At 68.9% G+C, this 54,436-nt stretch carries 57 protein-coding genes and 1 tRNA gene (2 of these 58 cut by a window edge); 31 read left to right on the forward strand and 27 right to left on the reverse strand.

The genetic code is table 11. The annotated features are described in order from the left end of the window. Positions 1-918: the 5' portion of a phosphopentomutase/phosphoglucosamine mutase gene (locus tag DEQ67_RS07115; RefSeq protein ID WP_115859939.1), read on the reverse strand. It extends 444 nt beyond the left edge of the window; the window shows 918 of its 1,362 coding nt (coding positions 1-918); the start codon lies at positions 916-918; the stop codon falls past the left edge of the window. A 174-nt stretch (positions 919-1,092) separates the two neighbouring features. Between DEQ67_RS07115 and DEQ67_RS07120 the strand changes: the two genes are divergently transcribed. Both DEQ67_RS07120 and DEQ67_RS07125 read left to right on the forward strand, forming a co-directional pair. Continuing rightward, positions 1,093-1,377, forward strand: coding sequence for an acylphosphatase (locus DEQ67_RS07120; protein ID WP_004043535.1), 285 nt, complete (start codon positions 1,093-1,095; stop codon positions 1,375-1,377). Between the two features lie 79 nt (positions 1,378-1,456). Beyond that, positions 1,457-1,696: a hypothetical protein gene (locus DEQ67_RS07125; protein WP_004063426.1), complete on the forward strand. Its 240-nt coding sequence runs from the start codon at positions 1,457-1,459 to the stop codon at positions 1,694-1,696. A 12-nt stretch (positions 1,697-1,708) separates the two neighbouring features. On the opposite strand, the gene DEQ67_RS07130 is transcribed toward DEQ67_RS07125, so the two are convergent. The 3 genes from DEQ67_RS07130 to DEQ67_RS07140 form a co-directional block, all read right to left on the reverse strand. Continuing rightward, on the reverse strand, positions 1,709-2,152 hold the full coding sequence (locus tag DEQ67_RS07130; RefSeq protein ID WP_004043533.1) for a hypothetical protein: 444 nt from the start codon (positions 2,150-2,152) through the stop codon (positions 1,709-1,711). Positions 2,153-2,497: 345 nt separating this feature from the next. Continuing rightward, the gene (locus tag DEQ67_RS07135; protein ID WP_115859937.1) at positions 2,498-3,331 is read right to left on the reverse strand and encodes a DUF429 domain-containing protein; all 834 of its coding nucleotides are present in this window, start codon (positions 3,329-3,331) and stop codon (positions 2,498-2,500) included. 40 nt (positions 3,332-3,371) lie between these two features. Next, entirely contained in the window at positions 3,372-4,049 is a 678-nt protein-coding gene (locus tag DEQ67_RS07140) for a winged helix-turn-helix domain-containing protein (protein ID WP_115802555.1), read from the reverse strand. A 368-nt stretch (positions 4,050-4,417) separates the two neighbouring features. Between DEQ67_RS07140 and DEQ67_RS07145 the strand changes: the two genes are divergently transcribed. The 3 genes from DEQ67_RS07145 (at position 4,418) to DEQ67_RS07155 (ending at position 6,340) form a co-directional block, all read left to right on the forward strand. Further along, a complete protein-coding gene (locus DEQ67_RS07145) occupies positions 4,418-4,849 on the forward strand; it encodes a DoxX family protein (protein WP_004043530.1) in 432 nt (143 codons plus the stop codon). Positions 4,850-4,994: 145 nt separating this feature from the next. After that, the gene (locus DEQ67_RS07150; RefSeq protein WP_115859936.1) at positions 4,995-5,576 is read left to right on the forward strand and encodes a flavin reductase family protein; all 582 of its coding nucleotides are present in this window, start codon (positions 4,995-4,997) and stop codon (positions 5,574-5,576) included. Positions 5,577-5,686: 110 nt separating this feature from the next. Beyond that, on the forward strand, positions 5,687-6,340 hold the full coding sequence (locus DEQ67_RS07155) for a hypothetical protein (RefSeq protein WP_115802557.1): 654 nt from the start codon (positions 5,687-5,689) through the stop codon (positions 6,338-6,340). Between the two features lie 51 nt (positions 6,341-6,391). Here DEQ67_RS07155 and DEQ67_RS07160 read toward each other — a convergent pair whose 3' ends face one another. Continuing rightward, a complete protein-coding gene (locus tag DEQ67_RS07160; RefSeq protein ID WP_115859934.1) occupies positions 6,392-6,832 on the reverse strand; it encodes an SRPBCC family protein in 441 nt (146 codons plus the stop codon). A 554-nt stretch (positions 6,833-7,386) separates the two neighbouring features. On the opposite strand from DEQ67_RS07160, the gene mvaD reads away from it, so the two are divergent. The 6 genes from mvaD to DEQ67_RS07190 all read left to right on the forward strand — a co-directional run bounded on the left by mvaD (position 7,387) and on the right by DEQ67_RS07190 (position 13,743). Further along, positions 7,387-8,361 (forward strand): phosphomevalonate decarboxylase MvaD, encoded by a 975-nt coding sequence (mvaD, locus tag DEQ67_RS07165; RefSeq protein ID WP_006600310.1) that lies wholly within the window; start codon positions 7,387-7,389, stop codon positions 8,359-8,361. Positions 8,362-8,436: 75 nt separating this feature from the next. Further along, positions 8,437-9,570, forward strand: a complete 1,134-nt coding sequence (locus tag DEQ67_RS07170; RefSeq protein ID WP_115802559.1) for an NAD(P)/FAD-dependent oxidoreductase — start codon at positions 8,437-8,439, stop codon at positions 9,568-9,570. A 165-nt stretch (positions 9,571-9,735) separates the two neighbouring features. Then, positions 9,736-11,445 (forward strand): histidine kinase N-terminal 7TM domain-containing protein, encoded by a 1,710-nt coding sequence (locus tag DEQ67_RS07175; RefSeq protein ID WP_115891257.1) that lies wholly within the window; start codon positions 9,736-9,738, stop codon positions 11,443-11,445. 87 nt (positions 11,446-11,532) lie between these two features. Next, positions 11,533-12,225, forward strand: a complete 693-nt coding sequence (locus tag DEQ67_RS07180) for an HAD family hydrolase (RefSeq protein WP_004063412.1) — start codon at positions 11,533-11,535, stop codon at positions 12,223-12,225. A 97-nt stretch (positions 12,226-12,322) separates the two neighbouring features. Beyond that, positions 12,323-13,327: a phosphotransferase family protein gene (locus DEQ67_RS07185; RefSeq protein WP_115891256.1), complete on the forward strand. Its 1,005-nt coding sequence runs from the start codon at positions 12,323-12,325 to the stop codon at positions 13,325-13,327. Between the two features lie 107 nt (positions 13,328-13,434). Then, positions 13,435-13,743 (forward strand): non-histone chromosomal MC1 family protein, encoded by a 309-nt coding sequence (locus DEQ67_RS07190; protein ID WP_004063400.1) that lies wholly within the window; start codon positions 13,435-13,437, stop codon positions 13,741-13,743. Positions 13,744-13,844: 101 nt separating this feature from the next. On the opposite strand, the gene DEQ67_RS07195 is transcribed toward DEQ67_RS07190, so the two are convergent. Continuing rightward, positions 13,845-15,182 (reverse strand): permease, encoded by a 1,338-nt coding sequence (locus DEQ67_RS07195; RefSeq protein ID WP_004043519.1) that lies wholly within the window; start codon positions 15,180-15,182, stop codon positions 13,845-13,847. A 264-nt stretch (positions 15,183-15,446) separates the two neighbouring features. On the opposite strand from DEQ67_RS07195, the gene DEQ67_RS07200 reads away from it, so the two are divergent. The 4 genes from DEQ67_RS07200 (at position 15,447) to DEQ67_RS07215 (ending at position 18,511) form a co-directional block, all read left to right on the forward strand. Further along, positions 15,447-16,124: a helix-turn-helix domain-containing protein gene (locus DEQ67_RS07200; protein WP_115859927.1), complete on the forward strand. Its 678-nt coding sequence runs from the start codon at positions 15,447-15,449 to the stop codon at positions 16,122-16,124. A 122-nt stretch (positions 16,125-16,246) separates the two neighbouring features. Continuing rightward, entirely contained in the window at positions 16,247-16,651 is a 405-nt protein-coding gene (locus DEQ67_RS07205; RefSeq protein ID WP_115859925.1) for a (R)-mandelonitrile lyase, read from the forward strand. A gap of 193 nt (positions 16,652-16,844) precedes the next feature. Further along, positions 16,845-17,795: an NADP-dependent oxidoreductase gene (locus tag DEQ67_RS07210; protein WP_115891255.1), complete on the forward strand. Its 951-nt coding sequence runs from the start codon at positions 16,845-16,847 to the stop codon at positions 17,793-17,795. Between the two features lie 332 nt (positions 17,796-18,127). Continuing rightward, positions 18,128-18,511, forward strand: a complete 384-nt coding sequence (locus tag DEQ67_RS07215; protein WP_115859921.1) for a DUF2255 family protein — start codon at positions 18,128-18,130, stop codon at positions 18,509-18,511. A 172-nt stretch (positions 18,512-18,683) separates the two neighbouring features. Here DEQ67_RS07215 and DEQ67_RS07220 read toward each other — a convergent pair. Beyond that, positions 18,684-18,758: transfer RNA gene (locus tag DEQ67_RS07220), tRNA-Arg, on the reverse strand. Positions 18,759-18,852: 94 nt separating this feature from the next. Between DEQ67_RS07220 and DEQ67_RS07225 the strand changes: the two genes are divergently transcribed. From DEQ67_RS07225 to DEQ67_RS07235, 3 genes are all read left to right on the forward strand, one after another. Then, a complete protein-coding gene (locus DEQ67_RS07225; protein ID WP_115802563.1) occupies positions 18,853-19,707 on the forward strand; it encodes a geranylgeranylglycerol-phosphate geranylgeranyltransferase in 855 nt (284 codons plus the stop codon). Positions 19,708-19,894: 187 nt separating this feature from the next. After that, the gene (locus tag DEQ67_RS07230) at positions 19,895-20,506 is read left to right on the forward strand and encodes an RAD55 family ATPase (RefSeq protein ID WP_004043498.1); all 612 of its coding nucleotides are present in this window, start codon (positions 19,895-19,897) and stop codon (positions 20,504-20,506) included. Between the two features lie 94 nt (positions 20,507-20,600). Then, the gene (locus DEQ67_RS07235; RefSeq protein ID WP_004043497.1) at positions 20,601-21,020 is read left to right on the forward strand and encodes a CoA-binding protein; all 420 of its coding nucleotides are present in this window, start codon (positions 20,601-20,603) and stop codon (positions 21,018-21,020) included. Between the two features lie 51 nt (positions 21,021-21,071). Here DEQ67_RS07235 and DEQ67_RS07240 read toward each other — a convergent pair whose 3' ends face one another. From DEQ67_RS07240 to DEQ67_RS07265, 6 genes are all read right to left on the reverse strand, one after another. After that, positions 21,072-22,052, reverse strand: a complete 981-nt coding sequence (locus tag DEQ67_RS07240; protein WP_115802564.1) for a PLP-dependent cysteine synthase family protein — start codon at positions 22,050-22,052, stop codon at positions 21,072-21,074. 186 nt (positions 22,053-22,238) lie between these two features. After that, positions 22,239-22,562: a DUF5798 family protein gene (locus DEQ67_RS07245; RefSeq protein WP_004043495.1), complete on the reverse strand. Its 324-nt coding sequence runs from the start codon at positions 22,560-22,562 to the stop codon at positions 22,239-22,241. A gap of 95 nt (positions 22,563-22,657) precedes the next feature. Then, on the reverse strand, positions 22,658-23,716 hold the full coding sequence (locus DEQ67_RS07250; protein ID WP_004063391.1) for an ABC transporter permease: 1,059 nt from the start codon (positions 23,714-23,716) through the stop codon (positions 22,658-22,660). Beyond that, positions 23,709-25,580 (reverse strand): ABC transporter permease, encoded by a 1,872-nt coding sequence (locus tag DEQ67_RS07255; RefSeq protein ID WP_115802565.1) that lies wholly within the window; start codon positions 25,578-25,580, stop codon positions 23,709-23,711. Before DEQ67_RS07255 ends, DEQ67_RS07250 begins: the two co-directional genes overlap by 8 nt. Further along, complete coding sequence (locus DEQ67_RS07260) at positions 25,577-26,569, reverse strand: ABC transporter ATP-binding protein (protein ID WP_115802566.1); 993 nt, start codon at positions 26,567-26,569, stop codon at positions 25,577-25,579. The genes DEQ67_RS07255 and DEQ67_RS07260 overlap by 4 nt, the downstream gene beginning before the upstream one ends. A gap of 147 nt (positions 26,570-26,716) precedes the next feature. After that, positions 26,717-27,577, reverse strand: a complete 861-nt coding sequence (locus DEQ67_RS07265; protein WP_115859919.1) for a 3-hydroxyacyl-CoA dehydrogenase family protein — start codon at positions 27,575-27,577, stop codon at positions 26,717-26,719. 124 nt (positions 27,578-27,701) lie between these two features. On the opposite strand from DEQ67_RS07265, the gene DEQ67_RS07270 reads away from it, so the two are divergent. The 5 genes from DEQ67_RS07270 to DEQ67_RS07290 all read left to right on the forward strand — a co-directional run bounded on the left by DEQ67_RS07270 (position 27,702) and on the right by DEQ67_RS07290 (position 32,295). After that, positions 27,702-28,646 carry a helix-hairpin-helix domain-containing protein gene (locus DEQ67_RS07270; protein WP_115891254.1) on the forward strand — a complete coding sequence of 315 codons (945 nt, stop codon included), beginning with the start codon at positions 27,702-27,704 and terminating at the stop codon, positions 28,644-28,646. Between the two features lie 176 nt (positions 28,647-28,822). Further along, entirely contained in the window at positions 28,823-28,951 is a 129-nt protein-coding gene (locus tag DEQ67_RS07275; protein ID WP_255409802.1) for a hypothetical protein, read from the forward strand. Next, a complete protein-coding gene (locus DEQ67_RS07280; RefSeq protein ID WP_004063380.1) occupies positions 28,951-29,844 on the forward strand; it encodes a class 1 fructose-bisphosphatase in 894 nt (297 codons plus the stop codon). Before DEQ67_RS07275 ends, DEQ67_RS07280 begins: the two co-directional genes overlap by 1 nt. A gap of 159 nt (positions 29,845-30,003) precedes the next feature. Then, a complete protein-coding gene (locus DEQ67_RS07285) occupies positions 30,004-31,749 on the forward strand; it encodes an acyl-CoA carboxylase subunit beta (RefSeq protein ID WP_115891253.1) in 1,746 nt (581 codons plus the stop codon). Positions 31,750-31,935: 186 nt separating this feature from the next. Further along, complete coding sequence (locus DEQ67_RS07290; RefSeq protein ID WP_115802568.1) at positions 31,936-32,295, forward strand: DUF5658 family protein; 360 nt, start codon at positions 31,936-31,938, stop codon at positions 32,293-32,295. Here the strand turns inward: DEQ67_RS07290 and DEQ67_RS07295 are convergent. Next, positions 32,279-32,734 carry a DoxX family membrane protein gene (locus DEQ67_RS07295; RefSeq protein WP_115802569.1) on the reverse strand — a complete coding sequence of 152 codons (456 nt, stop codon included), beginning with the start codon at positions 32,732-32,734 and terminating at the stop codon, positions 32,279-32,281. The genes DEQ67_RS07290 and DEQ67_RS07295 overlap by 17 nt on opposite strands. Positions 32,735-32,819: 85 nt before the next feature. Continuing rightward, positions 32,820-33,320, reverse strand: coding sequence for a MaoC family dehydratase (locus DEQ67_RS07300; RefSeq protein ID WP_338072718.1), 501 nt, complete (start codon positions 33,318-33,320; stop codon positions 32,820-32,822). Between the two features lie 208 nt (positions 33,321-33,528). On the opposite strand from DEQ67_RS07300, the gene gdhB reads away from it, so the two are divergent. From gdhB to pyrI, 5 genes are all read left to right on the forward strand, one after another. Then, complete coding sequence (gene gdhB, locus DEQ67_RS07305) at positions 33,529-34,815, forward strand: glutamate dehydrogenase GdhB (RefSeq protein ID WP_006600300.1); 1,287 nt, start codon at positions 33,529-33,531, stop codon at positions 34,813-34,815. 51 nt (positions 34,816-34,866) lie between these two features. Further along, a complete protein-coding gene (locus tag DEQ67_RS07310) occupies positions 34,867-35,706 on the forward strand; it encodes an HpcH/HpaI aldolase/citrate lyase family protein (RefSeq protein WP_115891252.1) in 840 nt (279 codons plus the stop codon). 162 nt (positions 35,707-35,868) lie between these two features. Beyond that, entirely contained in the window at positions 35,869-37,122 is a 1,254-nt protein-coding gene (locus DEQ67_RS07315; RefSeq protein ID WP_115802571.1) for a Glu/Leu/Phe/Val family dehydrogenase, read from the forward strand. A gap of 241 nt (positions 37,123-37,363) precedes the next feature. Then, positions 37,364-38,278, forward strand: coding sequence for an aspartate carbamoyltransferase (gene pyrB, locus DEQ67_RS07320; RefSeq protein WP_004043481.1), 915 nt, complete (start codon positions 37,364-37,366; stop codon positions 38,276-38,278). Beyond that, on the forward strand, positions 38,275-38,742 hold the full coding sequence (gene pyrI, locus DEQ67_RS07325; RefSeq protein ID WP_004043480.1) for an aspartate carbamoyltransferase regulatory subunit: 468 nt from the start codon (positions 38,275-38,277) through the stop codon (positions 38,740-38,742). Before pyrB ends, pyrI begins: the two co-directional genes overlap by 4 nt. A 5-nt stretch (positions 38,743-38,747) precedes the next feature. Here pyrI and DEQ67_RS07330 read toward each other — a convergent pair whose 3' ends face one another. Then, on the reverse strand, positions 38,748-40,325 hold the full coding sequence (locus DEQ67_RS07330; RefSeq protein ID WP_115860773.1) for an ATP-binding response regulator: 1,578 nt from the start codon (positions 40,323-40,325) through the stop codon (positions 38,748-38,750). A 407-nt stretch (positions 40,326-40,732) separates the two neighbouring features. Between DEQ67_RS07330 and DEQ67_RS07335 the strand changes: the two genes are divergently transcribed. Continuing rightward, positions 40,733-41,608: a hypothetical protein gene (locus tag DEQ67_RS07335; protein ID WP_115859913.1), complete on the forward strand. Its 876-nt coding sequence runs from the start codon at positions 40,733-40,735 to the stop codon at positions 41,606-41,608. A 244-nt stretch (positions 41,609-41,852) separates the two neighbouring features. Here the strand turns inward: DEQ67_RS07335 and DEQ67_RS07340 are convergent, their stop codons facing one another. The 7 genes from DEQ67_RS07340 to DEQ67_RS07370 all read right to left on the reverse strand — a co-directional run bounded on the left by DEQ67_RS07340 (position 41,853) and on the right by DEQ67_RS07370 (position 48,942). After that, positions 41,853-42,569 carry a ThuA domain-containing protein gene (locus tag DEQ67_RS07340; protein WP_115802573.1) on the reverse strand — a complete coding sequence of 239 codons (717 nt, stop codon included), beginning with the start codon at positions 42,567-42,569 and terminating at the stop codon, positions 41,853-41,855. A gap of 76 nt (positions 42,570-42,645) precedes the next feature. Beyond that, on the reverse strand, positions 42,646-43,455 hold the full coding sequence (locus DEQ67_RS07345; RefSeq protein WP_115859911.1) for an enoyl-CoA hydratase/isomerase family protein: 810 nt from the start codon (positions 43,453-43,455) through the stop codon (positions 42,646-42,648). Between the two features lie 65 nt (positions 43,456-43,520). Then, positions 43,521-44,579 (reverse strand): o-succinylbenzoate synthase, encoded by a 1,059-nt coding sequence (gene menC, locus DEQ67_RS07350; RefSeq protein WP_199519398.1) that lies wholly within the window; start codon positions 44,577-44,579, stop codon positions 43,521-43,523. Positions 44,580-44,581: 2 nt separating this feature from the next. Beyond that, positions 44,582-45,481, reverse strand: a complete 900-nt coding sequence (locus DEQ67_RS07355) for a 1,4-dihydroxy-2-naphthoate polyprenyltransferase (protein WP_233506015.1) — start codon at positions 45,479-45,481, stop codon at positions 44,582-44,584. A 214-nt stretch (positions 45,482-45,695) separates the two neighbouring features. Further along, positions 45,696-46,670, reverse strand: a complete 975-nt coding sequence (locus DEQ67_RS07360; protein WP_115859907.1) for an NAD(P)/FAD-dependent oxidoreductase — start codon at positions 46,668-46,670, stop codon at positions 45,696-45,698. A gap of 1 nt (position 46,671) precedes the next feature. Then, positions 46,672-47,901, reverse strand: a complete 1,230-nt coding sequence (locus DEQ67_RS07365) for an ABC transporter substrate-binding protein (protein WP_006600295.1) — start codon at positions 47,899-47,901, stop codon at positions 46,672-46,674. A 123-nt stretch (positions 47,902-48,024) separates the two neighbouring features. Next, the gene (locus DEQ67_RS07370; protein ID WP_115859905.1) at positions 48,025-48,942 is read right to left on the reverse strand and encodes a 1,4-dihydroxy-2-naphthoyl-CoA synthase; all 918 of its coding nucleotides are present in this window, start codon (positions 48,940-48,942) and stop codon (positions 48,025-48,027) included. Positions 48,943-49,064: 122 nt separating this feature from the next. Here DEQ67_RS07370 and DEQ67_RS07375 point away from each other — a divergent pair, with 122 nt between their 5' ends. Then, a complete protein-coding gene (locus DEQ67_RS07375) occupies positions 49,065-49,529 on the forward strand; it encodes a hypothetical protein (RefSeq protein WP_115802578.1) in 465 nt (154 codons plus the stop codon). After that, positions 49,522-50,055: a hypothetical protein gene (locus DEQ67_RS07380; protein ID WP_006600293.1), complete on the forward strand. Its 534-nt coding sequence runs from the start codon at positions 49,522-49,524 to the stop codon at positions 50,053-50,055. Before DEQ67_RS07375 ends, DEQ67_RS07380 begins: the two co-directional genes overlap by 8 nt. Positions 50,056-50,063: 8 nt before the next feature. On the opposite strand, the gene DEQ67_RS07385 is transcribed toward DEQ67_RS07380, so the two are convergent. The 4 genes from DEQ67_RS07385 to DEQ67_RS07400 all read right to left on the reverse strand — a co-directional run. Beyond that, on the reverse strand, positions 50,064-50,588 hold the full coding sequence (locus DEQ67_RS07385) for a hypothetical protein (RefSeq protein ID WP_115859903.1): 525 nt from the start codon (positions 50,586-50,588) through the stop codon (positions 50,064-50,066). 79 nt (positions 50,589-50,667) lie between these two features. Further along, complete coding sequence (menD, locus tag DEQ67_RS07390) at positions 50,668-52,422, reverse strand: 2-succinyl-5-enolpyruvyl-6-hydroxy-3-cyclohexene-1-carboxylic-acid synthase (RefSeq protein ID WP_115859901.1); 1,755 nt, start codon at positions 52,420-52,422, stop codon at positions 50,668-50,670. 77 nt (positions 52,423-52,499) lie between these two features. Then, on the reverse strand, positions 52,500-53,831 hold the full coding sequence (locus DEQ67_RS07395) for an isochorismate synthase (protein WP_115859899.1): 1,332 nt from the start codon (positions 53,829-53,831) through the stop codon (positions 52,500-52,502). A gap of 175 nt (positions 53,832-54,006) precedes the next feature. Beyond that, positions 54,007-54,436: the 3' portion of a sulfite oxidase-like oxidoreductase gene (locus tag DEQ67_RS07400; RefSeq protein WP_004063338.1), read on the reverse strand. The gene runs 164 nt beyond the window's last position; the window shows 430 of its 594 coding nt (coding positions 165-594); its start codon lies beyond the right edge, outside the window; its stop codon occupies positions 54,007-54,009.

Raw genomic sequence — 54,436 nt, forward strand, 5'->3', positions numbered from 1 at the left:
GTGGAGCGCGCCGAGGCGGACGCGTTCGACGCGACCCCCGGCCTCGCGGACCCGCTCGTCGATGCGGCCCGAGGCGTTCGGCGTCGTGACCACGACGGGGTCCTCGGCGTCGGAGACGCGGACGTAGTGCTCGGCGACGATGGCGATGACGGTGTCCTCGTGGACGACCTCGCCGTCCCCGTCGATGATGACGATGCGGTCGGCGTCGCCGTCGTGGCCGATGCCGAAGTCGAAGTCGCCGTCGGCGACGAACGCGATGAGGTCCGCGAGCGTCTCGGGCGTCGGCTTCGACTCGCGCCCGGGGAAGTGACCGTCTATCTGCCCGTTGAGCGTGACGACGCGCGCGCCGAGGTCGCGGAGGACCTGCGGCGTGCCGAGCGCCGACATCCCGTTGCCGCAGTCGACGGCGACGGAGAGGCCGTCGAGGTCCGCCCCGTGCTGGCCCGCGAACTCGACGATTGCGTCGCGGTAGGCGTCGAGGACGCCGCTCGTCCCCGTCGCGCCCCAGTCGTCCCAGTCGGTCGGGGGCGCGTCCGCCCCGACCCGCGTCTCGATGTCGCGTTCGAGGTCGCGGTCGTACTCCTGCCCGTCGACGAACATCTTGATGCCGTTGTCCGTCGGGGGGTTGTGGGAGGCGGTGAGCATGACGCCGCGGCGACCACGCGAGGCGAACGCGAGCGCCGGGGTCGGGACGACGCCCACCCGGGTCACGTCCGCGCCGGCGGAGAGCAGGCCGGCTTCGACGGCGGCGGCGAGGCCCTGTCCGGTCGTCCGTCCGTCGCGGCCGACGACGAACTCGGCGGAGGCGTCCGATTCGAGCGCGGCGCGGCCGGCGGCGCGGCCGACGCTGAGGGCGAGTTCCGGCGTGACTCGCTCCGTCGCGCTCCCGCGGATACCGGCGGTGCCGAAGAGTTCCATAGTCCAGCGTTGACGGGGTCGTACTTAGATGCTGACGGTTCGGGGGACGCGTGCGAGGCGGCCGCACGGGACGGTCGGGGGGCGCTCCCGAGACGAAAATCGGCTCCCGGGCGAACCGCCGAATCGACCGCCCGAGGCAGCACGCCTTTGAGGGCGGGCGTCGAATCGGGAGCCATGAGCGAACACGGTCGAACCCGCGCGCACGTCTACGTCTCGGGACACGTACAGGGCGTCTACTACCGGGCGACGACCCGCGACACCGCCCGCGACCGCGGCGTCGACGGCTGGGTGAAGAACCTCTCGGACGGTCGCGTCGAGGCCGTCTTCGAGGGCCCCCGCGACGACGTGGAGGCGATGGTCGAGTGGTGCCACGAGGGGAGTCCGATGGCGACCGTCGAGGACGTAGACGTTACCTTCGAGGAACCGGACGGCGAGACCGGGTTTCGCATCGAGCGCTGACCGGAGGAACTCGACAACCGCGCGATAACATCAGCGAGACGGCCAAATCGTTCAAGCGGGGTTCGGGGGACGTGTTCCCATGCGCTTCCGGACCGACACGCGGGGACTCGGCGTCGCAAAACTGTTCTTCACGCTCGTGACGAGCGTCGGCCTCGGCCTCTCGATGGGCACGTCGTTTCTCATCGTCCGCGGGCCGTTCCTCGGCGGGCCGTCGCTCGACCCGTTTCCCATGATGGCGGCGCTGGCGGTGTTCGTCGCCGGCATCGTCGTGCTCACGTGGGGGTCGACGCGGCTGTTCGGCGTGGGAACCGGCGCGTGAGCGGGGGCCGACTCACGCGGGTCGGTCGACGCCGAGTTCGGCCATCGCCCGAACCACGACGTGGGCCTCCACGAGGTCGCGTTCCTCGACCATCGGGTCGTCGGCGTCGTCGATGACGGCGCGGGCCTCGGCGAGCAGACGGTCTTCCTGTTCGGTCTGGTCGGGTTCGTCGCGGGTGCTGTTCAGGAGCGCCTCGAAGTCCTCGCGGATGCTGAAGTCCGCGCGGGCGACGTTACACCGCGAGAGGGGGTGCATGCCGAGGTCCAACACCAACTCGGTGACGAGTTCCCAGTCGCTCTCGCAGAACTGGAGCGTCACGTCCCCGACGATGTCGCGCCACGCGATGGGGGCGGCGTTCTCCATGAGCGTCACCGCCCGCGGGGGGACCGCGATGCGAGCGACGGTCTTCGGGTCGTCGCAGAGACAGCAGGGCTGGTCCGTCCTGCCGGTGTACATACGCGGGGTTAGGATGGGTCGGAGATGTAGCTTCGGGCCGGAGAGCCGGGGCTCGAAATCGGGCGGGAACGGGCGACGCGCCGACCGAGGCAGCCGCTCAGTACGTGGAAACGGTCGGGTTCGAGCCCGGGGCGGGGTCGTCGAACCCGAGTAGAGGCAGCGGGAGGCGCGACCGACTGCGTGCTGGCACTGAATCACGCATTGGGCTGGGCTGGGTATTCTGTGGTGGCGGCAGCGGCCACGCCACTTATTCGATTGAACACTGCACATAAATATCTTCTCCTCCGAGAATACCACACACTATTATTGACTATATACTAGTGTGCTTCCAGCTATCGTGAATAATTATGCATGGTTGTCAAACTCTGTTCGCGGAGGTGGCTCGTCCGTCGGGACGCGAATCGCCATCTCCAGTCCGACGGCATCTGTCGGCGGGTCGCTCGGGAGCGTTGCGAGGGGGCGTCGGGCCGCGGCGGCGAGGACGAGCGCGTCGAGCACGTCGTCGCGGGCCACGTCGCGGCGGAGCGTCCGGTCCAGCGTCTCGCGGTAGGCGCGCTCGGCGTCGAACTCCCGGTCGTCGGTCGCGTCGGCTTCCGAACCGTCGTCGCTGTCGCCATCGCCGTCACCGTTCCGACCATCGCATCCGCCGAACGCCGTCCCGAGCACGTCGAGGCGGCGGGCGCGCCCCTCGGGCGTCGACTTCGGTTCCGGGAGGGGGTCGCCGGCGAACGCGGCGAACGCGAGTTCGGGATGGGATTCGAACACTCGGCTTCGGGCGCGCGGCGCCTCGCGGAGAACGGCGTCGGCCTCGCGAATCTTGGGCACGAGGTGCCACGCCTGAATCGAGAGGCCCGCCCCGGTCCGCTCGCGGTTCGCTGCGCTGGCCGCCTCGTGGGAATCGGCGTCGAGGACGGACCGAACGGGCGCGAAGAAGACGGTTGCGGCGCGGGAGCCGAGCCGCTCGCGGGCCGCCCGGTCGCACGCGCGGCGGTCGGATTCGGGCAGCCCGATGGGGATATCGACGAGCACCCGCCGGGCGTCTCGCTCGCGGGCGAGGTCCCAGACGGCGTCGAAGTCCGCGACGACTCGCACGCTGAGGCCGTCGCCGGCGACGGCGCACACCCAGCCGGCCCGACAGCCGTCGACGCCGACCGCGGGGGAAACGCATCGCTGTGGCACGGGCCGAGCTACGTCGTGGAGCGAGAGAAAAGCTCTGGGTTCAGGAGTCGAGCGCCACGGCCGACATCTGCCGACAGGAATCGCGGAGTTCGTTGAGCGTCACGTCGATGCTCGCGTCGAGCGAGACGAGCAGTTTCACGCCGTCTTCGAGCGGCACCCGGACGATGAGCGTGTTGTCGATGGCGAACGCGACGAGCTCCGGCCCGCCGATAGGCAGGTCTTCGAGCGGTTGGTCGATGGCCTCCTCGTTCGTGAGCGTCGCGACGAGCGTCTTGACGGTGTCCTCGTCGTAGCGGTCGAGAAGCGACTGCTCGAAGAAGCGAATCCGCGTCTGCACCGGCTCACACCACGCGACCGCTCGGAGTGCGTCCCCGTACGCCTCCTGTAACTCCGAGGTCAGTTCGGGCGCGGGAAACTCGCCGTCGTCGACGACGGTAATCTCGGCCTCCTGGTCGAGGGCGACCCGCTCGTAGGCGAGTTCACCGAGGTCCGTCAGCCCGTAGAGACGCCCTTTCTGTTGCGACTCGGGAACCAACAGTTCGACGATGCCCCGCTCCCGAAGTTCGGAGAGCGCCCGAGACACGTGCGGCTGTGCGAGGTCGGACTCCGCCGCGATTCGAGACGGCAGTCCCGACCCGTGCTCCGAGAGATATCGGCACACGGCCAGTCGGTACCGTGAGCTTGCGATATACCCCGCGGAATCCCACGTCTCGGTCATATACGAGACTCTCCGCTGGTCGTTTTCATCATGATTGACACGTCCCGCTTTGATATGCAATGGCAAGCGGGGTATATCTTTCGAGGGTCGGACAACGCTACTATATATGTACCATATACGGTCCGAGAACGGAACGTTCAGACACTCCCGAACCCCGAATGTGCCTCGACCGGAATGCACCGTCGGTTCGCAGCGCGCTGTTTGGCCCGCGGGTGACGCCGCCGTAACCGGCTACCTGCGCGGTTACCCGGTGACATGTATGTCCGCAAACACATATATCAGTTCGGTCTCGTACCAGGTAACGCAATGATAGTAGTACTCCGGACGACGGACCGCCGCACGACCGCCGACGCGACGGAGGTGCCGAGATGAGCGTCGCGCTCCAGTTCGCGTCCCCCGGCGCGGACATCGCGTTCCTCCTCGCGCGAGTCCTCTTCGGCGCGGTGCTCGCGTTCATGGGGCTCAACCACTTCCTGAACCTCGACCACATGACCGGCTACGCGGAGATGAAGGGCCTGCCGGCCCCCCGCCTCGGCGTCGTCGTCTCCGGCGGGATGCTCGTCTTCGGCGGCCTCGGAATCGCGCTCGGCGTCTTCCCCGCGCTCGCCGCCGGTGCCGTCGCCGTCTTCCTCATCGTGGGGACGCCGGTGTTCCACGACTTCTGGGCGGTCCCCGAGGACCAACGGGAGTCCGAGATGACCGGCTTCCTGAAGAACCTCGTCATGCTCGGCGGCGCGCTCGTCTTCCTCGCGCTCAGCGGAACGACGTGGTCTTACGCCATCGGCCTGACGCTGTTCTGACCGGGCCGAGCCGACGCCGTCCCACAGATTCATCGGCCTCCGAACCCACCACACACTCATTCGTGACCGACCCAAGACCGGATTCGACACGCCCTCGTCGCCCGCCGAATAGTCGACCACGCCCGCCCGCGGAGGTGAGTCGCTGATGGACGGCGCGCCCGACGCCTTCGGCTCCCCGTACCGCCTGCTTTCGGGAGCCGTCGTCCCGCGGCCCATCGCGTGGGTGAGCACCCGCGGCGACGACGCCGACAACCTCGCGCCGTACAGTTTCTCCACCGTCGCCAGCGTCGACCCACCGGTGCTCGTCTTCGCGCCGGTCGGCCGCGGGCCGTCGCTGAAGGACACGCCGCGAAACGCCATCTCGCGCGGCGAGTTCGTCGTCAACGTCGTCACCCGCGACCTCGTGGAAGCGATGAACGAGACCGCCGCGACGGTCCCGCCGGGCGTCGACGAGTTCGACCACGCCGGCATCGAGAAGGCCGAGGCCGTCCGCGTCGACGCCCCGCGCGTCGCCGACGCCAAAGTCGCCTTCGAGTGTACCCTCTACGACAGCATGGAGGTCGGCTCCTCGACGCTCGTCCTGGGGGAGGTCGTCCACGCGCACGTCGCCGACGAGGTGCTGACCGACGGCAAACTCGACACGAGGAAACTCGATACGGTCGGCCGCCTCGCGGGCAACGAGTACGCGACGACGGACGACCGGTTCGAACTCGTCCGCCCGGACTGACCTGTTCCGACGAACCCGCTCCGACGAACCCGCTCCGGCTGCCCGCCCGTTATCGTAAATTGATAATGGGGCGCGAAGCTTTATCGCGGGATACGGAGTCTTTCGAACCGATGAGCGACGTGTCGTTGTCGAGCGTGCTTTCGTTTCTCGATACTGATGACGCGGCAACCGTCGTCGAGCGGGTCCGTGCGGCCCGCGGGGAGCGGACGAAACGGAGCGACCGCGACGGGCGGACGTTCCTCTTTTCGGCCCCCGGAGACGAGTCGCAACCGACCGAAGTCGTCTGGATAGACGTGGAAGCCGCGTTCGACGCCCGGAGCGTCGAGACGTTCGCCGAGCGCTGCGCCGACCGCGGCATCGACGGGACGCTCCTGACGACCGGCGACGAGGAGCAGGCCATGGAGACGCTCGCCCTCGCGTTCGCGGCCGACGACCAACTCGACGAACCCGACGAGGACGGCGACCGAGCGCTCCTCGTCGACCCAGACGAGGTCGAACGCCCCATCGACCTCGTGGCGCTTCCCGACCTCGTAGACGCGCTCGAAGACGCCGACCTCGACGAGGACGTCATCGACGAGTATCACGAGCCACACGAACCGGAGTTCGAGGAGATTCTCGACGAGATAGACGCCGAGGAAGCCCGCGCCGCGGCGGAGGCGGACGAAGCCGAAAACGCCGGCTCCGGTCGGGCGCTCGCGCTCCTCGTCGCGGCCGTCGTCGTGGTGGCGGTCGTCGCCGCGCTCGTCCTGTTCGGCCCGTTCTGAGTGGCTCTGGCTCGGTTTCGAACTCACGCGCTCCCGTGTTCTCGGCCCGCCTCACCCGCGAGCGCGCCGCTTCGCGAGTCGCTCGATTCGGCGCAGCGCGACCGCACAGACCGCGGCGTACGGCCCCGCGAGCACGGGAACTTCGAACGAAACCGAACATCGTTCGGGACCGACCGGGTCGACGCGGTGCCCCGTCGCCGGTACGCCGGCCACGCGCCACGTCCACCGACGGGACTCGTCGTCGCACGTCTGGATGCTGAACGGGACCCAGACGCCGGCGACGCGGACCTCGCCGCGACTCCCCGCCTCGATTCCTCCGTCGACGCCGCGGACGCCCGACACGCTCGGTCCCCAGTCGGGCCAGTCTGCGACCGACACCAACACGTTCCACGCCGCCGCCGCGGGAGCCGAAATCCGCCGAGAGACGACCAGACGACGCCCGCCAGGCGTTCGCTCCACGCGCGTTCGGGTCCGACTCGACGCTCCCCTCATATCTCCTAGTATGCTAATAAGTCGTAATATAACACCGCCGAAATCTTTATCCACGAATCGTGGTAGCAACTACCAAGGCAACACATGAGCAACACAAGTGACCGCCCGAATGCGACGATGCGAGACGTCAGCCACACACCGCCCACAGGCGAGAGCGTCACGAACGTCTGGGAGCGAGGACACGAATCCGAGTCCACGGAATAAGCCGGGCAGAACCACTCGCACGACGACGAACAGCAACAAACCGACCGCATCGTAACGAACCGACTGCACCGTAACGAACCGACTAACCAACCAATCGGAGCGAATCCAGCTACTCAACCACGATACCGTCACCACGATACGACGACACACACACAACCGACCGACTGCATCGAACTCGACCGTCTCCCGCGGGAGAGGGAGACCGTGCCACCTTCCTGCGCACCGATTGCGACCGACCCGCGCCGGCCGTCCCGCCGGCGCGCACTCGATTTCCGACCGATTTTCACCGTGAGCCGCCGGAGCCGACGCCTATCGGGACGTTTAACCCCGAGTCCGACGGGCGTTCGAACATGAAGGCCACCGCCAAGGCCCACCCGATTCAGGGCCTCGTGAAGTATCACGGGATGCGAGACACGGAGCGCCGAATGCCGTACCACGACAGCATCAGCGTCTGCACGGCACCGAGCCACACGCAGACGACCGTCGAGTTCCGCCCCGACGCCGACGAGGACGTCTACGTCATCGGCGGCGAGGCAGTCGAGGGCCGCGGCGCGGAGCGCATCCAAGCCGTCGTCGACCGGGTCCGCGAGCTGGCCGGCTTCGACCACCGGGTCCGACTGGAAAGCGAGAACTCCTTCCCATCGAACATCGGCTTCGGGTCGTCGGCGTCCGGGTTCGCCGCGGCCGCGATGGCGCTTTCCGAGGCGGCCGACCTCGACATGACGCGCCCCGAAGTCTCGACTATCGCCCGCCGCGGGTCGGCGTCCGCCGCCCGCGCCGTCACGGGCGCGTTCTCGCACCTCTACTCGGGAATGAACGACACCGACTGCCGCTCCGAGCGCATCGAGACCGACCTCGAAGACGACCTGCGCATCGTCGCCGCGCACGTCCCCGCCTACAAGGAGACCGAGCAGGCCCACGCCGAGGCCGCCGACAGCCACATGTTCCAGGCGCGGATGGCCCACATCCACGCCCAGATAGACGACATGCGCGACGCGCTGTACGACGGCGACTTCGACGCCGCCTTCGAACTCGCGGAGCACGACTCGCTGTCGCTCGCGGCGACGACGATGACCGGCCCCGCCGGCTGGGTGTACTGGCAACCGCGCACCATCGCCGTCTTCAACGCCGTCCGCAGGCTCCGAAACGAGGAGGACGTGCCGGTCTACTTCTCGACCGACACCGGCGCGAGCGTCTACATCAACACGACCGAGGAGCACGTCGACCGCGTCGAGGAAGCCGTCGCGGACTGCGGCGTCGAGACCGACGTGTGGGGCGTCGGCGGCCCCGCCGAGGTGCTCGACGAGTCCGAGGCGCTGTTCTGAGCGCGCGGCCGACCGCCGCGTACCGCGCCCGCGACCGCCGTCACCCTCTTTTCTCTCGCGCCCGACGGAACAGCCATGCGTGTCCTGGTTCTCGGTGCCGGGTACGCGGGCCTCACGCTCGCCCGCGACCTCGAACGCCGACTCCCCGCCGACGCCGACCTGACCGTGGTGAACGACTCCCCGCACCACCTCGTCCAACACGAAGTCCACCGCGCGATTCGGCGGCCGGCGGTCGCCGACGCGATTCAGGTCCCCCTCGACGAGGCGCTCGACCGCGCCGAGGTCGTCGTCGACCGCGTGACCGGCGTCGACCGCGACGCGCGAACCGTCGAACTGGCCGCCGGCGACGCCCTCGGCTACGACTACTGCGCGGTCTGTCTGGGCGCGCAGACCGCCTACTACGGCATCCCCGGCCTCGAAGCCCACTCGGTCCCGCTGAAGCGCGTCGCGGACGCCGAAACCATCCGCACGCGCTTCTTCGACGACTGCGACGAGGGCGGCACCGTCGTCGTCGGCGGCGCGGGGCTGTCTGGCGTGCAGGTCGCGGGCGAACTCGCCGCGCTCCGCGACGAGGAGGGCGCGCACGCCGATATCGTCCTCGTCGAGCAACTGGACGCCGTCGCGCCGTCGTTCGACGCGTCGTTCCGGCGGGCGGTCCGCGACGAACTCCTCGACAGGGGCGTCGAGATTCGGACCGAGACGACCGTCGAGTCGGTGACGGACGCGACCGTCGAGGCGGACACCGGCGACATCGACTACGACCTGCTCGTCTGGACCGGCGGCATCGCCGGCGACGACGCGATGGGCGGCGAGCGCCCCGCCGTCAGGGCGGACCTCCGTCTCGACCGGCGGACGTTCGTCGTCGGGGACGCGGCCCGCGCGGTCGACGCCGACGGCGAGCCCGTGCCGGCGAGCGCCTCCGCGGCGCTCCGCGAGGCGAAGACCGTCGCCGGCAACATCGCCGCGCAGGTCGAGTTCGAGACCGGCGGCGACGAAGACGAGTTCGCCCCGCGGCCCGACCCGTATCGCTTCGAAGTCCCCGGCTGGATTGTCTCGGTCGGTGACGGCGCGGTCGCGCAGGTCGGCCCGAGCATCTTCCGCGGGAAGGCCGCGAAGGCCATGAAAGCCACCGTCGGGGCGGGCCATCTCACCTCGGTCGGCGCGATTTCGCGGGCGGTCGACCTCGTCGACGAGGAACTGCACGCCTGACGGGTCGGCGGCGGGCGACCCGCTCCCGCGGTCCGCCGGCCCGACCCTGAGAAGTTCTTTATCCGATGCCGGAGTATCTCCAGCTATCACCGACGATACCGGGAACGACCGAGACTGCGCCGGCGAGGCCGCGATTCGCGACGTGACCGCCGAGCGAGGCGCTCGATGAACTGGCAGCACAGCGTGTACGCCTACCCGATGGTGTTCGCGGCGGTCGTCGCCGCCATCCTCTCGGGCTACGCGCTCCAGTCCGTCCGCCGCCGGGGGCGGAACCCGACGGTCGTCTCGTTCGCCGTGCTGACGGCCGCCGTCGCCTTCTGGACCGCGACGACGGCGGTCAAGCTGTTTCTCGTCGCCCCCGGCGCGAAACTGCTCGCCTACAAGCTCCTCCACGTCGGTGCGATGACGGCCGCGCCGGCGTTTTTCGTCTTCGCCCTCGCGTACACCGACCGGCGGGAACTGCTCGACCGGCAGGTCGTCGCGGCGCTGTACGTCGTCCCCGCGGTGTTCCTCGTCGTCCTCTTTACCAACCCGCTGGAACTCGGCTACACCGGCTGGGAGCTGTCGGCCGTCGACGGTGGGGTGACGCTCTCCGTCACCGACGGCCCGGTGAGCGTGTTCGGCCTCGTCTACGCCTTCGTGCTCCTGTTTCTCGGGCTCGGCGTCATCGGCCAGTACGCCCTCGAACTCGACCGCCCCTACCGGACGCAGGCGACGCTCCTCCTCGTCGGGATGGTCGTGCCGTCGGTCGTCGCCGCGCTCGAACTCACCGACTCGCCGCCGCTCGCCGGCGGCGTCAACCTCATCCCCGCCTCGCTCGCGGTGCCCGCGGTGACGTTCGGCATCGCCGTCTACCGCTACAAGCTCCTCGACATCCTCCCGCTCGCCTACGCGGCCGCCGGCGCGCACTCGACCGACGGGCTCGTCGTCCTCGACGCCGACGAGGTCGTCGTCCACGTCAACGACCACGTCCGGCCCCTCTTGGGAGCCGACGACCCGCTCCTCGGTCGCCCGGCGAGTGAGGCTCTCCCGAACTACGACGACCTCGCCGGCGACCCCCCGACGTGCGACGCGCTCGTCGCGGGCGAGCGCTACGTCGAACTGACGCGCATCCCGCTGGACCGCGCCGGCGACCCGCTCGGGTGGGTGGTTTCGGTTCGGGACGTGACGCCGCGGAAACGCTACGAACTCGCCTTGGAGTCGAGAAACGACGAACTGGAGGTGCTCAACCGCATCGTCCGCCACGACATCCGAAACGATATGCAGCTCGTGACGGCGTACATCGACATCGTCCTCGACCACGAGCCGCTGTCCGACGAGGCGCGGTCGCAGTTGGAGACTGCGCTCCGGCGGGCGCTCAACACCGTGGACCTCACCGACGTGCTCGGACAGTTGATGCGCGCGACGAACGACGACGAGCGCCGCCGCGCCCTCGACGTCGGTGACGCGCTCCGCGAGGCCGTCGACGACGTGCGCGAGGGCTATCCGAACGCGGCCTTCACGGTCGATAGCCTCCCGCCGGCGACGGTGTTCGCCAACGACCTGCTCGACTCCGTGTTCGCGAACGTCCTGAAGAACGCGGTCGTCCACAGCGACCGCGACCGCCCGTCGATTGCCGTCTCGGGCGCGGCGGACGACGAGTGCGTCACCGTCCGCATCGCCGACGACGGCCCCGGCATCGCCGACGACCGGAAGTCGGTCGTCTTCGGGAAGGGCGCGAAGGGGCTGGGAAGCCCCGGCACCGGCACCGGCCTGTACCTCGTCGACACCATCGTCTCGAACTTCGGCGGCGCAGTCCACATCGAGGACAACGAACCGCGGGGAAGCGTCTTCGTCATCGAACTCCCGCTCGCGACCGTCGAGGCCGCGGACTGAGCCGCCCCGTTCGACTCGGGGACCGTCGCCGCCGCGGTCGGCGTCGCTCGTGGACGAGGTTTTATCGCCGCCGCTCCAAGAGAGCGTGTGGCACCGTTCGACGCGATTCTCTTCGACCTCGACAACACGCTCTGTACGAACGACCAGAGCGGCGAGACCATCTACGCCGGCGCGTTCGACGCCGCCGGTCTCGACCGCTTCGGCGAGCCGTCGGACCTCTGGGCCGCCCTCGACGGCCCGCCGGACCACGACGACCACGAGGGCTACCTCGCCGACGGCTTCGAGCGCGTCGCGGCCAAACACGACCGCGAGGGGGTCGACGTTCGGGCGCTGGCCCGCGGATTCGTCGAGACGGTCGACCACTCGGCGGTCTCGTTTCGCCCCGGTGCCGAGGCCGCGCTCGCCGCCGCCCGCGACCACGCGTCGGTCGGCCTCGTCACCAACGGTCCCGAGCGGCGGCAGGCCGTCAAACTCGACGCGCTCGGCATCGCCGACGCGTTCGACGCGGTCGTCTTCGCGGGCGACATGCCGCGGCGAAAGCCCCACCCCGACCCGTTCGACCGGGCGCTTTCCGACCTCGACGCCGAGGCGAACGCGAGCCTCCACGTCGGCGACTCGCTGGAGTTCGACGTGGACGGAGCCCACCGCGCCGGTCTCGACGCCGCGTGGTGCCCGGTCGAGACGGGCGACGAAGGCGACCCGGACCCGACCTCGTACGCCCCGGCGTACGTCCTCCGGTCGCTCACCGAGTTCTCGACGATTCTCGACGGCGGGCCGTGACTCGGCTCCCGCGGCGTCGCCGTCGCCATCGCCATCGCCATCGGCCGCCGCGAGCCGTCCGCTGGACCTTTGTTCGCGTCACCCGTAGAGTGGTTCCATGAACCCCGTCGAGGGCGTGCTCGCCCGCGAGTTCCCCGAGCGACGCGTCGCGGCGACGGCTCGCGTTCCGAACGGGAACCACAAGCAAACCGCGGTCGCGACGTTCGCCGACGGCGGGGAAGTCGTCGTCCAGACGGCGGCCGACGCCGCGGCGCTGGCCGTCGAAGCCGCCCTCTCGCGGGCGGTCCGCGAGCGCACGTCGATTCCGGTCCCCCGCGTCCTCGCGTCGGGCGCGCTCGACGGGGCCGGCTACGTCGTCACGGAGCGCGCCGCCGGCGACGAACTCCACGAGCGGTTCGTCTCGCTCGATGCGACGGCCCAGCGGCGGGTCGCCCGGTCGTTCGGCGTCGGCCTCGGCCAGCTCCACGAACAGTTCACTTTCGACGGCTACGGTCGGCTTGCGGGCTCTCCTCGCGGCGGACAGCGAGCCGACGGTGGCGAAGCGACCGCGGGCGGAGCCGGGTTCGAATCGGAACCGGCGACCAACCGCGGATTCGACGCCGCGAGCGCCGACGACAGCGATTGGGAGGCGTGGTTCTCCGCCTACGCCCGCGAGGGAATCGCCGCGCTCCCGGCCGCGTTCGACGGGTGTCGAAAGCGGTTAGCGGACGCCGTCGCGGCCGCGTCGCTCCCCGCGAACCCGCCGGCGCGGCTCTATCCGTGGGACTTCAGACCGGGGAACGCGCTCGTCGAGGACGACCGGGTCTCGGCCGTCCTCGACTGGGGACAGCCGATGGCCGCCGCGCCGGGACTCGCCGTCGCCAAAGTCGAACACCTCGTCGCTGACTGGTACGTCGAAGACGGCGCGCCGCTCCGCCGGGCGTTCCGCGCGGGCTACGAGTCGGTCCGGCCGCTCCCGCCGGTCCCGCGCGCCTATCGGGTCGCCGCCGTCGTCCACTCGGCCGTCGATTCGGCGGGCGAGGTGACCCGCCCCGGCTACCCCGAGCGAACCGGCGCGGCCGCGGTCGACTTCCACCGAGCGCGACTCGACGCGTGGTTGTGAGTCGTGGGGGGAGTGGCGTCGACCGGGACGAACCGCCCCGTCGACGGCGCGCTGTGACCGTCGCGGCGACACGAACTACTAATTCGGAGTGCGTGGTATAGGCACGCATGGTACGAGAAGACGGCAAGCGAAACTTCGTCCTCGTCGAGGACGGCGAGGAGACGAGCGTGTTCAGCGGAACGTATCCCCGGCAGGCGGCGCTGAAGGCCGCCCGCCGGCTCCATCCCGCACCCAGCCCCGACGACATCGACGGGAAGGCGACACTCAGGCTCCGCGAGCGCGGCACCGACCGCGTCCACATCTACGAGGGTTGGGCGTGGACCGAGGAGAAAGACGACGACGCCCCCGAGTGGATGGACGACCACGTCACCCGGGCGAACGTCTCGAAGCAGGGCATCGAACATCTCGAAGCGTAAGCCGGGGGTTCGGCGGGGCCGGTGGACCCCGGCTTCGGTTTTTCGGGCTGTTTCGGTTTTTCGGGCGTTTCGGACGTGCGTCGCGCACGCGCTCCGACGGCTCAGTCGCCGGCCTGCGCCGCCTCGCCGTGACCGCCGTGGCCGTCATCACCAACTGACTCCGAGCGGTGGAGCCAGTAGAGGACGCCGAACAGGCCGGTCGCGAACACGTTCAACACGAGTTTGTAGTCGGCCTCGATGCTCACCTCCGCGATTTGGACGCTCTCGGGGGCCGGGATGAGCCCCGCGCCGAGGAAGACGAAGTGGATGACGACGCCCGTCAGGACCGCCGCCACGAATATCATCCCCGAGAGGACGGCCGCGAACGTCGTCCCGTAGTACTCGCGGTAGGCGTCCACGATGGGCGGGACGATGAGGTCGGCGTAGATGTAGCTCAGGACGCTCCCGAACGGCAGGCCGTTCGAAAACAGCACCGCCCCGAACGGGACGTTCCCGACCGAGCAGACGAAGGTGGCGACGCCGATGACGGCCCCGAGGACCGCGGTCCAGAAGACGTACACCGGGAGCCCGAACGTCGGCCCCGAGAACACCGAGGTCCACACCGCGTCGGGGATGAAGCCGGCGATGAGGCCGGCGAAGACGAAGCCGATGGCGATTTCGTCCCAGAGCATCCCCCACTCCTTCCACTGCTTGTCGGCCAGCGCCTTCCACCCCGACAGCGACGTGGCCCGCTCGCGAACCGTCGTGTTGGCCTCCTCGGGGTCGAAGCTCTCCTTGCACGACTTCGAGCAGAAGTAGAACGTCCGGCCGTCGCGTTCGACGCTGTACTCCGTCTCGTCGGGGTCGACTTCCATCCCGCAGACGGGGTCGCGGACGGTCTCGCTTCCCTCGTCTTGGACGTTCCGTCGGGCCTGTTCGACCACCTCGTCGGGCACGAGGTAGACGAAGCCGAACGCCATCAGCCCGATGAGGATGAACCCGCCGAGGATGTCGGCCACGAGGAACTGCCAGCCGAGCAGAATCCAGATGACCGCGCCGATTTCGATGACGAGGTTGGTCGAGGCGAACATGAACGCCCCGAGGGTCGCCGCCGCGGAGCCGCCTTTCTTAAAGAGGTTCTTCGCGGTGGCGATGGCGCTGTACGAACACGACGAGGAGACGAAGCCGAACAGCGAGCCGTAGCCGATTTCGCGCGGGCCGTGGCCCTCCAGTAGCTCCGAGACCTCCTCACCCGAGGTCCACGCCTCCACGCCGCCGGCGATGGCGAAGCCGACGACGAGCGCCCACCACGTCACCCACGCCATGGCCGCGGTGGTCGAAAGCGCCTCTCGGGCGCTCTCGACGAGGAACGTTCCCAGCGGTTGTGTGGTCGTGAACACGCCGAGTCCGACCGTCGCGGCTGCGATGACCGCGAGTATCGCGTATTCGCTCCGGTCCATGTGATTGAGTATGAGGGGAGCCGTACCTAACTGGGTTGTGCCTAGCAGAATCGGGGCTCCGGCGCGACGCGAGTTCTGATTGTGAACTCCGACGGGGCGGAGAGTTCAGAACGTGAGCCGTCGCGTTCGGCTCGCGCCGTCGGAGCGACCGAGCGTCACCGGCTCGAAACTCGTTCGGGCGTCAAAGTCCCGTAGGAGGCGTAATACGGCCCGTCTCTCGGGGTACCCAGAAAGTTAACTTCGAGTAGCACCTCCGTTTCTCCCGTGACTATCACTACGGAGATCGTTATTCGTTCGTCTGCGCTGCCGTTCGTCCGTCTCGCGAAATCGGTTCCGTCGAACCAGATCGAATGCGTACACGGCCTCTGCCACGAGGGGAACTCTCGGGTGTTCATGCTCTACGTCGACCCCGACGCGGACATCTCCGAACCCGACCTGTTGGCCTTCGACGAGGTCGTCGCCGTCGACGCGCTCGGGCGCGCGAGCGGTAAGGACGTCTTCCAAACCACCATCGAACTGGACGACGTCGTCTCGGAAGCGTTCGCCCCCGAGCGGTTCACCGCGACCCAGGTGGAACGGACGGTCGTCACGCCCGACGGCTGGTACGAAAAGAAGCTCTTTCAGAACTACAACGCGTTCAACGGGATGCGAACCCGCTGCGAGGAGTACGGTATCTCCATCGAGCTGATTTCTATCACGCAGAACCCCCGGGAACGCGACGAGTCGTCGCAGTACGGACTGACCGAGCGACAACAGGAGGCGCTGACGCTCGCCATCTCCCGCGGCTACTACGAGAGCCCGCGGCAGGTCTCGACCGAGGAACTCGCCGAGGAGATGGGTATCTCGCAACCCTCCATGTCGAGTCTCCTCCGCCGCGGCGAGCGCCAGCTTCTCACCTCCGCGCTCGGCTCGCAGTCGCAGGTCAACACGGTCAGCAGATAGCGGCGGACCCCAGCTTCGTGTTCCGATGGCCGTGACCCCGAACCGGCGGCAGTATTTAAACACCCATTCCAGATAGCATCGAAACCAAGTCATACGACACCCAACTGAGAGGTGAGACAACCATGGATATCACCGAAGGCTGTGCGAACCCGTCCGTCGAAGGACCCGAGGAGTACTTCACGGGAGACGCCCGAATTGACCCCCTGTTCGACTCTCAGGGCGAGGCCCGCGCGGCGGCCGCGAGCGTCACGTTCGAGCCGGGCGCTCGCACCGCGTGGCACACGCACCCCCTCGGACAGCGACTGGTCGTGACGAGCGGGTGCGGCCTCGTGCAGCGCGAAGGCGGAGAGATTAAACAGATTCGCGCGGGCGACGTTGTCTGGTTCCCCCCGGGCGAGAAACACTGGCACGGCGCGACGCCGGACAACGCGATGACCCACATCGCCATCCAAGAAGAGCAGGACGGCGAGGCCGTCACCTGGTTAGAACACGTCACCGACGAGGAGTACGGCCCGGCGTCGGAGTAACCCGTCTGCCGACGGTACCGAACGCGGTCCAGCCCGAATCCGCCACCCCGACTCGTTTGCGACGCGGTCGTTACCTCGGAGCGGCGCGGTGACCGCACGGGCGGCGGTCGACACGCGTTAGTACTTAAATATACTTTGCAGATAGCGCCGAGTTCAGGGGGGCTCTACGCCTCCATTGAGATACGACTCGACCATGAAAGCAGTACGCATTCACGAGTACGGTAGCCCAGACGTACTTCGGTACGAAGACGTAGACGAGCCGGAACCCGCCGCCGACGAAGTGCGCGTTCGGGTACGCGCCGCCGGCGTGAACCCGGTCGACTGGATGACGCGGAAAGGCCTCGTCGAGCGAGACGAACTCCCGTGGACGGTCGGCTGGGACGCCGCCGGCGTCGTCGACGCCGTCGGCTCCGACGTGAGCGACCTGGAGGTCGGCGACGAAGTGTTCGGTCTCGTCGAGTTCGAGTACGGCGGCGGCACGTACGCAGAGGCCGTCACCGCGCCGGAAGACGAGCTCGTGCGAAAACCGGCGTCGCTCAGCTTCGAGGAAGCGGCCGGCGTCCCGATGGCCGCGCTGACCGCGTGGCAGGCGCTGGACGCGATTGACGTGGACGCCGGCGACCGCGTTCTCATCCACGCCGCGGCCGGCGGCGTCGGTCACTTCGCCGTCCAGTTCGCACGGGAGCGTGGCCTCCACGTCATCGGCACCGCCTCGGGGTCGAACGAGGAGTACCTCCGAGAGCTCGGCGTCGACGAGTTCGTCAACTACCGCGAACAGCGCTTCGAAGAGGTGCTCGAGCCGGTCGACGGAGTGATCGACGGCGTCGGCGGAGAGACCTTCGACCGGTCCCTCGAAATCTTGAACGAAGGCGGTATCATCGACAAGCTCCCGAGTCCGCCGACCGACGAGCAACAGGAACTGGCGGACGAACAGGGCGTCGAAGCGATAATGACGAACGTCCGCTGGAACGGCGAGTGGTTCGAAGACATCACCGAGCTACTCGCAGACGGCACCGTCTCGGTGACGCTCGACACGGTGTTGCCGCTCTCCGAAGCGCGGGAGGCCCACCGGCTGAGCGAGGCGAAACACGCCCGCGGGAAGATTATCCTCACGCCCGGCGACGACGAGTCCGCATCGAACTAATCGTCGCATTCCACGTCGCCCGGCGTCGGCTCGGACGCCCACCGACACACGGTGGGCGGTGAGCCTCTGCGAGAACGGCCGCGACCGGTCATGGGGCGGCGTTCACCGCTTTCTGACATCGGCTGACCAGTTAAACGGGCTTTTCGTACAGCACTACGCTCAAGAGAGCGACCGACGTTATTCTAGCCGATGGCGACGAGACCAATCCGACCCACTGAAACGAGCGCCGGCCGTTGTCGCGAGGCGAGCACCGCACGCGAACAGCGACCGAGGGGGACGAGCGCCCGCCGTTCTCGGCTCCGCCGCCGTGGGACTGACGGGGGGGTTCGCCGATGACCGCGTGGGACGTGGCCGAACTGCGCGAAATCGCGGCCTCCAACGACCTGTACGTCGCGCCGTTCCGCGAGGACGGCGAGACGTACGGCACGCCGACCCGAGTCTGGTCCGTTCGGGTCGACGACGACCTGTTCGTGCGCGCGTACAACGGCCAGGACTCCAGTTGGTACCAGGCCGCAGTCCGAGAGAACGCGGGGCGAATCGAAGTCAACGACGAGGCCAAGGAAGTCGCCTTCGAGGCGGTCGACGGACCGATAAACGACCACATCGACGACGCCTACCGAGAGAAGTACGAGGGGAGTTCGTATCTGAGCGCGATGATTGGCGACCGCGCGCGCTCGGCCACGGTCAGAGTCGTTCCGCGGGAAGCCAGCGACTGACCGTCGCCTCCCTCGGTCGCAGTGCGATGTGCCCCCGTCGGCGAGGTGCTCGACGCTCCCCGCGTGGCGGGAGCGTGTGAAGAGCTTCGAAGCGCGTTACCGTTTTCGTTCGCTTCCCGATTCAAATCCTTCGGCTCAGATTTAGCTCGTCACTTCGTTCCTCGAAAAATCATGGGCGCTACAGGATTTGAACCCGTGGCAACTTGGTCCGAAGCCAAGCACTCTGTCCAGACTGAGCTAAGCGCCCTACATGACTTCGTCTGTCGTGGACTGTTTTAAATGGATTGATTCGGGGCGGCGACTCCGCGCGATTTATACGCGGTCTCCGAACAGTACGTGGTATGTCTCTCGGAACGCGGGCACGCGGGTTCGCGGAACTCACCCGGCCGGGAAACGCGGTCGCCGCGGGCGTCCTCACGTTCACCGGGGCGTTCGTCGCCGGGGCGTCACCGAGCGACGCGCTCGTCGTCGTCGCGGCGATGCTCGCAACCGTGTTCGCCACGGGCGCGGGCAACGCCATCAACGACTACTTCGACCGCGATATCGACCGCATCAATCGCCCGGACCGGCCGATTCCCCGCGGCGCGGTGACCGCGCCCGAGGCCAAGTGGTTCAGCGTCGCGCTGTTCGGCGGCGCGGTCGTCTCGGCGCTCGTCCTCCCGGTCGTCGCCATCGCCATCGCCGTGGTCAACCTCGTCGCGCTCCTCGCGTACACGGAGTTCTTCAAGGGTCTCCCGGGCGTCGGCAACGTCGTCGTCGCCGCGCTCACCGGCTCAACGTTCCTGTTCGGCGGCGCGGCCATCGGCGAACCGTTGGGCGCGGCCGTCCTCTGTGTGCTCGCCGCGCTGGCGACGCTGACCCGCGAAATCGTCAAAGACGTCGAGGACATCGGCGGCGACAGAGAAGAGGGGCTTCGGACACTCCCCATCGTCGTCGGCGAGGCGGCGTCGCTGTGGCTCGGCGCGGTCGTCCTCGTGGTCGCCGTCGGCGCGAGCGCGGTGCCGTTCGTCCGGGGGGAGTTCGGACTGGCGTACCTCGGCGTGGTCGTCCCCGCCGACGCGCTCATGCTCGCCGCCACCGCGCAGTCGTTCGGTAATCCGGCCGCGGCCCAGCGCCGACTCAAACACGGGATGTTCTTGGCGGCGTTCGCGTTCATCCTCGGACGGGCGACGGCGCCAGCGGGAAGTCTCTTATAAGTGATCCTGGACGGACAATCGGCAAGTTCCCGGAGAACGCCCCGACGAGCCGGAACTGTTCGATCCTCCAATCAAAAAGAATATTACCGGCTCACTGTATCATCGTACTATCCGATGACCCCCGGCGAGCGGAAGCGTCACGCGAGCGCGTTCCTCGGAGTCGACGACATCGAGCCGAGGTACCTGTATGTATAATCTGGGCGCTGATCTCGACGTCGAGGTCGAACCGGGCACGAACCTCCTCCTCGTCGGACCGGCGTTGACCGGCAAGCGTTCGCTGGCGCTCGACATCCTCGCGGAGGGGACCCGGAGCGGTGAAGGGGCGGTCATCGTCACGACCAAAGACGGCGCGGACCGCATCCTCAACGACTTCGGCAAGCGACTCGACTACGAGGGCAAGCCCGTCGCGGTCGTCGACTGCGTCACGAAACAGCAGGGCGTCGGCGAGGTCCGCGACGACGACCGAATCCGGTACACGTCGTCGCCGGTCGACATGACCGGAATCGGAATCAAGCTCTCGGAAATCCTCCAGGAGTACTACCAGGACCGCGGGCTGCCGGAGAACCGCATCATGCTCCACTCGCTTTCGACGCTGCTGATGTACGCCGACCTCCAGACCGTCTTTCGGTTTCTGCACGTGTTCACCGGCCGCATCCAGAGCGTGGGCGGCCTCGGCGTGTTCACCATCGACGCCGACGCTCACGACGACCGGACGATGAACACCATCAAACAGCTGTTCGACGGCATCATCACGACCCACGAGGACGCGCCGCCGGACATCCGCATCGCGGACCACTAGCCGGTTCGGCGCGCGCGCCGGACTGGGGACTGGGACGGCGGCCGCGCCGCACAGCCGCCTGACGTTTTTATCCGCAGACGGCCACGTCGTAGGTATGCCCATCACCAGCGACGACGACATCCGCGCGCTGTTCGACGCCGAGACCATCGCGGTCGTCGGCTGTTCGGCCACGGCCGGCAAGCCCGCCCACGACATCCCGGCGTACATGCAGCGCCACGGCTACCGCGTCGTCCCGGTCAACCCCTTCCACGACGAAATCCTCGGCGAGACGGCGTACGACTCGCTGGCCGACGTGGACGAAGACGTCGACCTCGTGGACGTGTTCCGACCGTCCGAGGAGGCGGGCGACATCGTCGACGCCGCAATCGAGCGCGCCGCCGACCGCGGCGACGTGGAGGCGGTCTGGCTCCAACTCGGCATCCGCGACGACGACGCGGCCGCCCGCGCCGAGGAAGCTGGACTCTCGTTCGTTCAGGACAAGTGCTTCAAGGTCGAGCACTCGCGGCTCGCCTGAGCGCCCGCTGAACCGGCGATTCGACCGGAGTCAGCTTCTGGCCGGCCTGTTCTACCCTTCCCACGACTCGAAGTCGCCGTAGACGCCCTTCGAGAGATATCGCTCCGAGGAGTCGGGGAAGACCGTGACGACGGCGTCGTGCGGGAGGTCGAGGTCGCCGGCGGCGGCGCGCTCGGCCACGTCGATGGCGGCCAGCGAGTTGGCGGCGGCGCTCGACGCGACGAGGTGGCCTTCCTCGGCGGCGAGGCGCTGCATCTCGTCGTGAGTGTCGCGGTCGGCGATTTGGACGATTTCGTCCACCAACTCGGGGTCGAACAGCTCGTTCGTCGCGGGGTCGTGCGTGCCGATGCCCTCGGTCTTGTACGACGCCTCCGCCACGTCGCGGCCGTGGAGCCGGGCGTAGAGCGACCCCTCGGGTTCGACGGCGGTGACGAACGTGTCTTCGTTGCGCTCGCGGCCGTAGCGCGCCATCCCCATCAGCGTGCCCGCGGTACCGCAGCCGGCGACGAGCGCGCCGACCTCGCCGTCGAGCGCGTCGTACACCTCGGGCGCGGTCGTCTCGTAGTGCGCCTCGGGGTTGAGCGGGTTGGAGAACTGCTGGGGGACGACGGCGTCGTCGAGTTCGTCGGCGAGCTTGTGGGCGCGGTCGATAGCGCCGCCCATCCCGTCTTCGGTGGGCGTGTTCACCACGTCGGCTCCGAGCGCGCGCATGAGCGTCTGTTTTTCGACGCTGAACCGCTCGGGGACGACGAACACCGCGCGGATGCCGAGCTGTCCGGCCGCGACGGCGAAGCCGATGCCGGTGTTGCCGGCGGTCGGCTCGACGATGGTGCCGCCATCGGGGAGTTCGCCGGATTCGAGCATCCGTTCGAGCATGTACTTCCCGATGCGGTCTTTGACGCTCGCGCCCGGATTGAACGATTCGAGCTTCGCGTAGACGGGCACTTCGTCGGGCGACGCGTGGACCCTGACGAGCGGCGTCTCCCCGACGGTGTCGAGCACCGAGTCGAAGGGTTCGCGGTGCGTGGTCATACGCGGGCAAAAGTTGCCCCTGACCCTGAACGTTTTCATCCCGTTGTCTCCCCTTCGTCGGAGGTCGGTGCGTGGGTGAGTCGAGCCGAGTCGGTCGAGCACAGTCGTCTCTCGGGGACTCCGAGACGAGGCTAGGGCTGGGTGCGAAACCGACAGAAAACGGGGAGCGTCGGAGAGTCGGCGTGCTTACGCGTCGTCGGTGGTGGCGTCACTCGACGCGTCGGCATCGGCGTCGGCGGTCTCGTCGCCGGCCGCGTCGTCCTCGGCCTCGGAGATGTGCGCCTGCGCGATGGCGGCGTCGAGGTCGACGCCCTGTTCCTCCGCGATGGCTTCGAGAATCGCCCGCTGTTCGGCGTTCTCGGCTTCGAGCCGGTCGACGCGCGACTTCGTCTCGTTGACCGTCTCGCGGACCTCTACGACCTGCTCGCGCAGTTCGTTGAGCTTCTTGTACACGTCTTCGGCCATCTCTGCGACCTTCTGGAGCTTCTTCGCGGTGCCTCCGAGTGCCATGTGTCGCCTCTCGGACTCGGGGCTTGTACGACTTCCGGTGCGGTGTCGCGAGAAAACCGGCCACGAACACCGAGAGCGGGTGGAGACACCGGGTCTCAGCCGAGTTCGTTCGGGTCCACCCGGTCGACGACGACCCGGAGGCCGACGAGCGCGACGACGCCGACGAAGACGAGCCCCGCGACGGCGGCTCTCGCGCCGACGCCCGCGGTCCCGAGCGCCAGTCGCGCGGCCGTGTTCGCGGGGTTCAGCGGCAGCAACGACGTGCCCGCGAAGACGAGGAGCACGCCGATGGAGTACAGGAGCTGTGCGACCCGACGGTCGGGCGACGTAATCGCCACCGCCGCGCCGAGGGTGACGACGACGGCCGAGAGCCCGGCGACCATGCCGAACAGCCAGGGCACGCTCTCGATGGCCGTCCCGTTCAGGTGGAGGAGCAGCATCCACGCGACGGCCTGCACCGGAGCCAGTCCGCCGGCCGCGAGGAGCTTCCCGTCCACGACGGCCGCGAAGCTCACGGGCGCGACTCGGAGGAGTTCGAGCGTCCCGCGGGCGACCTCCTCCGTGAGCGAGTCGACCACCAGCGACCCCGAGATGAACACGGGCAGGAACAACAACAGCGGGACGAGCACGGTGTAGGTGAAGCCGAAGTACGGGCTCGACTCCGCCGCCGGCGGGAGGGAAAGCGGGTCCGTTTCGAGGAACGCGCGCCGTTCCGCGCGCTCGGTGCGCTCCAGTTCGCGGAGCGCGTCGCGGAGGCGGGTGACGACCGCCGTCGTCTCCACGCCCGTGTCGGGCGCGACCGCCGCGACCCGTATCCTGCCGTCCTCTCCCGCGGACGCCTCTAAGACGGCATCGACCTCCCGCTCGTGGAACGCCGTCATCGCGGCCGACGTGGAGGCGTACGGTCGCCCGCTGAGCCCGTCTTCGGTCCCGACGGCGCGAAGCAGGTCCTCGACGGCCTCCTCGTCGCCCGCGACGGCCACGTCCACCTGATAGCTCGCCGCGCCGGGGTCGTACAGCGAGACGAGGCCGACGACGAGGAACGACGAGAACGCCGCGACGAACAGCTGGATAGCCAGCGCCAGCACGATGGTTTTTTCCTTACGGAGACTGCCGAGTTCGCGCCGGGCGATGGCGAGTCGCGGGCTACCCAAGGGCGTTCACCACCTGAAGGTTGTAGCCGAGGTGAATGGCGATTGCACCCACGAGCGCGACGCCGTAGGCCGAGCGCCCCCGACTCGCCCCGAAGGCGGTCACGCTGGCGGTCACCGCGTGGAGCACGAGCGGCGCGAGGAACAGCCCGAGGACGACGAGGGCGCTCACGCCGGTGCCGCCGGCGATGCCGACGCCGGAGGGCGCGAAGGCGGTCTGGCCGAGCGTGAGCGACTGCAACCCGGCGAGTTGAGCGATGGCGGTGAACTTCTCGCCGACGAAGAAGCCGAGGCCGGAGAGCCCGCCGAGGACGAGCGACGACCGGAGCGTCCGCGAAAAGCGCGCCTTCTCGAAGGCGGCGAGGACGTGGAGGCTCTTTGCCAACTCCTCGATGACCGCGACCGCGACGAGCACCATCGGGACGGTCAGGTCCACCGGGAGGACGAACAGCACGGCGATGGCCAGCAGTTCCGCGATGAAGACGAACGGAATCGACAGCGCCGACAGGGTCGCAACCGAGCGCGCCCGCGAGATGCGACTGTCGAGCGCGTCGAGGAACTTCAGCGGGACCGGTCGCTGGGTGAACATGTCCTCCTCGCGGTAGACGCCGACGCCGAGGAGGAACAACACGGCCGCGGCGAGGAGAATCGGCCCGACGGAAAACAGGAACTCGCCGAGCGGAATCGACTCGCCCGCGAGGTCGCGCACGACGAGCGTCAGCGGCGAGATGAGCGCGATGGGCGTGACGTTCGTGAAGATGGCCGGGACGAACGTGTACGTCGTCAGGAACACCGACACCGTCACCGTGACGAACGTGAGTTCCTTGAACGACCGGGCGAACATCGCGCCGACGAACGTCGACGCGAGGAACAGGAGGCCGACGGGGACGACCGCGGCCACCGAGACGACGCCGCCGCCGACCGCCGCCGCGATGGCGACGGTTATCGCGACCGTCCCGAGCAGGTACGGGAGCGTCTTGCCGGCGACGATGTCGCCCGGCGAGATGGGCGCGACGAGGAGCAGTTCGCCGCGGCGGTTGATGCGCTCGTTGAGGACGCTCGACCCGTAGGCCTGAATCACGAAGTTCATCGGCACGAGGAAGGCGAAGGCGAGGACGAGCGAGGCGAACGGGAACGGCGGGCTGATGCTCGCCGGCGACCCGCTGGTGTCGCCGCCGAAGAGGCCCGCCATCCCGCCGAGCGACGGGGCGTCGACGCTGCCGTCGTCGGCCGCCGCGGCGTCGGACGCGTCCGGGCCGCCGCCGGCTGTCCCGCCCGCACCGTCACCGGCACCGGACGCGCCGCTCCCGGCTCCGGTTCCGGCGTCGGCTCCGCCGCCGTCACCGGTTCCGGCTCCACCACCACCCCCGCCCGCGCCGCCGTCGACGCGGCTTCCGGCCGGGACGAGCGCGTCGCGCTCGCGGTACTGGAGGTCCACGACGACCGGGAACGCGGCCGACCGGTTCTCCTCGCGGGCCATCTGTCGTTCGTTGTACGACCGGACCGCGTCGCGGAACGCGGCGTAGGCGGCCCGGCCGGTCTGCGTGTCGACGACCGAGACGTGCGTCTCGCTGACGACGAGTTCGACGTTCGGGTCCGAGACGGGCCGCGGGTCGAGCGTGGATGACTGGTCGACGGCGTCGTAGTAGGGGCTGTCGCCGGCGATGCCGACGCGGTAGAGGTCGCGGTCGAGCGCGACCCCGCCGCCCGCCGCCCCGGCCGCGATGCCGCCGGCGACGAGGACGGCGACGAGACCGATTGCGGCGGTCCGGCGGTCGAGCGTCCCCGCCGAGCGCGACACCTCCCAGCGGGCGATGCGGAGGATAGTCCGGGCGTGCGCGACGAGTCGGGTTCGGAGGTCGGTCACGACTGCCCGCGACCTCCGGCGACGCGCTGTTCGCGCTCGTCGTCGGCGTACTCGCGCTCGCCGTCAGCGGCCCGCCCGCGGCCGCCCTCGGCTTCGCTCGTCGTCGGTGCCTCGCGGGCGAGGCGGAGGAAGATGTCCTCCAGCGACGCCTCGTCGGTTCGGATGTCGGCGACGCGGCCGCCGGCGGCCTCGGCGCGTTCGCGGAGCGACTCGACGGCCGACATCTCGTCGACGACGGCGACGTGGCGCTCCTCACCGTCGATTTCGTCGTCGGCGGGCAGGGTCTCCGCGAGCGGGACGGTCGTGAACACGCGGTAGGTCGTCTCGCCGTGTTCCGCGCGAATCTCGGGGACCGTCCCGCGGGCGATGATTTCCCCGCGGTTCATGATGACCACGCGGTCGCAGATGGACTCGACGTGAAAGAGGTTGTGCGCGCTGAAGACGACGGTCTTGTCCTCGTCGCGGAGTTCGCGGACGAACTCCAAGACGACGTTCGTCGTCAGCGGGTCGAGGCCGCTGGCCGGTTCGTCGTAGATGAGCAGGTCGGGGTCGTTGACGAGCGACCGGGCGATGGCGACCTTGCGCTTCATCCCCTTCGACATGTCCCCGAGTCGGCGGTCGCGGTATTCGAGGTCGAGGCGGTCGAGCACCGCGCCGGTGCGCTCGTCGGCCACGTCGCGGGGCACGTCGTAGAGGTCGGCGAAGAATCGGAGATACGACCGCGCAGTCATGTCCTCGTACAGCGGCGACTCCTCGGGGAGAAAGCCGAGTTTGCGCCGCATCGCCGGCTCCTCGGGGTCGTATCCGAGCACCGACGCCGACCCGCCGGTCGGTTCGACGAGTCCGGCGAGCATCTTCAGCGTCGTCGTCTTCCCCGCGCCGTTGGGGCCGACGATGCCGAACACCTCGCCCGACTCGACCGAGAAGTCGCTTCCCACGACGGCGGGGAAGTCGCCGTAGGTCTTCCGGAGGTTCTCGACCGTAATCATTGAGAGAGTTTCACGCGGGACGGCATAAAAAGCGTTCGCGCAGGGTTTCAGGATTGATAGCCTTCCCCTTCGCGGGGCAACAGTTTCGCCGCCCCGCGGCCGGGAGTGAACGAATGCCCGCGCCGCCGAGAACCGACGCTCGTCGACTTAGTCGTACTCGTAGAAGCCCTTGCCCGTCTTCTTGCCGAGGTCGCCCGCCGCGACCTTGCGCTTGAGCAGGTACGCCGGTTTGTAGCGGTCTCCGAGCTCCTCGAACAGCGTCTCGGAGGCGTCCAGACAGATGTCGAGGCCGATGTGGTCCGCGAGGGTGAGCGGCCCCATCGGGACGTTCGTGCCGAGGGTCATGCCGCGGTCGATGTCCTCCTTCGAGGCGACGCCCTCGTCGTAGGCGCGGATGCCCTCGTTGAGCCACGGCATGAGGATGCGGTTGGTGACGAAGCCGGGCTTGTCGTCGGACTCCCACGTCTCCTTGCCGAGGGCCTCCGAAAAGTCGTGGGCGAACGCGACGACGTCGTCGCCGGTCTTCTCGCCGCGGACGACCTCGACGCCCTTCATAATCGGCACGGGGTTCATGAAGTGGAGGCCGACGACGAGTTCGGGGCGCTCGGTCGCGGCCGCGATGGTGGTGATGGAGAGCGTGCTGGTGTTCGTCGCCAGCACGACGCCCTCGGGGACGATGTCGTCGAGGTCGGCAAAGATGTCGCGTTTTACGTCCATGTTCTCGACGGCCGCCTCGACCACGAGGTCGCAGTCCCCGAGGTCCGCGAGCTCGGTCGTCCCCGCGACGCGCGCCTTCGCGGCGTCGGCCTCGTCCGAGGTCAGTTTCTCCTTCGAGACGAACCGCGAGAGGCTGTCGTCGATGGCTGACAGGCCGCGCTCGACGTACTCGGGTTCGAGGTCGCGCATGACCACGTCGTAGCCGGCCATCGCGGCCACCTGCGCGATGCCGTTGCCCATCGTTCCCGCGCCGACGACGCCCACCGTGTCGATATCTTCGGTATCGTACATATCGGGGTCTGCGCGAGGGAGGGTGGTAAAACTTGCCGATGCGTTCGGAATAGTGACAGACTCGTGACTGTCACGGGAAGACTCAAGTCGGGGGCAAGAATGGGGATATGCAACGGTGACTGGGGTGAACGACGCCGGCAGATACGACGAAGACGACGCGGGCGGGGACGGAGGGGAAGCCGTCTCGGACGCGCGCCCGAGCGACGCCGAGGGCGCAAACCGGGGGAACGGGCCGGACGAGGGGCCGAAAAACCCTGCTGAGGCGCTGACCCACCTGCTCAGACCGCGGGGCGACCGCGCGAGCGACGGCGTCCCGACCGAGTTAGAGGCCTTGAAATACGTCGGCCCGGCGACCGCCGACTGTCTCGCCGAGGCGAACATCGACGCGGCCGCTATCGTCGACGGCGAGGTGTGTTACCGGGACCTCGTCGCCGCCGGGACGAACCCCGGCGTCGCGGCGAAGATTCGGCGCTGGCACTCGCTTTCGTGGTCGTTCAACTCCGGCGACGACCTCGACCGCCGCTCCTCGCAGGTCCGCGGACTGGGCGACGACGAGCGCGCGTGGGTCGCCGCGAGTTCGGGCGACTGGGACGCGAGTGACGATGCCGACAGCGACGACAGCGACGGCGACAGAAACAGCAACACCGGCGATTGGACCCCGGACGGCCGGGGCGAGGCGACGGAGACGAGCGGCCCGGCGCGAGACGGAGACTGGACTCCGTCGGGGTCGGGGACGACTACGAGACCGGAGAGCGAAGCGGACGCCCCCTCGGAGCCCACGGAGTCGGGCGATTGGACGCCGACCGGGCGGGGGGCGACCGACGCGTCGACCGACGGTTCGGGAGACGCGCTCGCGGCCGAAGAAGCGTGGCGCGAGCGGTCGAAGCCCGAACCGCTCACGACGCTCGCCGGGGTCGACGAGGCCGACGCCGAACTGCTCGCCGAGGCGGGCGTCCGCTCGGTCAGGCGACTCGCCACCGCCGACCCGGAACACGTCGCCGACGCCCTCCAAATCGACCCGACCGTCGTCAGCGCGTGGAAGGGGCAGGCGCGCGACGCCATGGAGTAAACCGCCGGTTCTGACTGCCGCCCGAATTTTTACTATCTGAGTAGTAATTTCTATTCGGACCGTGTTTTTCCGTAATATTTTGTTACGGCCCTCATAACGCCCGAATTCAGCAATACACCCTAAACCACTCTAGACGCAGTTTTTATATAGGTAGTTACACCATTTTGAATCAGATGATGCCCGGTTCCGACACGGCCGTCGACTTCCCGCAGACGGTATCTCCCACCCCGACGACGCTCGGGGTCAGCGCTCGACTCGCCGACGACTCGCCGACGACCCGCCGACGCCCGGAGGGATGGGCCTGATGGCGACGACCGACGTCAACACCGCCGACACCGCCCGCGACGTGCGGACCATCGACGGCGTGGTCGACATCATCGCGAGCACCGCGCCCGAGATTCGAACCGGCCTCCCCGGTCGCCGCGTCACCGCCGAAGACGAGAACCCGAGCGGCGAGACGCAGATGGCCGCCGACGTGTTCGCCGACGACCTCCTCTGCGAGCGCATCGGCGCGCTCGACGGCGTCGGCGAGTACGCCAGCGAGGAGCGCCCCGAGTCCGTGGACGTGGGCACCGGCCGGCTGTCGGTCGCTGTCGACCCGCTCGACGGCTCGTCGAACCTGAAGCCGAACAACACGATGGGGACCATCTTCGCGGTGTACGATGGCCCGCTACCGGCCCACGGGCGCGACCTCGTCGCCGCCGGCTACGTCCTCTACGGCCCCGTCATGACGATGATTGTCGCCCGCAACGGCACCGTCGACGAGTACGTCATCCACGACGACGCGAGCCACGAACTCGTCCGCGAGGACGTTTCGCTCCCCGACGAGGGGTCGGTGTACGGCTTCGGCGGCCGCGTCCCCGACTGGACCGACGACTTCGAGGCGTTCGCCCGCGAGGTCGAACAGGACGCCTCGCGCAAGCTCCGCTACGGCGGCTCGATGATCGGCGACGTGAACCAGATTCTCACCTACGGCGGCATCTTCGCGTATCCGACGCTGGAGTCCGCGCCCGAGGGCAAACTCCGCGTCCAGTTCGAGGGCTACCCCATCGGCTACGTCATCGAGACGGCCGGCGGCGCGACCTCCGACGGCACGAAGTCGCTCCTCGACGTGGACAAGGACGAACTCCACGCGCGGACCCCGATGTACGTCGGCAACACCGAACTCGTGGCGAAACTCGAAGCCGCGCTGGACTGAGCGAACCGAACCGACCGGGCACCTCGTCTTCTCCGAACTCCGCAGTCGATAGCGACCGGTCTCCAAACGGACGACGGCCGGACTGCCGCCGCCCCCGTTCGACCGACCGGCAAATCGTGCATGGAAAACCATTTTGAATACGGTGGTGCATCACCGAGTATGAAGGTCAGAATCGGTGACGGCGCGACCGGCGACGAGGCCGAGGCCATCGCCAACGCGCTGGCGCGACACCTCGGGACGGACGTGAACGTCTTCGTCGGCGACGGCGAGGAGGCCGTCGCGGACGCCGAACCGCCCGCGGACACCTTCCCGCTGGACGACGACATGGGTCCCACCGAGCGCGAGGAGCAACTCCGCGAGGAAATCGCGGACATCCTCGGCGGCGGCCCCGAGAAGTACAAACAGCGCCTGCCGGAGTCGGGAAAGCTGTTCGTCCGCGACCGTCTCGAACTCTGGTTCCCCGACGGGCTGGCGTTCGAAGACGGCAAGTTCGCCAACTTCGACTCGTGGCACGAGAACTCTCCCGAGGTCGACGAGGCGGACCCGAACACTCGCCTGCCGGGCGACGGCCTCCTCACGGGAGCCGCCGAGTTCGAGGGCCGCGACCTCCACGTCATGGCCAACGACTTCACCGTCAAGGCCGGGTCGATGGCCCGCCGCGGCGTCGAGAAGTTCCTCCGCATGCAGCAGCGCGCCCTCAAGACCGGCAAGCCGGTGCTCTACCTGATGGACTCCTCGGGCGGCCGCATCGACCAGCAGACCGGCTTCTTCGCCAACCGCGAGGGCATCGGGAAATATTACTACAACCACTCGATGCTCTCGGGGTACGTCCCGCAGATTTGCGTCCTCTACGGGCCGTGTATCGCCGGCGCGGCCTACACGCCCGTCTTCGCCGACTTCACGGTCATGGTCGAGGGGATGTCCGCGATGGCCATCGCCTCGCCGCGCATGGTGAAGATGGTCACCGGCGAGGAGATTTCCATGCAGGACCTCGGCGGCGCGCGGATGCACGCCGAGGAGTCCGGGAGCGCCGACCTCGTCGCCCGCGACGAGGCGCACGCCCGCGAACTCGTCTCTCAGCTCATCACCTACCTCCCCGACAAGGCCGGCGAGAAGCCGCCGCGCGCCGAGTCGAAACCGCCGCGGTACTCCCCCGACGGCATCGACGAACTCATCCCCGAGTCACCGAACCGCCCCTACGACGCCCACGACCTCATCGAGCGCGTCGTCGACGCCGAATCGGTGTTCGAACTGAAGCCCGACTACGGCAAGGAAATCGTCACCGCGTTCGCCCGCATCGACGGTCGGCCGGTCGGCATCGTCGCCAACCAGCCCACCGAGCGGTCGGGAGCCATCTTCCCCGACGCCGCCGAGAAGGCCGCGGAGTTCATCTGGACCTGCGACGCCTACGAGATTCCGCTCCTCTACCTCTGTGACACGCCCGGCTTCATGGCCGGGTCGCAGGTCGAAAAGGACGCCATCCTGGAGAAGGGCAAGAAGTTCATCTACGCCACCTCGTCGGCGACGGTGCCCAAACAGACCGTCATCGTGCGGAAGGCCTACGGCGCGGGCATCTACGCCATGGGCGGCCCCGCCTACGACCCGGAGAGCGTCATCGCGCTTCCCTCGGGCGAAATCGGTATCATGGGCCCCGAAGCCGCCATCAACGCGGTGTACGCGAACAAGCTCGCCGACGTCGACGACCCCGAAGAACGGGCGCGGATGGAAGACGAACTCCGCGAGGAGTACCGCGAGGACATCGACGCCCACCGGATGGCGAGCGAGGTCGTCATCGACGAAATCGTCCCGCCGTCGACCCTCCGCGACGAGCTTGCGGCCCGCTTCGAGTTCTACGCCGACGCGGAGAAGTCGCTCCCCGACAAGAAGCACGGGACCGTCATCTGAGCCGAGTCGGGGGTTAATGCTCCGTTTTTCCGGCGGGTAATCTCACGGTAACTGACCTAAGCGGTTCGTACTGAGGACGGCGGGGGTGGTACGGACCCCATCGTCGGCCGACTCCCGCCCGTTCTGCCCATCGCGTCGTCACGTCTCGCCGCGACATCGGGAATCGTCGCTTGCCGATAGCCCGCCATGAGCCACGAACTCCCCCTTCCCGAGACGCCCCGCGCGGCACTCGCACACGCGGTGAGCGACGAGCACGTCCTCTGGACCGTGACGATGCTGGCGTTCGTCCTCGACGTGCTGACGACGCTCTACGGCCTCGGCCGGGGGCTGGCCGAGCTCAACCCCGTCGTTCTCGCGCTCATCCCCGCGTTCGGGCCGGTGGGCGCGCTCATCTCGCTGAAACTCGTCGTCCTCGCGGTCGCGGTCGTCGCGTGGCGCGTCCTCCCGAGTCGCTACCGCGGGGCGATTCCCATCGGCGTGGCCGTCCCGTGGGGCGTCGCCGGGCTGATGAACACGCAACTCATCCTCGTTACGGTGTTCGGGTAGGCCGCCGGAGCGAGTCGATAAGCACGGCCCACGCGAGCCCCGCCAGTCCGATGTCGCGGGCGAGCACGTCACCAAACAGGCCGCCTTCGACGACGAACACGACCGCGAGGTAGAGACACGTCGTCGACAGCGAGACGGCAGCGACGGCGCTCGCGAGGGCGGTGTAGCGGTCCGCGACGATGGCCGCGCCGAAGCCGACTTCGAGAACGCCGTTTGCGAGCACGAACGTCACCGGCGAGACGACGAAAAGCGGCGCGAGCCACGGGACGACGTACGCCGACCACGAAAGCGGGTCCAGAAGCTTGTGGACGCCCGCGGCGAACACCATCGCGCCGAGGCCGACCCGAGCGACGGTCGTGGGTTCGGGGGCGCGGGCGGCGACCGCGGCGGCCCGGTCAGCGACCGACGCGGTCCGCGCGGAGAGGCCGTCGAAATCCATGTCCGGCCTAGCGACGCCGGGGAGAAAACGGTGCGGGTGGGCGCGGAGACGCGGGGCGACGCGCCGTGGCACAACCCGACCCAGCTCAGGCGTCGTCAGCGTCGGCGGCGAACTCGCGTTTCAGCGACAGCGCCGTCCGCTCGAACTCGCAGACGAGGTCGTCGTCCTGGTTGAACACCTCGACTTTCATCGTCACCACGCCGCGCTCGCCGTCGGAGGTCTCGCGCTTGTCGAGGACGGTCGTCTGCGCCCGGAGCGTGTCGCCGTGGAACACCGGGTTCGGGTGGGACACGTCGTCGTAGCCGAGGTTCGCCACGATGGTCCCGTCGGTCGTGTCGGGAATCGAGAGCCCGACCGCGAGGCTCATCGTGTAGAGGCCGTTGACCAGTCGCTCCCCGAACTGCGAGTCGCCCGCGAACTCGGCGTCGAGGTGGAGCGGCTGCTGGTTCATCGTCATGTCGCAGAAGCGCTGGTTGTCCGACTCCGAGACGGTGCGGCGTTTTTCGTGTTCGATGGTCCGGCCGACCTCGAACTCCTCGTAGTACAGACCGGTCATACTGGTGCGTGTGACAGACCGTGATAAAATCGTGCCGGTCGACCGCCTCGTGTGACAACTATTGCCCCGAACGAAACTAGATAACAACCATTATAATTATCCACAATAGAGGATTGCGAAAGCGCCCGATGACGGCCGATTCGGTCGGCCGTTCGGTCGGTGATTCGGCCGTCACTGCGGGCGCGGGACGGCGCGTCTGTCCCTCGGCTCAGCCGGCGCTCGGCCGGCACGACCAATCATGGCATCCGCAGCACCATCCACCGCGACGGACGACGAACCGACCGAAGAGACAGCCCTCGAGACGGCCCGTCGACAGCTCGAACGCGCGGCGGCGCACCTCGACGTCGACCCCGGCGTCATCGAGCGGCTCCGACACCCGAATCAGGTCCACCGCGTCTCGGTCCCCCTCGAACGCGACGACGGTTCGACCGCGGTCTACACCGGCTACCGCGCCCAACACGACAGCGTCCGCGGCCCCTACAAGGGCGGCCTCCGGTTCCATCCCGACGTGACCGAAGCCGAGTGCATCGGCCTTTCGATGTGGATGACGTGGAAGTGCGCCGTGATGGACCTCCCGTTCGGCGGCGGCAAAGGCGGCGTCGTCGTCGACCCCAAGGACCTCTCGACCGACGAGAAAGAGCGGCTCACCCGCCGGTTCGCAGAGGAGCTTCGCCCCTTCATCGGTCCAACGAAAGACATCCCCGCGCCCGACATGGGAACCGACGCCCAGACGATGGCGTGGTTCATGGACGCCTACTCGATGCAGGAAGGCGAGACGAAGGCGGGCGTCGTGACGGGCAAACCGCCGGTCGTCGGCGGGAGCGAGGGCCGCGACACCGCGCCCGGACGCTCCGTCGCCATCATCGCCCGCGAGGCCATCGACTACCTCGGCTGGGATATCGAAGACACCACCGTCGCGGTACAGGGGTTCGGCTCGGTCGGCGCGCCCGCCGCGCGACTCCTCGACGACGAGGGCGCGACGGTCGTCGCCGTCTCCGACGTGAACGGGGCCATCTACGACCCCGACGGCCTCGACACGCACGACGTGCCGACCCACGAGGAGGAGCCGGAAGCCGTCATGAAGTACGACGCGCCGCGGAAGCTCTCGAACGAGGAACTGCTCGAACTCGACGTGGACGTGCTCATCCCGGCCGCCGTCGGCAACGTCCTGACCGCCGAGAACGCCGACGACGTGCGGGCTGACCTCGTCGTCGAGGGCGCGAACGGCCCGACCACGTCGGCCGCGGACGAGGTCTTCGAGACGCGCGAGATTCCGGTCGTCCCCGACATCCTCGCCAACGCCGGCGGCGTCACCGTCTCGTACTTCGAGTGGTTGCAGGACCTCAACCACCGCTCGTGGTCGCTCGAACGCGTCCACGACGAACTGGAGACCGAGATGCTCCGCGCGTGGACCGCCGTCCGCGAGCGCGTCGAAGAACACGACGTGACGTGGCGCGACGCCGCCTACATGGTCGCGCTCGAACGCGTCTCCGAGGCGCACGAACACCGCGGCCTCTGGCCCTGAGCCGGGCCGGCGACGAGTCGATATTTCACCGTTCCCCTCCATACACACACCATGCCCCGACGCAGCGTTTTGTTCTCCCCCGGCGACCGACCCGAACTCCTGCGGAAAGCCCCCGGCTCGGGCGCTGACGTGCTCGTCTTCGACCTCGAAGACGCCGTCTCGCCCGACAGGAAAGCCGAGGCTCGGGAGGCGGTCGCTTCGGTCCTCTCGGACCCCGAGTTCGACCCCGACGCCGAGGTCGCGGTCCGCGTCAACCCCGGCGACGCCGGCCGCGACGACATCGCCGCCGTCTGCGCCGCCCACCCGCCAGATTCGCTCGTCGTCCCGAAGGCGACGAGCGCCGACGACGTGACGAGCGTCGCCGGCGCGGCTCGCGAGGTCGGCGCGGACTGCCCCGTCATCGCCATCGTCGAGAGCGCGGCGGGCGTCCTCGCCGCCCCCGAGGTCGCGGCCGCGCCCGACGCCGCCGCGGTCGTCTTCGGCGCGGAGGACTTCGCCGCCGACGTGGGCGCGACCCGGTCCGAGGAGGGCACCGAGGTGCTGTACGCCCGCGAGCGCGTCGTCGTCGCGGCCGCGGCCGCCGGCGTCGACGCCATCGACACGCTCCACGTCGACTATCGGGACGAGGCGGGGCTCCGCGAGGACGCCGCGTTCGGCCGGCGACTCGGCTACGACGGGAAACTCGCCATTCACCCCGCGCAGGTGCCCGTCATCAACGAGGCGTTCTCCCCCGACGACGAGGACGTGGCGTGGGCGAAGAAGGTGCTCCACGCCCGCGACGAGGCCGCGAGGGAGGGTCGGGGCGTCTTCGGCGTCGACGGCGAGATGATAGACGCCCCGCTCGTCAAACAGGCCGAGAACATTCTCGACCGCGCCGGCGAGTCGTACTGAGCGCACCCGGACCGACGCGCCGGCGCGAGACCGGCCCGGCCCGATGCCGACTCGGCCGGACGCCCGACGACTGTCACCTTTTATCGATGCGTATGTGTCTCAATACTGTGGTATGCTACAATCCCCGCTACGCTTAACCGGATGCCCGGACCGTATTAGGGCATGGCACAAGAGGCGAATCCCTTCGAGAGTCTGCAGGAGCAAATCGACGACGCGGCCGCCTACCTCGACGTGCGCGACGACGTTATCGAGCGGCTGAAGAACCCCGAGCGGGTCCTCGAAACGAACCTCGCCGTCGAGATGGACGACGGCGACGTGGAGCTGTTTCGCGCCTACCGCTCGCAGTTCAACGGCGACCGCGGCCCGTACAAAGGCGGGATTCGCTACCACCCGAACGTCAGCCGAGACGAGGTGAAGGCGCTTTCGGGCTGGATGGTGTACAAGTGCGCCGTCGTCGACATCCCCTACGGCGGCGGCAAGGGCGGTATCGTCATCGACCCCAAGGCGTACTCCGAATCCGAACTCGAACGCATCACCCGGTCGTTCGCCAAGGAGCTTCGCCCCCTCATCGGCGAGAGCCGCGACATCCCCGCGCCCGACGTGAACACCGGCCAGCGCGAGATGAACTGGATTAAGGACACCTACGAGACCCTCGAAAACACCACCGCGCCGGGCGTCATCACCGGCAAGGCGCTCTCGAACGGCGGGAGCGAGGGCCGCGTCGAGGCGACGGGCCGCTCGACGATGCTCACCGCCCGCGAGGCGTTCGACTACCTCGGCCGCGACATCGAAGGCGCGACCGTCGCCGTCCAGGGCTACGGGAACGCCGGCTCCATCGCCGCGAGGCTCGTCGAGGACCTCGGCGCGTCGGTCGTCGCCGTCTCCGACTCCTCCGGCGGCATCTACGACCCCGACGGCCTCGACACCCGCGCGGTCAAGGAGTTCAAAAACGAGACGGGCACCGTCTCGGACTACGAGGGCACGGAGGCCATCACCAACGAAGAGCTGCTCACCCTCGACGTGGACCTGCTCGTCCCCGCCGCGCTGGAGAACGCCATCGACGGCGAACTCGCCCACGACGTGAAGGCGGACGTCATCGTCGAGGCCGCCAACGGCCCGCTCACGCCCGACGCCGACGACGTGCTCACCGAGCGCGAGGTCCACGTCTTCCCCGATATCCTCGCCAACGCCGGCGGTGTCACCGTCTCGTACTTCGAGTGGGTCCAGAACCGCCAGCGGTTCTACTGGACCGAACAGCGCGTCAACGACGAACTGGAGCGCGTCATCGTCGACGCCTTCGAGGAACTCGTCGACGCCTACGAGACCCACGACCTGCCGAACTTCCGCACCGCGGCCTACGTCGTCGCCATCCGCCGCGTCGTGGACTCCTACGACTCAGCCGGCAACTGGCCGTAGCGTCGGAGCCGGTCGTCGCCTCGGCGGTTTCGTCGTGCCGTCTCAGCGGTTTCGTCGTGCCGTCTCGCGTTTCGCCCTGCCGCCTCGTCGCCTCGTTGTTCGACCCGTTCGCCCCGCTTCTGTGTCCGCCGCGACCGCCGGCGCGGTCGCAGACGCTGCCGATTCTATGCATGGTGGTGAATATCACTCGAAGCGTCCGATGCCGGGGGATTCAAGTCGGTGTAGGTCGCGTCATTCATCGATGCGTCAGGACCACCTCATCTCCGCGTCGCACCTCTCGCGGGAGGACATCGAGGCGGTGCTCGACCGCGCGGCCGACATCGACGCCGACCCGGCCGCGTTCCGGCAACGACACGCCGGAAAGGTTCTCGGGCTCTGTTTCTTCGAGCCGAGCACGCGAACTCGGATGAGCTTCGACTCCGCGATGAAACGCCTCGGCGGCCAGACCGTCGATATGGGACCGGTCGAGTCGTCGTCGGTCAAGAAGGGCGAGACGCTCGCCGACACCGTCCGCGTGGTCGAGGGCTACGCCGACGCGCTCGTGCTCCGCCACCCGAGCGAGGGCGCGGCCACGATGGCCGCCGAGTTCGTCGACGTGCCGCTCGTCAACGCGGGCGACGGCGCGGGCCAGCACCCGAGCCAGACCCTCCTCGACCTCTACACCATCCGGGAGAACGCCGGCCTCGACGACCTCACCATCGGCATCATGGGCGACCTGAAGTACGGCCGGACGGTCCACTCGCTGGCCGAGGCGCTGACGAACTTCGACGCCAGCCAGCACTTCATCAGCCCCGAGAGCCTGCGACTCCCCCGAAACGTCCGCTACGACCTCCACGCCTCGGGCGCGCAGGTCAGAGAACACACCGAACTCGACGAGGTGCTCCCCGAACTCGACGTGCTCTACGTGACGCGCATCCAGCGCGAGCGCTTCCCCGACGAAAACGAGTACCGCAAGGTCGCGGGACAGTACCAAATCGACTCGGAGACGCTGGACGCGGCGGCGGACGACCTCACTATCATGCACCCGCTCCCCCGCGTGGACGAGATTTCTCCGGACATCGACGACACCGACCACGCGACGTACTTCGAACAGGCTCACAACGGCATCCCGGTCCGGATGGCGCTTCTGGACATCCTCCTCTCCCAAGACCGATGACAGACGACCACCAACTCCGCGTCTCGAAGATTCGAAACGGCACCGTCATCGACCACGTCGCCGCGGGGCAGGCGCTCAACGTCCTCGCCATCCTCGGCATCGACGGCACCAGCGGAGAGGCGGTCTCGGTCGGGATGAACGTCCCCTCCGACCGCCTCGGCCGCAAGGACATCGTGAAGGTCGAGGGCCGCGAACTGAGCCAGTCCGAGGTGGACGTGCTGTCGCTCATCGCGCCCGCGGCGAGCATCAACATCGTCCGCGACTACGACGTGGTCGAGAAGAACCGGGTCGTCCGCCCCGACGCCGTCGCGAGCATCATCTCGTGTCCGAACAGAAACTGCATCTCGAACGCCGACGAGCCCATTCAGTCCCGCTTTACGGTCCTCTCGGACGGCGTGCGCTGCGACTACTGCGAGACCATCGTCCGCGAGGACGAAGTCGCGGCCAACCTCGACGTGAACTGACCGCGTTAGGAGTCGTCCGACCCGCTTTTTCGCGCGGCGCTCGCCGGACAGCGGTGGTCCTCGCCCGCGAACTCGACGCCCGCGAACTCGAATCTCGCGCCGCCTGTCGACGCCGATCCGACGGAGACCGACCAGCCGTGGGCCTCCGCCAGCGACCGGACGATATCGAGGCCGAAGCCCGTCCCCTCGGCCGAGGTGGTGAAGCCGCGTTCGAACACCCGCGTGACGATAGCGGCGTCGATGCCGGTCCCGTCGTCTTCGACCGCGACCGTCCCGTCTGCCGGCGACGCGGTAACGCGGACGGCCAGCGGCGAGGCTCGGCCGTCCGCGGTCCCGTGTTCCACGGAGTTCCGAAACAGGTTCTCGAACAGTCGCTGGAGCCGACCGGGGTCGGCGTGAATCGTCGCGGTCGACTCGACGACGAGCGCCGCGTCGCCCGTCTCGACCGTGTCCCACGCGCGTCGGGCGACCGCCTCGACGGCGACGGGCGTGAACTCGACGACCGCCGTTCCGCGGCGGGCCGCGGTCAGCACGTCGTTGACGATGTCGCTGATGCGGGTCAACGAGGTCGCGACCCGTTCGAGATGTTCGGAGTCGTTGGTCTCTCGTTCGAGGTCGAGAAAGCCGATTGCGACGGAAAGCGGGTTTCGCAGGTCGTGCGAGAGAACTCGCGCGAACTCGCCCAGTCGCTCGTTTTGCTGTGCGAGCTGTTCTTCGTGCTGTCGGTGGGTCGTGATATCGCGCCCGACGCCACAGAAGCCGACGACCTCGCCGTTCGGTTTCGTGAGCCGACGGCCGGTGAGTTGGAACAACAGCATGCCGTCGTCGGTCGGCAACCGCGCTTCGACGACCGTCGTCCCCGTTCGGATGGCCTCCTCGACGGCGCGTTTGACCGCCGGACGGTCGGCCTCGTGGAAGAACGCGTCGGCCGACATCCCGGCGAGGTCGGCGTCCGTTAGGCCGGTGAGCTCCGAGAGCCGCTCGTTCCACGAGACGAGTTTCCCGTCGCCGTCGTAGACGTAGAACACGTCGTCGAGCGCGTCGAGCGCGTCCTCGATGAACCAACTCGCGTCGGCCGGGGGGTCCCCATTGAGCGCGTCGATGGCGACCCGCGCCTTGCGGTGTTCGCAGGCGAGTCGCCGGACGCGCGACCCGAGTTCGTCGTCAGGAGATGCGCCCGCGGGGGTGTCGCTGTCGGTGTCGTCGGTGTCGTCGCTATCGTCGCTATCGTCACCGTCGGCGCGCGCCGCCCTCCGCAGGACCGCCGCACGGTCGAGGTAGGCGTCGATACCCAAATCGACCAGTTCCGTCACGGCGTGGTCGGCGTCGCCGGGCGCGAGGACGACCACCGGGAGGTCGTCGTCGGTCGCGCGAACCTCGCGGAGCAGCGAGACGCCGTCGCCGTCGGAGAATCCTGCGCCGAGGACGAGACAGTCGTACGCGTCGCCGTCGAGGGCGCGACGGGCGGCGTCGAGCGTCGCGGCTTCATCGACGACGGCCTCCGAGACCGCCCGCTGGACGGCGCGGGAAATCGCGCGGTCGCCGTCGGCGGAGAGGACGCGAATCGAGGAATCGGGTTGCATCGGGCGGAAGGGGACGAACTGAACGACCGACAGGATGGTCTCTGATACCATAACGTTTCTGTGACAATTGTCACTTAATCAACGCAAGTAGGAAACGTGTATCCAGTTTCCCGTCGGCGTCCGCGAATGCCCCGGTGTCGTAATCACTTAGTGCGGTGCGGTCGAAGTCCTCGGTATGTCCAAGAAGGCCAAACTGGTCCTGGTACTGGCGCTCGTCGCGGTCCTCTACACCGTGTTCTCCGGCAGCGGAGAGACCGTCGAAGTCGAAATCGAAGAGTAACCGCTTTTCGGCGCTCGGTCGCCACCGACCGAGTCAGCCCCACTCCCGCCCGTCCAGCGGCCGCGCCGGAGCGGGCCCCACGCCCGAGAGCGAACGACTTACCCGACGCCCGCGCGAAGGCGAAGCCATGTACGGGGTCGTCACGCGCAACGAGGAGGAAGTCGACTGGCCGGAGTTCGACCGCGGGTTCTACGAGGTCAAAGACGTCACCGGCCGGGCGGCCGAACCGCTTTCGAACGCCGTCAACATGATTTCGTGTTTCGGTGACAACGCCGCCGCCAACGAGAACCCCGAGTTGGTCCCCGTCGACGGCGAGGGGAACCCGGCGACGCGCGACCGCACGTACTTCGACTGGGCGTACATCTGCCCGACGAACGAGAAGTACCGCGCCGGCCTGCTCGAAATCGTCGAAGACGCCGCCGCGGCCAACGGCGACGTGCGCCTCGACGACGTGGGCTTCCCGCGCGACGAGTACTGCCTCTGTGAGCGGTGTACCTCGCAGTTCGAGGCGTGGGCCGACGACCGCGGCCGCGACGCCGACGACGAAGAGGCGTGGTTCGAGTGGCGCGCCGAGGTCATCACCGACTTCGTCGCCGACGCCGCCGAGCGCGTCCCCGGCCGCCTGTATCTCACGCTGTATCCCGACCCCTATCCGGGCCATCTCTACCGCCGCGCCGGCCTCGACATCGAGGCGCTTTCGGCGCACGTCGACGAGTTCGTCGTCCCGCTGTACGACACCAACTACGGGACGACCTACTGGCTCGAAACCATCGCCCGCGGCTTCGTCTCGCTTCTGGAGTCGTACGACGCCGACTTCTCGCTCGAACTGTACGCTGTGAACGTTGACGTCGACGACCTCATCCACGCTATCGAGGTCGCAGACGAGTACGCGAAGGACGTGCTGTTCGGCTACGACGCGAGCAACGCCGCCGCGACGCTCCGCCGGATGACCGCCGACGGGTCGCGCGGGAAGACCTACCACCCCGACGACGCGACCCGCTGAGGGCGGGGCTCACCGGCGCGGCGATCGGGCGATTGGGCGGCCGCCTCCGAGCGATTTCAGAACGCGCCGGCGAGGTAGCCGATGACGACGATGCCGAGGAGGAAGACGAGCGTCGCGAACGCGAACAGCGCGAACATGAGTCGCCGCTGCCCGCTCGTCGGTTGTGCCATGGACGTTCTCCGGACTGCACCCACTTATGATAGTCGGCGCTCCGGTCGGTCCCGCTGGGGGGTCCACCCCCGTCTCAGTCGAAGTCTTCGATTGGGTCCGCGTTGCCGAAGTACGGGTCGGGACCGTCGCCGGGGGCCGCCCACTCGACGGCGTTGTCGAGGACGGTCCGAATCTCCGCCTGCTCGTAGATTGGGTAGGTCTCGTGGCCCGGCCGGAAGTAGAAGACGCGGCCCTTGCCGCGGGTGTAACAACAGCCCGAGCGGAACACTTCGCCGCCCTCGAACCACGACGTGAAGACGAGTTCGTCCGGCGCGGGGATGTCGAACCGCTCGCCGTACATCTCGGCGCGGGGGACCTCGAACGACTCGGGAAGCCCGTCTGCGATGGGGTGGCCCGGCTCGACGACCCAGACGCGCTCTTTCTCGCCCGACTCGCGCCACTTCAGCGAGCAGGTCGTCCCCATCAGGCGCTTGAACGGCTTGGAGTAGTGCCCCGAGTGGAGCACCAGCAGTCCCATCCCGTCGCGGACGCGGTCGACAACGCGGTCAACGATTGCGTCCTCGACCTCGTCGTGGGCCTTGTGGCCCCACCACGCCAGCACGTCGGTGTCGTCGAGGACCGACTCGGTGAGCCCGTGTTCGGGGTCGTCCAGCGTGGCCGTCTGCACGTCGTAGCCGGCCTCGCGGAGTCCTTCGGCAATCGTCGCGTGGATGCCGTCGGGGTAGACCGCGGCGACCTCGTCGTCTTCCTTCTCGTGTCGGTACTCGTTCCAGACGGTGACGGTGACCATACTCCCGGCGTCGCCGGGTGGCGACAAGTATGCACCGAACCCGAAGCCGGCCCGTGGCGGTCGCCCGACGGCCCGGCTACGTCCCCTCGAACTCCGGTTCCCGCCGACTCGTGAACGACGCCACGCCCTCGGCGTGGTCGTCGGTCTCGAATATGACTGCCTGCGCCGACGCCTCGTGTTCGATGGCCGCCTCGATGGAGTCGTCGGGGCGGCGGAGCAGGCGCTTGGAGGCGGTGAGCGCCTTCGTCGGGCCGCCGGCGATGCGTTCCGCGAGGGCGGCGAGTTCGGCCTCGAACTCGTCTTCGCCCGCGACGCGGTTCACGACGCCGAGTTCCAGCGCCCGCTCGGGACCGAGTTCCTCACCGGTGTAGACGAGTTCCATGGCGACGTTGCGCCCGACGAGTCGGGGAAGGAGATACGACACCCCCGAGTCGACCGCGAGGCCGACCCGGCGGAAGCCGAAGCTGACGGCGGCGTCGTCGCGGAGGAGTTGGAGGTCGCAGGCGATGGCGAGCGCAGCGCCCGCGCCCACGGCCGGGCCGTCGATGGCCGCGACCGTCGGTAGGTCGCACTCGTAGACGCGGCGCACGCAGTCGGCGGTGTCGCGGACGACGTGGTCGACCGCCTCGGGGAGCGTCATCGCGTCGGCCTGGAGCTCACGCATGGCGTTCACGTCGCCGCCGGCGCAGAACGCGCCCGCCTCGTCGCTCCCGCGGACGACGACGCAGCGCGCCGCGTCGGGGAGCGAGTCCAGCGCCTCGCGCACGCCCGCGGTCACCTCGACCGTCAGCGCGTTCCGAACCGCCGGGGCGTCCAGCGTCACCGTCGCCACGCCGTCGTCGAGCGAGAGCCGTACCGCGTCGGAGTCGAGTTCGACCTCGGTCATCTCCCGGTTCGACGTGCAGAATCGTGAAAAACGTTTGCCTCGTGGAGAGTTGATTGCCACTGCGCTCAGCGGAACAGCGCGTCCGCGTCGATTCCGAGGCCCGGACTCTCGGGGACGCGCATCCGGCCCTCGCGCACGGGAGCCGGGTCGGCCGCGAGGTCGGCGTCGAGGAGCGAGGCGGTCGCCAGCCCGTGGGCCCGGTCGCCGGGGAGCGACGCCGCGACGTGGAGCGCGCCGAGTCGGGCGACGACGGCGTCGATGGTGGTCGTGACGACGACCGCCACGCCGGCGTCGCGGGCGCGGGCGGCGAGGTCGCGGACGCGGTCCGGGCCGCCGAGCGCCATCGGCTTGCAGACGAGCACGTCCGCCGCGTTCGAGGCGATGGTCCGCTCCGGCGGGACCGCCGAAAGCGACTCGTCGAGCGCGATAGGCGTGTCGTGGAGTCGTCGGAGGACGGCGTGGCCGTCGAGTTCGTCGGCGGGAAGCGGCTGTTCGAGGTAATCGAGGTCGAGGCCCGACGCCTCGACCGCGTTCAGAAATCGATCGGCGGTCCAGCGGTCCCACGCGGCGTTCGCGTCGGCCCGGAGCGCCACGCCGGGACCGACCGCCTCGCGGACCGCCCGCAGGCGCGCCACGTCGTCGGTCGGGTCGCGCGCGCCGACCTTCAGTTTGAGGCAGTCGTACCCCGATTCGACGGCGGTCTCGGCGGCTTCGACGGTCGCCTCGGGGTCGTCGTCGCCGAGGGTCGCGTTCACCGGAAGCGAGGTGTGTGGGTCGGTGGCTAGGGACGCGGCGAGCGGCCGGCCGGCGGCGCGAGCGCGGGCGTCAGCGACGGCGAGCGAGACGGCGTGTCTCGCGGCGGGCGCGTCCGCGAGCGCCCCGTCTTCGAGCGCCGATTTGGGGTCGCCCGCGGCAGCCCCCTCGGCATCGCCTTCCGTGAGACCGGCGATCGCGTCGCGGCAGTCTTCGAGCGACTCGGTCCAGCCCGGAAGCGGGGTCGCCTCGCCGACGCCCGTCTCGCCCGCGACGTCGACCGCGACGAGGAATCCCTCGCGGCGCTCGATGTCGTCCGCGGCGGTCGAAAGCGGCGTTCGGAGGTCGACGGCGAACTCGCGGACGCGCATCGTCACGCGAGCACGAGGCCGACCGAAAAGAGGACGGCGTAGAGCGCGAGGAGTTTCCCCGTGTCTTCGAGCGCGGGGTTGAGCTTCTCGCCTTTCGTCTCGGTCACGACGGTCCGCGCGATTCGGGCCGCGACGGGCATCGAGAACACCGGCAGCAGGACGTACCAGTCGAAGCCGGCGCGGGTCCAGAGGTAGACGGGGACGGCGTAGGCGAGCGCGAGCATGGTGACGTACTCGGCGCGGGCGAAGCCGTAGCCGAACCGGACCGCGAGCGTCCGCTTGCCCGTGGTCGCGTCTTCCTCCTTGTCGCGGACGTTGTTCACGACGAGGATGTTCGTGGAGATGGCGGCGATGGGGAGGCTGGCGAGGACGGCGACGAGCGTGACGGTTCCCGCCGGAATCCCGACGGAAAGCGGGGCGGCGAGGACGCTCGCGGCCTGCACGTAGAACGTGCCGACGACGGCGACGAGGCCGAAGAAGACGAAGACGAACAGGTCGCCCAGACCGTGGTAGCCGAGGGGGTACGGGCCGCCGGTGTAGGCGATGCCCGAGGCGACCGAAAGCAGGCCGACGACGAGGATGGGCACGCCGCCGACGTAGACGAGATAGGTGCCGAGGAGGACGGCGGCGGCGAAGGTGAGATACATCGCCCGCTTGACCTCTGACGGAGGGATGAGCCCGCCCGCGGTGACGCGGGTGAAGCCCTCTCGGGCCTCGGTGTCAGCGCCCTGCACCGCGTCGTAGTAGTCGTTGGCGAAGTTGGTCCCGACTTGGATGAGAAGCGCGCCCACGAGCGCCGCGAAGGCGGGCAGCGGGGCGAACAGGTCGGCGTGGACGGCGACCGCGGTGCCGACGACGACCGGCGCGGCGGCCGCCGGAAGCGTCTGCGGCCGCGACGCCATCACCCACGCCCGCCTGCGAGAGATGTCCTGCGTGCTCATTGTCTGCATACGAGTGCCGGAGCAGTGAGTAAGTTCCTATCCGAAAGCGCGCGACGCCGAGGCGGTGGGTGGGAGAACACGGTGGCCCGGCGCGCGGCGCGACCCAGCGCGGCGCTCCCCGGCGTCAGCGACGACGTGGTCACCGCCGTCGGCCGACGGGGATGGAGGTTCCTCGCTACTCGGGACCGGCGTCGGACTCGGAATCAGAGGCGGGCCGGGCGTCGAAGCCGAGACGGGCGGCGAGTCGCTCGCGGCCCCGTTCGGCGCGCGCTTCGACCGCCTCCTCGGAGACGTACATCTCGCGTTGGCGCTCCACGTCGGCCTCGCGGAGTTCGCGGAGTCGCGCTTCGGAGAGGTCGCAGTCGTCGGGAACCCGGCTGTCGAACCGCTCGCGCCAGTCGTCGCGGGCGGCCGCGTCGCCCGCGAGTTCCGCTTCGGGGCGTATCCAGTCCCAGTGGCGCGCGAGGGCTTCGGGATACCCCCGTTCGAGGCGGTGGTCGGTGATGACCGACCGGCCGACTCGCGCGCCCTGTCCGGCCGACATGATGGCCTGAAGGTTGACCTCGCTCACCGGCGCGGCGACGTACAGCCCGTCGATTGCGGTCCGGCCCTCGATGTCGGCGTAGTCGCGGTCGAACTTCGTCCGCGTCTCGCCGTCGTGCTCGTAGGTGACGAACATCTCGTCGTCACCGAGCGGTTCGAGGAAGTCGCCGCCGTAGCGGGCCGCCGAAACGACCCGCCTCGCGGTGACGGTCTCGCCGCTCTGCGTCGTGACCGCGAAGCCGGGGCGGGTGGCGGCGGGGTCGTCGGCGTCCGGGTCGCCCCCGTCGCCACCGGCGGGTTCGACCGCCTCGACGAGTTCCGAAACGAGGTCGCAGCCGGCCGCCTCGGCGTGGTCGTGGATGAGTCCGTAGAACGTCTCGATGTCGACGCCGCCGGGGAAGCCGAGGTAGTTCTCCAGATACGCACAGCGCTGGAGCGACGACCGGCCGCGGTCGAAGACGACGGTGTCGAGGCCGTACCGGCCGGTGAAGACGCCCGCCGAGCAGCCCGTCGGCCCGCCGCCGACGATGGCCACGTCGTAGTCGAACGCCGCCGCTTGCGGCTCCGTCGCGGTCTCCGCCTCCTCGGAGCGCCCGGCGTCCGCCATCTCAGAACTCCCCGTTGACGATGTCCGCGACGCGCTGGCGGTCGAACAGTTCCGCGTCGCCCGTCACCTCACCGAACTCGTCGGGGAACAGCTGCTTCGCGGCGCGCTCGGTCAGGAACAGGTTGTGAATCGGGCCCTGATTGAGGTAGCCGCCGCGGTAGACTCGGCCGTTCTGGACGGCCGTCAGCTCGCCGCCGACGGGGTGGTCTTCCATGTACGCGAGGACGGTGTCGCGGAACTCCGCGGCCGTCTTGCGCTCGTGGCCGCGGATGAGAATCACGTCGGGGTCGACTTCGAGGAGGTTCTCGTAGTCGAGTTCGCCGCGGTTGGTCGTGCTGAGGTTCTCGATGTCGGTCCCGGTGAGCGCGTCGGTGACGCCGAGGTCGTTCCACTGCTTTTTGCTCGTGCCCTTGTCGTTGAGGCGGTACGGCGAGAACGTCTCGGGTTCGGTCGTCCCCTCGTAAGTGAGAAAGACGTTCGGGCGCTCGTCCGCCGGCGGCAGCCGCGACTGTATCTCCGCGATGAACTCGTCGTGGAGCGCCGCGAACGCCTCGTAGCGGTCCTCGCGCTGGAACACCTGCGCGACCTTCTCGAACGCCTCGTAGAGCGTGTAGTAGCGGTAGTCGTGCCAGCCGTCGGACCGGCGGAAGATGAGGTTGCCGACGAACGGGGCGACGTTCTCCGCGATTTCGTCCACGTCCTCCTGGTCCCAGTCGAACCAGTTGATGAGCATGTTCGGGTCGTAGAGGTGGACGTCGTTGTCGAGTTCGTAGAACTCCTCTTTCGTCCTGACCTCGGGGTACGCCTCGATTTGCTCGCGGTCGACGCTCACGCCGGGGAGTTCGTCGTAGACGTAGGTGTAGTACCGACCCGCGCCGCCGACGCCGGTCACCCCGTCGCCGACGCCGAGCGCGACGGCCATGTCCGCGTAGCCGCCGTCGTAGGCGGCCCACGACTCGGGAACCGAGTCGAACGTGACCTCGCCCATCGGCTCCATCGTCACCGAGTACGAGTCGGCCGCCTCGGCCGTGTCGGTCTCCGTCTCGGTGTCGGCCGCGGTGGTGGTCTCGGCGGCCGCCTCGGTCGTCGTCTCGGCCGCGGCGGTCGTCTCGTCGCTTCCCGACGAGTCCGACGCACAGCCGGCGAGCATCCCGGCCCCGAGCGCCGTGCCGCCGTACCGAATGTAACTGCGTCGCGTGAGTCCGTCGTTCCCGGTGGAGTTGTCGTCCATAGGATTTAGGCTACCCTAAACGCACAAGAGCGTTGCTATTTTTCGGCGTGCCTAAACATTGGCGGAGCGACGTGTTTCGGCGCTCCGACGGGAGGACGGTTCGCCGCCGGCGGCGTCAGCGCCTCAGTAGTGCCACGGGTAGTCGCGGAATCGCGGTTCGCGCTTTTCGAGGAAGGCGTCGCGGCCCTCCTGTGCCTCCTCGGTCATGTAGGCGAGTCGGGTCGCCTCGCCGGCGAACACCTGCTGGCCGACCATGCCGTCGTCGGTCATGTTGAAGGCGTACTTGAGCATCCGCATGGCCGTCGGGGACTTCTTCGTCATCTCGTCGGCCCACTCCAGCGCCACGTCTTCGAGGTCCTCGTGGGGAATCACCTCGTTCGCCATCCCCATGTCGACCGCCTCCTCGGCGGAGTAGGTCTTCCCCATGAAGAACACCTCGCGGGCCTTCTTCTGGCCGACCTGCTTGGCGAGGTACGCGGAGCCGAAGCCGCCGTCGAAGGAGGCCACGTCGGGGTCGGTCTGGAGGAACTTCGCGTGCTCCTCGGACGCGAGCGTCATGTCGCAGACGACGTGCAGGGAGTGGCCGCCGCCGACGGCCCATCCGGGAACGACGGCGACGACGGGCTTGGGCATGAATCGGATGAGCCGCTGGACTTCGAGGATGTGCAGGCGACCGGCCTTCGCCTCGCGGACGAGCGGGTCGTCGGAGGCGTCGGCCTCGTCGTCGTCGCGGTACTCGTAGCCCGAGCCGCCGCGAACCGACTGGTCGCCGCCGGAACAGAACGCCCAGCCGCCGTCCTTCTCGGAGGGACCGTTGCCGGTGAGCAGGACGCACCCGACGTTCGCGCGCTTTCTGGCGTCGTCGAGCGCGGCGTACAGCTCGTCCACGGTTCCGGGTCGGAAGGCGTTTCGGACCTCGGGGCGGTCGAACGCGATGCGGACCGCCGGCACGTCGACGGCGCGGTGGTAGGTGATGTCGTCGAACTCGTCGGACCCCGGGACTGGCTCCCAGCGGTCGGGGTCGAAAATCTCCGAGACCATACCGAGAGGCGGCGCGGGCGGCGCAAAAAGATTCGCTTGCGGCCGCGGTTCGGGGGACGGCCCGCCGCCTGACCGCCCCCACGGCCCGGAGCTATTTGTCAGTGCGTGAACGACTCTCGCGTATGTCGGCCGCGACCACCCTCCTCGTCAGACTCGTCCACGTCGTCGGAATGGCGCTCGTCCTCGGCGGCGCGGCGTTCGCGTGGGCGACGCTCAGAGCCGGCGGTCCCGGACGCGCGGACGCCGGCGGCTCGACCGCCTCTGGCGGCGACCAGACCCCGTTCGCAGCCCTCTACGAGTCGGTTTTCTGGGCGGCGATGGGCGCGATGGTCGTCACCGGCGTCGGCAACCTCGGCGCGCTCGGCCCGCCCGGACCCTCCGGGCGCTGGGGGTCGCTCCTGACCGCGAAACTCCTCGCGGTGACCGCGTTCGTCCTCGGGTCGTTCGTCCGGACGCTCGTCGTGTTCAGGCTCCGGCGGAGCGGCCCGACTGGTTTGGGGCGCTCGCTTCTCGCCAAGAGCTACGGCGCGACAGCCGCCGCGCTCCTCGTCCTCGTCGCGCTCGCGGAGGTGCTGGCGCATGGGTGAGGCCGCCGGCGGCGTCGGGCCGCGGGGGCGCTTCGAGACGTGGGTCGTCTCGTCGTTCAACCTCGTCGCGCTGAGCCTCGTCGGACTCCTCGCGGCCCACGCGAGCGGCGCGCTCGAAGGCGAACTCGCCAACTTCGGGACGCTTCCGGGCGTCGCCGTCTTCGCGTACCTGTGGCTCCTCACCGCGGCCGCGACCCGGTGGGCGCTGGCGGACGGCGGGCTGGCCGACCTGCGGAACGGCCTCAACGGCCTGTGGCGACTCGTCCTCCGCGGGTTCGCGGCGGGCGCGCTCATCGGGGCGGCGTTCCTCCTCGGCGTCGTCCTCGTCGGCGCGGTGCTGAACGGCGCGCCACTCGTCGCGCTGGCGCTCATCGCGCTCATCGGCGTCGCGGCCGCGAGCGTCGTCGGCGGTGTCATCGGTGCTCTGTCGGTCGTCCTCGACGCCGGCTGTTACTGGGCGGCCGGCCGGCTGGTCGGGCGGTGGGCGGAGTCGAACGGCTCGGGGCGGGCCGCCGACGGGGAATGAGTGAGGAGTCAGTCAGTCAGTCTGCCCCGAAGCGGCCCGCGCGGACTCGTCAGCCACGACGCCAGCCCGACGAGTACCGCGGCCGCGATGCCGACGAGGAAGGCGGTCCCCCCGGCAAACGACCCGTACGCGACGAGTCCGGTCCCGACGAACGCGGTGGCAAGCGACCGACGGCGACCCATCGACTCGGGGTAGCCGGTGGCCTTGAACCGCGCGAGACCCCACGCGACCACGGCGACGAGCGGAGCGAGACCGAGGCCCATGAGCGGGCGCTGGACGACGAACCAGAGGACGGGAAACGCGACCACGACTGCAACGAGCGCGAGCGTTCCGCGGCGGCCGAGCGCCGGAGGATAGCCGCGCTCAGCGATATCCGAGAGGAGTACCGCGCCGAAGACGACGGTGCCGCCGGCGAAGAACCCGGCGAGCGGTTCGTAGGCGACGACGGCCGCGTAGGCGAACACGAGGACGCCGAGGAATCCGGCGACGGCGTAGACGCTGCCGCGGTACTGGCGGAAGTGTCTGGAGGACATGTCGCCACGATTCGGAGCGCGGGAGAAAAGTCAGTCGGTCGACCGGTTCGGGCAGTCGCTCAGTCGGTCATTCAGTCGGTTAGTCGGACTCGGACAGTCGCTCGATGGCGCGCTCGGCGATGCGCTCGCGCACGCGATGAGACGACTCGGCGTCAGTGCAGACCTCGATGACGTCGGTGCCGTCGGTGGCGACCGACTCGGCGTAGGCGTCGCGGAAGTCGTCGGGGTCGACGGACGCGAACGAGAGGTCGTAGAGGTCCTCGGTGGCCGCGAAGTCGAGGCCGTGAGGCGTCTTGAACTGGTCCGTAAACGGCGGTTCGTACTCCTCGATGGGGAGCATGTGGAAGATGCCGCCGCCGTCGTTGTTGACGAGGACGATGGTCGCGTCCACGCCGAGGCGACCGAGCGCGAGCAGGCCGTTCATGTCGTGGTAGTACGCGAGGTCGCCGGTCAGGAGCGTCAGGTGGTCGGTCGCCGCGGAGCCGGCACCGAGCGCCGAGGAGACGATGCCGTCGATGCCGGACGCGCCGCGGTTGCCGAGGACCGTCCGGGACTTCGTCGAGGGGCGCGCGAAGCGGTCGAGGTCGCGGACGGGCATCGAGTTCGAGACGAACAGCGTCGACGGCTCGGGCGCGAGGTCGGCTACGTCGGCGGCGACTCGGCCCTCGAACGTGTCGGTCTCGTCGTCGACGAGGTCCCAGTAGGCGTCTTCCGCGTCGGTCCACAGCGCGTTCCACGACTCGTCGGGCCGGTTGCGGATGAGTTGCGAGAGCCGCCACGCCAGCACCGACGGCTCGGCCTCCACGAGGTCGGTCGCGCCGAACTCGGCCTCGCGCCAGCGACCCGTCGGGTCGACGAGATACTGCCGGGCGTCGGTGCGCGCGAGGTACTTCCGGAGCGCCTTCGAGGTCGGGGACGCGCCGATGCGGACGACGACTTCCGGGTCGGCCCAGTCGGCGGTGACGCGCTCGTCGAGGTAGGCGTCGTAGCCGCCGAGGACGGTCGTCGTCCGGGTGTGGCCGCCGAATCGGAGCCCCGAAAGCGGGTCGGCGACGACGGGGAAGCCGGTCGCGTGGGCGAACGCGGCGACGGCCTCGGCGTTGAATCCCGGCGGGTCGGCGGGCCCGGCGACGACGAGCCCCCGGTCGACCGCGAGGTCGTCGGCCAGCTTTCGGAGGTGGTCGTCGGAGAGTTCCGGCGCGCCCGCGGTCGTCTTGACGTAGGGGCGGCTCCCGCTCCGGCCGTCGAGCGCCTCGGGGTCGAGGTCGGCGGGCACGTCGCCCTCGACGTACGTCGGTTCGAGCGGCTTTCTGAAGGGGAAGTTGAGGTGGACGGGGCCGGCGTCGACGCCCGTTGCCTCGGAGACGGCGCGGGCCGCGGTCGTCCGGAGGCTCCGTAGTTTCCTGTCTGTGGCCTCCGGTTCGGGCATGTCCTTGTACCAGCGGACGGCGCCGCCGTAGAGCTTCTCCTGGTCGACGGTCTGGTTGGCCCCGCTGTCGCGGAGTTCCGGCGGGCGGTCGGCCGTGAGGACGAGCATCGGCACGCGGGCCTGCGACGCCTCGATGACCGCGGGGTGGAAGTTGGCCGCGGCGGTGCCCGAGGTGCAGACGATGGGCGTCACCTCGCCCGTGCGCCGGGCGCGGCCGAGCGCGAAGTAGGCCGCCGAGCGCTCGTCGAGGTGCGAGAACGTCTCGATGTCGTCGTGGCGGTCGAACGCCTCCGTGAGGGGCGTCGAGCGACTGCCGGGTGCGATGCACACCGCGTCGATGCCGGTGCGTGCCAGTTCGTCGGCGAAGGTCCGTGCCCAGAGGGCGTTTCGGTTCGGTGCTGTCATCTCGTCTGTGTCGTCAAATCGGATTGCGTCGAATCAAGGTCAGTCGTCGGCTCCGGTGCCGGTCGTCGGTCCCGAGCTCAGTCGTCGCGTTCGAGTTCGTCGAGGATGGGTCGGTACTTCAGTTGCACCTCGTCCCACTCGGCGTCGGGGTCGGAGTCGGCGACGAGGCCGACGCCCGCGAACAGCGTCGCCAGCGTCTCCTCGACGATTGCCGAGCGGAGGGCGACCGCGAAACTGCCGTCGCCGTCGGCGTCGAACCAGCCGACGGGCGCGGCGTACCAGCCGCGGTCGAACGGCTCGGTGTCGCGAATCACGCCGAGGGCGGCCTCGGGCGGGAGGCCGCCGACCGCGGGCGTCGGGTGGAGCGCGTCCACGAGCGAGAGGACGTGCTCGTCGCGTTCGAGCGTCGCGTCGATGGGCGTCCAGAGGTGCTGGACGGTCGCGAGCTTCCGAACCCCGCGGTCACCGACGCGAATCTCGGCCGACAGCGGCGCGAGCTGTTCCCGAATCGTCTCCGCGACGAGTTCGTGTTCGTGGTTGTCCTTCTCGCTTCCGAGCAGTTCGTTCGCCAGCCACTCGTCTTCGTCGTCGGTGTCGCCGCGGCCGGTCGTCCCGGCGAGCGCGCCGGTCTCGACCTCGCGGCCGCGGAGCGAGACGAGTCGCTCGGGCGTCGCGCCGAGGAAGCTCGCCCCGCCGTTCGGCTCGACGAGGAAGCGGTGGCAGTCGGGGTACGTCCCCCCGAGGCGGGCGAGCAGGTCGGGCGCGGCGGCGGGGCGGTCGAGTTCGACTTCGAGCGCCTGCGCGAGGACGACCTTCCGAAGGTCGCCGGCCCGGATGCGCGAGACCGCGGCGTCGACGCTCTCGTGCCACGCCTCGACCGAGGTCGTCCGGTGGCGGTCCGAGACGCCCGGCGGCCCCTCGAGGGGCGCGTCGTCGAGCGATTCGAGCGTCTCGCGGAGGTCGTCGAGTCGGTCGTCGACGGTCTCGGCGTCGGCCTCGGCGTCGACGGCGGTGACCGTGAGCCACGCGTCGTCGCCGTCGAAGGCGACCTGCGCCTCGGGGACGACGAAGCGCGCGGCCGGGAAGTCGGCCCACGGGTCGCGGCCGGTTGCCTCCTCGTGGAAGGCGAGGCCGCCGAAGAATCGCGGGCGGGCGATACCGGGGACGTCCACGTCCGCGCCGTCGAACAGCGCCGTGGCCGCCCGGCGGACGCGCGCGAGTCGCTCGGGACCGTCGGCCTCGACGGCCACGGCGACGCCGCCGCCGACGACGGTTGGCTCGTCGGGGGCGGTCCACAGCGCCCGCGGGCGCTGCATCGCCGCGAGCGACGCCGACACGGGCGGCGCAGACAGTCGAACCGACCTGCTGACGAGGTGGGTCCCCACCTCGTCGGTCCGCAACGGTTCCATCGACCGTGGCTCAGGACCGGGGACGCTTGAAACTCTCCCTTCTGTCCCGCACCCCGGTCGGGCGACTCCGGTGGGATGTGCACATCTGTCCACCGAGCGACAACGCTGGCGGACGGGACGCGAAGCGACCGCCGAACACGCCGAAAACGCAGCGTCGGCGGACCGAAAACTCAGCTCAGCTGTACCGCTCTTCGTTCCACGGGTTCGCCGTGTTCGAGTAGCCGCGTTTCTCCCAGTAGCCGCGTTCGGGTTCGGTGAGGAACTCGACGCCCGACACCCACTTCGCGCCCTTGTAGGCGTACTTGTGCGGGGTGACGACCCGGAGGGGGCCGCCGTGGTCGGCGGGGAGGTCCTCGCCGTCGTAGCCCCAGACGAACATGACCTCGTCGCGCATGCACTGGTCGAGCGGCAGGTTCGTCGTGTAGCCGTCCATCGCGTGGAACATCACGTGGACCGCGTCGTCGTCGACGCCGACCGCGTCTGCGAGCGTCGGGAACGTGACGCCCTCGAACTCGCAGTCAAACTTGCTCCAGCCGGTGACGCAGTGGAAGTCCTGTACCTGCGTCTCGGCGGGGAGGTCGCGGAACTCGTCGAACGAGAGGTCG

The sequence above is a fragment of the Haloferax sp. Atlit-48N genome (genome assembly GCF_003383015.2).
GTDB classification, from domain to species: domain Archaea; phylum Halobacteriota; class Halobacteria; order Halobacteriales; family Haloferacaceae; genus Haloferax; species Haloferax volcanii.

Coding starts and splice junctions, on each gene's coding strand:
- DEQ67_RS07120 (WP_004043535.1), top strand. CDS start 1,093: ATGAGCGAACACGGTCGAACCCGCGCGCACGTCTACGTCTCGGGACAC.
- DEQ67_RS07125 (WP_004063426.1), top strand. CDS start 1,457: ATGCGCTTCCGGACCGACACGCGGGGACTCGGCGTCGCAAAACTGTTC.
- DEQ67_RS07130 (WP_004043533.1), bottom strand. CDS start 2,152: ATGTACACCGGCAGGACGGACCAGCCCTGCTGTCTCTGCGACGACCCG.
- DEQ67_RS07140 (WP_115802555.1), bottom strand. CDS start 4,049: ATGACCGAGACGTGGGATTCCGCGGGGTATATCGCAAGCTCACGGTAC.
- DEQ67_RS07145 (WP_004043530.1), top strand. CDS start 4,418: ATGAGCGTCGCGCTCCAGTTCGCGTCCCCCGGCGCGGACATCGCGTTC.
- DEQ67_RS07150 (WP_115859936.1), top strand. CDS start 4,995: ATGGACGGCGCGCCCGACGCCTTCGGCTCCCCGTACCGCCTGCTTTCG.
- DEQ67_RS07155 (WP_115802557.1), top strand. CDS start 5,687: ATGAGCGACGTGTCGTTGTCGAGCGTGCTTTCGTTTCTCGATACTGAT.
- DEQ67_RS07160 (WP_115859934.1), bottom strand. CDS start 6,832: ATGAGGGGAGCGTCGAGTCGGACCCGAACGCGCGTGGAGCGAACGCCT.
- mvaD (WP_006600310.1), top strand. CDS start 7,387: ATGAAGGCCACCGCCAAGGCCCACCCGATTCAGGGCCTCGTGAAGTAT.
- DEQ67_RS07170 (WP_115802559.1), top strand. CDS start 8,437: ATGCGTGTCCTGGTTCTCGGTGCCGGGTACGCGGGCCTCACGCTCGCC.
- DEQ67_RS07175 (WP_115891257.1), top strand. CDS start 9,736: ATGAACTGGCAGCACAGCGTGTACGCCTACCCGATGGTGTTCGCGGCG.
- DEQ67_RS07185 (WP_115891256.1), top strand. CDS start 12,323: ATGAACCCCGTCGAGGGCGTGCTCGCCCGCGAGTTCCCCGAGCGACGC.
- DEQ67_RS07190 (WP_004063400.1), top strand. CDS start 13,435: ATGGTACGAGAAGACGGCAAGCGAAACTTCGTCCTCGTCGAGGACGGC.
- DEQ67_RS07195 (WP_004043519.1), bottom strand. CDS start 15,182: ATGGACCGGAGCGAATACGCGATACTCGCGGTCATCGCAGCCGCGACG.
- DEQ67_RS07205 (WP_115859925.1), top strand. CDS start 16,247: ATGGATATCACCGAAGGCTGTGCGAACCCGTCCGTCGAAGGACCCGAG.
- DEQ67_RS07210 (WP_115891255.1), top strand. CDS start 16,845: ATGAAAGCAGTACGCATTCACGAGTACGGTAGCCCAGACGTACTTCGG.
- DEQ67_RS07215 (WP_115859921.1), top strand. CDS start 18,128: ATGACCGCGTGGGACGTGGCCGAACTGCGCGAAATCGCGGCCTCCAAC.
- DEQ67_RS07225 (WP_115802563.1), top strand. CDS start 18,853: ATGTCTCTCGGAACGCGGGCACGCGGGTTCGCGGAACTCACCCGGCCG.
- DEQ67_RS07230 (WP_004043498.1), top strand. CDS start 19,895: ATGTATAATCTGGGCGCTGATCTCGACGTCGAGGTCGAACCGGGCACG.
- DEQ67_RS07235 (WP_004043497.1), top strand. CDS start 20,601: ATGCCCATCACCAGCGACGACGACATCCGCGCGCTGTTCGACGCCGAG.
- DEQ67_RS07240 (WP_115802564.1), bottom strand. CDS start 22,052: ATGACCACGCACCGCGAACCCTTCGACTCGGTGCTCGACACCGTCGGG.
- DEQ67_RS07245 (WP_004043495.1), bottom strand. CDS start 22,562: ATGGCACTCGGAGGCACCGCGAAGAAGCTCCAGAAGGTCGCAGAGATG.
- DEQ67_RS07260 (WP_115802566.1), bottom strand. CDS start 26,569: ATGATTACGGTCGAGAACCTCCGGAAGACCTACGGCGACTTCCCCGCC.
- DEQ67_RS07265 (WP_115859919.1), bottom strand. CDS start 27,577: ATGTACGATACCGAAGATATCGACACGGTGGGCGTCGTCGGCGCGGGA.
- DEQ67_RS07275 (WP_255409802.1), top strand. CDS start 28,823: ATGCCCGGTTCCGACACGGCCGTCGACTTCCCGCAGACGGTATCTCCC.
- DEQ67_RS07280 (WP_004063380.1), top strand. CDS start 28,951: ATGGCGACGACCGACGTCAACACCGCCGACACCGCCCGCGACGTGCGG.
- DEQ67_RS07285 (WP_115891253.1), top strand. CDS start 30,004: ATGAAGGTCAGAATCGGTGACGGCGCGACCGGCGACGAGGCCGAGGCC.
- DEQ67_RS07290 (WP_115802568.1), top strand. CDS start 31,936: ATGAGCCACGAACTCCCCCTTCCCGAGACGCCCCGCGCGGCACTCGCA.
- DEQ67_RS07295 (WP_115802569.1), bottom strand. CDS start 32,734: ATGGATTTCGACGGCCTCTCCGCGCGGACCGCGTCGGTCGCTGACCGG.
- gdhB (WP_006600300.1), top strand. CDS start 33,529: ATGGCATCCGCAGCACCATCCACCGCGACGGACGACGAACCGACCGAA.
- DEQ67_RS07310 (WP_115891252.1), top strand. CDS start 34,867: ATGCCCCGACGCAGCGTTTTGTTCTCCCCCGGCGACCGACCCGAACTC.
- DEQ67_RS07315 (WP_115802571.1), top strand. CDS start 35,869: ATGGCACAAGAGGCGAATCCCTTCGAGAGTCTGCAGGAGCAAATCGAC.
- pyrB (WP_004043481.1), top strand. CDS start 37,364: ATGCGTCAGGACCACCTCATCTCCGCGTCGCACCTCTCGCGGGAGGAC.
- pyrI (WP_004043480.1), top strand. CDS start 38,275: ATGACAGACGACCACCAACTCCGCGTCTCGAAGATTCGAAACGGCACC.
- DEQ67_RS07330 (WP_115860773.1), bottom strand. CDS start 40,325: ATGCAACCCGATTCCTCGATTCGCGTCCTCTCCGCCGACGGCGACCGC.
- DEQ67_RS07335 (WP_115859913.1), top strand. CDS start 40,733: ATGTACGGGGTCGTCACGCGCAACGAGGAGGAAGTCGACTGGCCGGAG.
- DEQ67_RS07340 (WP_115802573.1), bottom strand. CDS start 42,569: ATGGTCACCGTCACCGTCTGGAACGAGTACCGACACGAGAAGGAAGAC.
- DEQ67_RS07345 (WP_115859911.1), bottom strand. CDS start 43,455: ATGACCGAGGTCGAACTCGACTCCGACGCGGTACGGCTCTCGCTCGAC.
- menC (WP_199519398.1), bottom strand. CDS start 44,579: ATGCGCGTCCGCGAGTTCGCCGTCGACCTCCGAACGCCGCTTTCGACC.
- DEQ67_RS07355 (WP_233506015.1), bottom strand. CDS start 45,481: ATGGCGTCGCGGCCGCAGACGCTTCCGGCGGCCGCCGCGCCGGTCGTC.
- DEQ67_RS07360 (WP_115859907.1), bottom strand. CDS start 46,670: ATGGCGGACGCCGGGCGCTCCGAGGAGGCGGAGACCGCGACGGAGCCG.
- DEQ67_RS07365 (WP_006600295.1), bottom strand. CDS start 47,901: ATGGACGACAACTCCACCGGGAACGACGGACTCACGCGACGCAGTTAC.
- DEQ67_RS07370 (WP_115859905.1), bottom strand. CDS start 48,942: ATGGTCTCGGAGATTTTCGACCCCGACCGCTGGGAGCCAGTCCCGGGG.
- DEQ67_RS07375 (WP_115802578.1), top strand. CDS start 49,065: ATGTCGGCCGCGACCACCCTCCTCGTCAGACTCGTCCACGTCGTCGGA.
- DEQ67_RS07380 (WP_006600293.1), top strand. CDS start 49,522: ATGGGTGAGGCCGCCGGCGGCGTCGGGCCGCGGGGGCGCTTCGAGACG.
- DEQ67_RS07385 (WP_115859903.1), bottom strand. CDS start 50,588: ATGTCCTCCAGACACTTCCGCCAGTACCGCGGCAGCGTCTACGCCGTC.
- menD (WP_115859901.1), bottom strand. CDS start 52,422: ATGACAGCACCGAACCGAAACGCCCTCTGGGCACGGACCTTCGCCGAC.
- DEQ67_RS07395 (WP_115859899.1), bottom strand. CDS start 53,831: ATGGAACCGTTGCGGACCGACGAGGTGGGGACCCACCTCGTCAGCAGG.